Source organism: Bradyrhizobium sp. 33ap4, assembly GCF_032654765.1.
Taxonomy (GTDB): Bacteria; Pseudomonadota; Alphaproteobacteria; order Rhizobiales; family Xanthobacteraceae; genus Bradyrhizobium; species Bradyrhizobium australafricanum.
The window spans coordinates 57,106-109,374 of the sequence record NZ_JAUMTJ010000029.1; the positions used below are offsets into that span (position 1 = coordinate 57,106).

The 52,269-nt window shown below is 65.1% G+C and carries 47 protein-coding genes (1 of these 47 only partly in view); 19 read left to right on the plus strand and 28 right to left on the minus strand.

Going from position 1 to position 52,269, the window contains the following annotated elements; translation table 11 throughout:
- Positions 1-70: the end of a GntR family transcriptional regulator gene (locus tag Q2M23_RS22630; RefSeq protein ID WP_057020274.1), read on the plus strand. The gene continues 689 nt to the left of window position 1, outside the view; 70 of the gene's 759 nt are visible here — the last part of the coding sequence; its start codon lies beyond the left edge, outside the window; the stop codon is at positions 68-70.
- A gap of 6 nt (positions 71-76) precedes the next feature.
- Here the strand turns inward: Q2M23_RS22630 and Q2M23_RS22635 are convergent, their stop codons facing one another.
- From Q2M23_RS22635 to Q2M23_RS22660, 6 genes are all read right to left on the minus strand, one after another.
- On the minus strand, positions 77-1,186 hold the full coding sequence (locus tag Q2M23_RS22635; RefSeq protein WP_316397099.1) for a Zn-dependent alcohol dehydrogenase: 1,110 nt from the start codon (positions 1,184-1,186) through the stop codon (positions 77-79).
- A 35-nt stretch (positions 1,187-1,221) separates the two neighbouring features.
- On the minus strand, positions 1,222-1,530 hold the full coding sequence (locus tag Q2M23_RS22640) for a DUF6166 domain-containing protein (protein WP_229189927.1): 309 nt from the start codon (positions 1,528-1,530) through the stop codon (positions 1,222-1,224).
- A 40-nt stretch (positions 1,531-1,570) separates the two neighbouring features.
- Positions 1,571-1,768 carry a hypothetical protein gene (locus tag Q2M23_RS22645; protein ID WP_024579640.1) on the minus strand — a complete coding sequence of 66 codons (198 nt, stop codon included), beginning with the start codon at positions 1,766-1,768 and terminating at the stop codon, positions 1,571-1,573.
- 12 nt (positions 1,769-1,780) lie between these two features.
- Positions 1,781-2,158 carry a hypothetical protein gene (locus Q2M23_RS22650; RefSeq protein ID WP_057020272.1) on the minus strand — a complete coding sequence of 126 codons (378 nt, stop codon included), beginning with the start codon at positions 2,156-2,158 and terminating at the stop codon, positions 1,781-1,783.
- Entirely contained in the window at positions 2,145-2,942 is a 798-nt protein-coding gene (locus Q2M23_RS22655) for a sterol desaturase family protein (RefSeq protein ID WP_316397100.1), read from the minus strand. Before Q2M23_RS22655 ends, Q2M23_RS22650 begins: the two co-directional genes overlap by 14 nt.
- A 229-nt stretch (positions 2,943-3,171) precedes the next feature.
- Positions 3,172-5,301: an acetate--CoA ligase family protein gene (locus Q2M23_RS22660; protein WP_057020270.1), complete on the minus strand. Its 2,130-nt coding sequence runs from the start codon at positions 5,299-5,301 to the stop codon at positions 3,172-3,174.
- 217 nt (positions 5,302-5,518) lie between these two features.
- On the opposite strand from Q2M23_RS22660, the gene Q2M23_RS22665 reads away from it, so the two are divergent.
- The 3 genes from Q2M23_RS22665 to frc all read left to right on the plus strand — a co-directional run bounded on the left by Q2M23_RS22665 (position 5,519) and on the right by frc (position 9,374).
- Positions 5,519-6,214, plus strand: coding sequence for a GntR family transcriptional regulator (locus tag Q2M23_RS22665; RefSeq protein ID WP_050387017.1), 696 nt, complete (start codon positions 5,519-5,521; stop codon positions 6,212-6,214).
- An 89-nt stretch (positions 6,215-6,303) separates the two neighbouring features.
- Complete coding sequence (oxc, locus tag Q2M23_RS22670) at positions 6,304-8,037, plus strand: oxalyl-CoA decarboxylase (RefSeq protein WP_316397101.1); 1,734 nt, start codon at positions 6,304-6,306, stop codon at positions 8,035-8,037.
- Positions 8,038-8,096: 59 nt separating this feature from the next.
- Entirely contained in the window at positions 8,097-9,374 is a 1,278-nt protein-coding gene (gene frc / locus Q2M23_RS22675; protein WP_057020269.1) for a formyl-CoA transferase, read from the plus strand.
- Between the two features lie 101 nt (positions 9,375-9,475).
- Here frc and Q2M23_RS22680 read toward each other — a convergent pair whose 3' ends face one another.
- The 3 genes from Q2M23_RS22680 to Q2M23_RS22690 are packed head-to-tail and all read right to left on the minus strand — an operon-like array spanning position 9,476 to position 10,286.
- Positions 9,476-9,724 carry a helix-turn-helix domain-containing protein gene (locus tag Q2M23_RS22680; RefSeq protein WP_082654019.1) on the minus strand — a complete coding sequence of 83 codons (249 nt, stop codon included), beginning with the start codon at positions 9,722-9,724 and terminating at the stop codon, positions 9,476-9,478.
- 5 nt (positions 9,725-9,729) lie between these two features.
- Entirely contained in the window at positions 9,730-9,912 is a 183-nt protein-coding gene (locus tag Q2M23_RS22685) for a hypothetical protein (RefSeq protein WP_316397102.1), read from the minus strand.
- Positions 9,885-10,286, minus strand: a complete 402-nt coding sequence (locus Q2M23_RS22690; protein WP_316397103.1) for a hypothetical protein — start codon at positions 10,284-10,286, stop codon at positions 9,885-9,887. Before Q2M23_RS22690 ends, Q2M23_RS22685 begins: the two co-directional genes overlap by 28 nt.
- A 133-nt stretch (positions 10,287-10,419) precedes the next feature.
- Here Q2M23_RS22690 and Q2M23_RS22695 point away from each other — a divergent pair, with 133 nt between their 5' ends.
- Complete coding sequence (locus Q2M23_RS22695; protein WP_076833353.1) at positions 10,420-10,926, plus strand: DUF2147 domain-containing protein; 507 nt, start codon at positions 10,420-10,422, stop codon at positions 10,924-10,926.
- A 117-nt stretch (positions 10,927-11,043) separates the two neighbouring features.
- Here the strand turns inward: Q2M23_RS22695 and Q2M23_RS22700 are convergent, their stop codons facing one another.
- Positions 11,044-11,247, minus strand: coding sequence for a helix-turn-helix domain-containing protein (locus tag Q2M23_RS22700; RefSeq protein ID WP_168858127.1), 204 nt, complete (start codon positions 11,245-11,247; stop codon positions 11,044-11,046).
- Positions 11,248-11,303: 56 nt separating this feature from the next.
- Positions 11,304-11,633: a hypothetical protein gene (locus Q2M23_RS22705; protein ID WP_316397104.1), complete on the minus strand. Its 330-nt coding sequence runs from the start codon at positions 11,631-11,633 to the stop codon at positions 11,304-11,306.
- Between the two features lie 20 nt (positions 11,634-11,653).
- On the opposite strand from Q2M23_RS22705, the gene Q2M23_RS22710 reads away from it, so the two are divergent.
- From Q2M23_RS22710 to Q2M23_RS22740, 7 genes are all read left to right on the plus strand, one after another.
- Complete coding sequence (locus Q2M23_RS22710; RefSeq protein ID WP_143271215.1) at positions 11,654-11,953, plus strand: autotransporter domain-containing protein; 300 nt, start codon at positions 11,654-11,656, stop codon at positions 11,951-11,953.
- A gap of 188 nt (positions 11,954-12,141) precedes the next feature.
- A complete protein-coding gene (locus Q2M23_RS22715) occupies positions 12,142-12,279 on the plus strand; it encodes a hypothetical protein (protein ID WP_167350443.1) in 138 nt (45 codons plus the stop codon).
- A gap of 257 nt (positions 12,280-12,536) precedes the next feature.
- Positions 12,537-13,829, plus strand: coding sequence for an oxalate/formate MFS antiporter (gene oxlT / locus Q2M23_RS22720; RefSeq protein ID WP_076833351.1), 1,293 nt, complete (start codon positions 12,537-12,539; stop codon positions 13,827-13,829).
- 237 nt (positions 13,830-14,066) lie between these two features.
- Positions 14,067-15,383, plus strand: a complete 1,317-nt coding sequence (gene oxlT, locus Q2M23_RS22725) for an oxalate/formate MFS antiporter (protein ID WP_028331533.1) — start codon at positions 14,067-14,069, stop codon at positions 15,381-15,383.
- A 300-nt stretch (positions 15,384-15,683) separates the two neighbouring features.
- Positions 15,684-16,118 (plus strand): CBS domain-containing protein, encoded by a 435-nt coding sequence (locus tag Q2M23_RS22730; RefSeq protein ID WP_028331534.1) that lies wholly within the window; start codon positions 15,684-15,686, stop codon positions 16,116-16,118.
- 248 nt (positions 16,119-16,366) lie between these two features.
- A complete protein-coding gene (locus tag Q2M23_RS22735; protein WP_168858126.1) occupies positions 16,367-17,362 on the plus strand; it encodes an NAD(P)H-dependent flavin oxidoreductase in 996 nt (331 codons plus the stop codon).
- 171 nt (positions 17,363-17,533) lie between these two features.
- Entirely contained in the window at positions 17,534-18,502 is a 969-nt protein-coding gene (locus Q2M23_RS22740) for a zinc-binding dehydrogenase (RefSeq protein WP_316397105.1), read from the plus strand.
- Positions 18,503-18,595: 93 nt separating this feature from the next.
- On the opposite strand, the gene Q2M23_RS22745 is transcribed toward Q2M23_RS22740, so the two are convergent.
- The 5 genes from Q2M23_RS22745 to Q2M23_RS22765 all read right to left on the minus strand — a co-directional run bounded on the left by Q2M23_RS22745 (position 18,596) and on the right by Q2M23_RS22765 (position 23,458).
- Entirely contained in the window at positions 18,596-19,090 is a 495-nt protein-coding gene (locus Q2M23_RS22745; RefSeq protein ID WP_316397106.1) for a septal ring lytic transglycosylase RlpA family protein, read from the minus strand.
- Positions 19,091-19,144: 54 nt separating this feature from the next.
- A complete protein-coding gene (locus Q2M23_RS22750) occupies positions 19,145-19,396 on the minus strand; it encodes a hypothetical protein (RefSeq protein ID WP_316397107.1) in 252 nt (83 codons plus the stop codon).
- 58 nt (positions 19,397-19,454) lie between these two features.
- Positions 19,455-21,476: an alkyl/aryl-sulfatase gene (locus Q2M23_RS22755; protein WP_316397108.1), complete on the minus strand. Its 2,022-nt coding sequence runs from the start codon at positions 21,474-21,476 to the stop codon at positions 19,455-19,457.
- A 441-nt stretch (positions 21,477-21,917) separates the two neighbouring features.
- Entirely contained in the window at positions 21,918-22,769 is an 852-nt protein-coding gene (locus tag Q2M23_RS22760) for a DMT family transporter (RefSeq protein ID WP_141340894.1), read from the minus strand.
- Positions 22,770-22,861: 92 nt separating this feature from the next.
- Positions 22,862-23,458, minus strand: a complete 597-nt coding sequence (locus Q2M23_RS22765) for a TetR/AcrR family transcriptional regulator (protein ID WP_076833590.1) — start codon at positions 23,456-23,458, stop codon at positions 22,862-22,864.
- A gap of 555 nt (positions 23,459-24,013) precedes the next feature.
- On the opposite strand from Q2M23_RS22765, the gene Q2M23_RS22770 reads away from it, so the two are divergent.
- Both Q2M23_RS22770 and Q2M23_RS22775 read left to right on the plus strand, forming a co-directional pair.
- The gene (locus Q2M23_RS22770; protein ID WP_316397109.1) at positions 24,014-25,402 is read left to right on the plus strand and encodes a cation-efflux pump; all 1,389 of its coding nucleotides are present in this window, start codon (positions 24,014-24,016) and stop codon (positions 25,400-25,402) included.
- A gap of 193 nt (positions 25,403-25,595) precedes the next feature.
- Entirely contained in the window at positions 25,596-27,917 is a 2,322-nt protein-coding gene (locus Q2M23_RS22775) for a PAS domain-containing sensor histidine kinase (protein WP_225161184.1), read from the plus strand.
- Between the two features lie 8 nt (positions 27,918-27,925).
- Here the strand turns inward: Q2M23_RS22775 and mdoH are convergent, their stop codons facing one another.
- The 3 genes from mdoH to Q2M23_RS22790 form a co-directional block, all read right to left on the minus strand.
- Positions 27,926-30,046, minus strand: coding sequence for a glucans biosynthesis glucosyltransferase MdoH (mdoH, locus tag Q2M23_RS22780; protein WP_316397110.1), 2,121 nt, complete (start codon positions 30,044-30,046; stop codon positions 27,926-27,928).
- Positions 30,034-31,500 carry a glucan biosynthesis protein G gene (locus Q2M23_RS22785; protein WP_316397111.1) on the minus strand — a complete coding sequence of 489 codons (1,467 nt, stop codon included), beginning with the start codon at positions 31,498-31,500 and terminating at the stop codon, positions 30,034-30,036. Before Q2M23_RS22785 ends, mdoH begins: the two co-directional genes overlap by 13 nt.
- Before the next feature lie 242 nt (positions 31,501-31,742).
- On the minus strand, positions 31,743-32,639 hold the full coding sequence (locus Q2M23_RS22790; RefSeq protein ID WP_316397112.1) for a LysR family transcriptional regulator: 897 nt from the start codon (positions 32,637-32,639) through the stop codon (positions 31,743-31,745).
- Between the two features lie 256 nt (positions 32,640-32,895).
- On the opposite strand from Q2M23_RS22790, the gene Q2M23_RS22795 reads away from it, so the two are divergent.
- The 5 genes from Q2M23_RS22795 to Q2M23_RS22815 are packed head-to-tail and all read left to right on the plus strand — an operon-like array spanning position 32,896 to position 38,874.
- Complete coding sequence (locus Q2M23_RS22795; RefSeq protein WP_076833323.1) at positions 32,896-33,372, plus strand: formate dehydrogenase subunit gamma; 477 nt, start codon at positions 32,896-32,898, stop codon at positions 33,370-33,372.
- Positions 33,369-34,937 (plus strand): NADH-quinone oxidoreductase subunit NuoF, encoded by a 1,569-nt coding sequence (locus Q2M23_RS22800; RefSeq protein ID WP_316397113.1) that lies wholly within the window; start codon positions 33,369-33,371, stop codon positions 34,935-34,937. Before Q2M23_RS22795 ends, Q2M23_RS22800 begins: the two co-directional genes overlap by 4 nt.
- 13 nt (positions 34,938-34,950) lie before the next feature.
- Entirely contained in the window at positions 34,951-37,830 is a 2,880-nt protein-coding gene (gene fdhF, locus Q2M23_RS22805; RefSeq protein WP_316397114.1) for a formate dehydrogenase subunit alpha, read from the plus strand.
- A gap of 2 nt (positions 37,831-37,832) precedes the next feature.
- On the plus strand, positions 37,833-38,669 hold the full coding sequence (gene fdhD / locus Q2M23_RS22810) for a formate dehydrogenase accessory sulfurtransferase FdhD (protein ID WP_316397115.1): 837 nt from the start codon (positions 37,833-37,835) through the stop codon (positions 38,667-38,669).
- The gene (locus tag Q2M23_RS22815) at positions 38,653-38,874 is read left to right on the plus strand and encodes a formate dehydrogenase subunit delta (RefSeq protein WP_076833312.1); all 222 of its coding nucleotides are present in this window, start codon (positions 38,653-38,655) and stop codon (positions 38,872-38,874) included. Before fdhD ends, Q2M23_RS22815 begins: the two co-directional genes overlap by 17 nt.
- Before the next feature lie 149 nt (positions 38,875-39,023).
- On the opposite strand, the gene Q2M23_RS22820 is transcribed toward Q2M23_RS22815, so the two are convergent.
- From Q2M23_RS22820 to Q2M23_RS22860, 9 genes are all read right to left on the minus strand, one after another.
- On the minus strand, positions 39,024-41,981 hold the full coding sequence (locus Q2M23_RS22820; RefSeq protein WP_316397116.1) for a bifunctional [glutamine synthetase] adenylyltransferase/[glutamine synthetase]-adenylyl-L-tyrosine phosphorylase: 2,958 nt from the start codon (positions 41,979-41,981) through the stop codon (positions 39,024-39,026).
- The gene (locus tag Q2M23_RS22825; protein WP_057020254.1) at positions 41,978-43,432 is read right to left on the minus strand and encodes an ATP-binding protein; all 1,455 of its coding nucleotides are present in this window, start codon (positions 43,430-43,432) and stop codon (positions 41,978-41,980) included. The genes Q2M23_RS22820 and Q2M23_RS22825 overlap by 4 nt, the downstream gene beginning before the upstream one ends.
- Positions 43,416-44,096 (minus strand): response regulator transcription factor, encoded by a 681-nt coding sequence (locus Q2M23_RS22830; protein ID WP_028331552.1) that lies wholly within the window; start codon positions 44,094-44,096, stop codon positions 43,416-43,418. Before Q2M23_RS22830 ends, Q2M23_RS22825 begins: the two co-directional genes overlap by 17 nt.
- Positions 44,097-44,362: 266 nt before the next feature.
- Positions 44,363-45,949: a Do family serine endopeptidase gene (locus tag Q2M23_RS22835; RefSeq protein ID WP_057020253.1), complete on the minus strand. Its 1,587-nt coding sequence runs from the start codon at positions 45,947-45,949 to the stop codon at positions 44,363-44,365.
- Between the two features lie 171 nt (positions 45,950-46,120).
- A complete protein-coding gene (locus tag Q2M23_RS22840) occupies positions 46,121-46,627 on the minus strand; it encodes a cytochrome c-type biogenesis protein (protein ID WP_316397117.1) in 507 nt (168 codons plus the stop codon).
- Positions 46,627-48,609 (minus strand): heme lyase CcmF/NrfE family subunit, encoded by a 1,983-nt coding sequence (locus Q2M23_RS22845; protein WP_168858114.1) that lies wholly within the window; start codon positions 48,607-48,609, stop codon positions 46,627-46,629. The genes Q2M23_RS22840 and Q2M23_RS22845 overlap by 1 nt, the downstream gene beginning before the upstream one ends.
- Positions 48,606-49,103 (minus strand): cytochrome c maturation protein CcmE, encoded by a 498-nt coding sequence (gene ccmE / locus Q2M23_RS22850; protein WP_316397118.1) that lies wholly within the window; start codon positions 49,101-49,103, stop codon positions 48,606-48,608. Before ccmE ends, Q2M23_RS22845 begins: the two co-directional genes overlap by 4 nt.
- A 59-nt stretch (positions 49,104-49,162) precedes the next feature.
- Complete coding sequence (ccmI, locus tag Q2M23_RS22855) at positions 49,163-50,302, minus strand: c-type cytochrome biogenesis protein CcmI (protein WP_168858112.1); 1,140 nt, start codon at positions 50,300-50,302, stop codon at positions 49,163-49,165.
- A gap of 375 nt (positions 50,303-50,677) precedes the next feature.
- The gene (locus tag Q2M23_RS22860; protein WP_316397119.1) at positions 50,678-52,072 is read right to left on the minus strand and encodes a hypothetical protein; all 1,395 of its coding nucleotides are present in this window, start codon (positions 52,070-52,072) and stop codon (positions 50,678-50,680) included.
- Positions 52,073-52,269: the final 197 nt, after the last annotated feature.

Below are 52,269 nucleotides of genomic sequence, written 5' to 3' on the forward strand. Positions count from 1 at the left end.
CGACGCCGCGGGCGCGGCGTCCGACAGCCTGATCGACTACATCGAGAGTTTTGCACGTTCGACGCTGTAACGGCTCTCAGAGCTCGACGACCGTACGGATCGAACGTCCGCGCCGCAGCGCCTCGAAGCCGTCATTGATGCTGTCGAGGCTGCAGCGGCCTGTGATCAGTTCGTCGAGCTTGAGCCGGCCGTCCAGATAGGCCTGCGCCAGAAAGGGAAAGTCGCGCCGTGGCCGCGCGCCGCCATAGCTCGAGCGGCGAAATCGCTTCTCGCCCATCAACGCGCCCCAGCGAAAACTCACGTCCCGCGTGACGTCGATCTTGCCGAGCCAGATCACCTCGCCGCCCGGCCGCACCGCCTCCGCGGTCTGCCGAAACGCCTTGGGATGGCCCGCCGCCTCGAGGATGACGTCGGCGCCGCGGCCGCCCGTCGCCTGCTTTGCGAACTGGACCGGGTCCTCGCGGGCCGCGTTGACGACGTGCGTGGCGCCGAGCTGCCGCGCCAGCGCCAGCTTTGCATCATCGAGGTCGACCGCGATGACAGCACCTGCGCCGGCAAGCCGGGCGCCCTGCACCGCTGCCAGCCCGACCGCGCCGCAGCCGGTGACCATCACGGTATCGCCGCGACCGATGGCGGCGACGTTCAGCGCGGCGCCCACGCCGGTCATGACGCCGCAGCCGATCAGGCACGCGCGGTCGAACGGGATGTCGTTCGGCACGACGATCGCCTGCTGGGCCGGCAGCACGACATATTCCGAGAACGCGCCGAGGAACATCAGGTGCGTCAGCTTGCGTCCGTCCGCGAGCTGCGCCTTCGATGCGCCGTCGAAATGCACGCCTTCCGCGCCCCGCGCGAGATAGGTCTCGCACAGGATCGGCTGCGCGCGGTCGCAGTGAAAGCAGTGCCCGCAATGCGGATTCCAGGACAGGATGACGCGATCGCCGACGCTGATGTCGCGCACCGCGCTGCCGATTTCCTCGACGATGCCTGCCGCCTCGTGCCCGAGGATCATCGGCAAGGGATAGCGCAACGATCCGTCGATGACTTCGAGATCGGTGTGGCAGAGCCCCGCGGCACGCACCTTCACCACGACGTCGGTCGGCATGGGCGGCGCAAGCGATACGCGCTCGACGGAAAGCGGCGTTCCGCTTTGATGCAGCACCGCCGCGCGACAGGTCAGGGTCATCTCAAGAATTCTCTGCCGGGGGCATCAGCACGGGCTCAGGCCGTCTGTCCGGAGCGCAGCGCCGCAACCGCCTCGTCGAGATCGGCCGAGGAGAGCTCCCATTCATTGTCGAAATTGGCGACGACGCGCCGCATGAAGCACTCGTGCAGCGCTTTCGCAGCAGCGGCATCGTGCAGATGGTCATAGAGCAGCGCGAAGGCCAGTTGTGCCGGCTCGGGCCCTTCGTAGCTCCATTCAAACCCATGCTCGGTGAGACGAAGCTGGTCGTAATGCGGTGACAGCGGCTTGCCGTCGACCAGCACCGAAATGCCGTCGATGGTGCGGTCCCCGGTATAGCTCGCCATCGGATCCTCCCTGTGCTGCAGCATCATATCAGGAGCTCGGTCAGGATCCCGGCGGACGCATCTTGAGGTCCTTCTTGACGACCTCGGGGAAGATCCACATCGCGACCGTGGCGAACACGCCGAGGAAGGCGACCGCATAGCTCGGTCCCTGCTGGCCCAGATAGACCATGAAAAAGTATCCGCAGGCTGCCGTGGCGAGGCAGGCCAGCGACAGCATGAGCTTGATGTGGCTTGGCATCGAGACCTCCCTTCAGGTTATCCACGTGGAAAAGGACGGCGCGGCGACGCGGACCAGCAGCGCGAGCGCGGCGATCATGGCGCAACAGGACAGCCGCAATCCCGCGCGTCCGTCGCGCCACCATTCCGGCAGCGCCTGAAACAGCCCGGGTAGAAACAAGAACAGCACGCCGCCGACGACAACGATTGTGGTCCAGCGCAATTCGGCCAGCGCGAATGCCAGCGTGCCGGCGAGCAGCATCACCCACAATGCGGTGGTCATCGTCACCGGCAGGACGGCGCGCCCGCGCAGCGGGTACATCCCGGCCAGTTGCAGGAAGCCGATGCAGCACACGCTCCACAGCAGGCCGAACCAGGCGAGACCGGCGAGATTGGGCTCAAGCTGCGGCATGCGGCACCGATTGCTCCTTCGCCATGACCCGCGGCGTCCGCGCCGTCCGGCGCATGTCGGTCTTCACATGGCGCGTGCTGTAGCCGTTGAAGATGTGGCCAAGCAGGCCGCGATTGAGATCGGAGGTGCCGAACACATAGTCCATCACCGGGAAGGTCAGGTTCATGTTCCGCTCCATCATGATCGACTGGTTGTGATGGGCGGTATGATGCCGGCGGATGGTGTTGACGAACGGCATGTTGCGCACGAAGGCATTTTCCTCGACGTGGCAGCAGAAATGCATGAACTCGTAGATCAGGTACATCGAGGTCGTCGTGGTGATCAGCAGCCAGCCGGTGTTGGCCGAGATCACAAGGCCCGCGACGATCGCCGGCGGGATCGACATCAGGGTAAACACCACGAGCGCATAGGGCGGGAAGAAGGTGACGCGCCAGTCGTGATGATCGGCGAAGCGCATCTCCTCCTCGGTGAAGAACTGATGGTGCATCAGCGTGTGGCGGCTGTAGATCGCGCGCAGCAAGGGCACATTCGAGGGCCGGTGCATGACGAAGCGATGCACCGCCCATTCGAAGAAGTTTGCGATCAGGAAGACCACGGGAATGGTGAGGTATTCCCACCATTTCACGTCGCGCACATTGGCCAGATAGACGTACAGCGCCGTGAAGCCGATCGTGTAGATCAGCACGACATGCAGCCAGCCATTGTACCAGCCCACCACGCGCTCGCGGTAGGTCGCGCGATATTTGCGCTGGCGGTCGGTCATCCCTGTTGCAGCCAACTCCATCGCGGGTCCCTCCGTCATTGATCTGATATATCAGTAGCACATCAGATGCGGAAGGCAAGCTTCGTCAGCCGCGCGCGGGTCCGGAAAAGAAGATGGTGCGGAACCCGCGCTGGAAGATCAGGAAGGCCTGGCTTGGTTTCGCGCGATCGGGCTGGTCGCGCCCTTCCCGTTCATCTCGGCGGCCCATTGCAGATGGGGGCGGCCTGTGGTATTCGACAGATTCAGAAGATCAGAGCAGGCCCGCGCCGCGCGCCCACTTGTACTTGGCGCCGAGCACCTCGACCGGGAGTTCGGTCGAATAGGCGTAGGCCGGGATGCCGTTCTGGTAGAGATACTCGGCGGCTTCCTCGACCTCGACGTCGCCGGCGAGCGAGGCGACGATCGGCTTGACGAAGCCCTTGGCCTCCATCTCCTTCTTCACCTCGACCATGTTGCGCGCGAACACCATCGGCGGCGTCACGATGGTGTGCCAGTAGCCGAGGATCAGCGCGTGGATGCGCTCATCCGACAGGCCGAGCTTGACCGTGTTGACGTAGGTGATCGGCGGCTCGCCGCCGGTGATATCCACAGGATTTCCGGCCGCGCCGAACGGCGGGATGAACTTGCGGAACGCCGCATCGAGGTCCGGCGGCATCTGCATCAGCGACAGGCCATTGTCGACCACGGAGTCGGAGAGCAGCACGCCGGAGCCGCCGGCGCCGGTGATGATCAGCACGTTCTCGCCCTTCGGCGTCGGCAGCACCGGCACGCCGCGGGCGAATTCGAGCAGCTGCCGCAGGCTGCGGGCGCGGATCACGCCCGACTGCTTGAACACGTCCTCGTAGATCTTGTCGTTGCCGGCGAGCGCGCCGGTATGCGACGAGGCCGCCTTCGCGCCCGCAGACGTGCGCCCGGCCTTGAGCACGACCACCGGCTTCTTCTTGGAAACGCGCTTGGCGGCTTCGGCAAATGCGCGGCCGTCCTTCAGGTCCTCGCAGTGCTGCGCGATCAGGTTGGTGTTGGGATCCTGCTCGAAGAAGGCGAGCAGATCGTCCTCGTCGATGTCGGACTTGTTGCCGAGGCCGACGATCGCCGACACGCCCATCTTGGCCGAGCGCGAGAAGCCGATGATCGCCATGCCGATGCCGCCCGACTGCGACGACAGCGCGGCGTGGCCCTTGACGTCATAGGCGGTGCAGAACGTGGCGCAGAGATTGGCCGGGGTATAATAGAAGCCGTAGATGTTCGGCCCCATCAGGCGGATATTGTACTTCTTGCCGACCTCGACGATCTCGGCCTGCAATTCCGGCGCGCCGGCCTCGGCAAAGCCCGAGGGAATCAGCACCGCGCCGGGGATTTTCTTCTCGCCGCATTCGGCGAGCGCGCCGGCGACGAATTTCGCCGGGATCGCGAACACCGCCGTGTCGATCACGCCGGGCACGTCCTTGACGCTCTTGTAGGCCTTGTAGCCGAGGATCTCGTCGGCCTTGGGGTGGATCGGATAGATCTCGCCCTTGTAGCCGCCGTTGATGAGGTTCTTCATCACGGAGTTGCCGATCTTGCCGTCCTCGGCGGAGGCGCCGATCACAGCAACGCCCTTCGGCTGCATGATTCGGTTCATCGCGGCGACGATCTCTTCGGTCGGACGCGGCGCCGGGCGCGGCTTGTAGTTGAAGTCGACGACGATGCGGACGTCGGCCGCGATCGCGTTCTTGCTGGTGGCGAACACCGGGTTGAGGTCGAGCTCGACGATCTCGGGGAAATCGCTGACCAGCTGCGACACCTTGACGATGACGTCGGCGAGCGCCTCGCGATTGACCGCCTCGCCGCCGCGCACACCCTTCAGCATCTCATGCGCCTGGATGCCGTCGAGCATCGACAGCGCATCGTCCTTGGTCGCGGGCGCGAGGCGGAAGGTGATGTCCTTGAGGATTTCGACCAGCACGCCGCCGAGACCGAAGGCGACCAGCTTGCCGAACGAGCCGTCGGTGATCGAGCCGACAATCACCTCGGTGCCGCCGCCCAGCATCTGCTGGACCTGGATGCCCTCGATCTTGGCGTCGGCCTTGTACTTCCTGGCGTTGGCGAGAATCGTCTCGTAGCTCTTCTCGGCCTCGGCGGCGCTCTTGACGCCGACCACCACGCCGCCGGCCTCGGTCTTGTGGAGGATGTCTGGCGAGACGATCTTCATCACGACCGGGAAGCCCATGTCGGAGGCGATGCGGGCGGCCTCGGCCGCCGACTTGGCGACACCCTCTTTCGGCACCGGAATGCCGTAGGCGTCGCAAACCACCTTGCCTTCGGGCGCGGTGAGGCTCGTGCGCTTGTCGGCCCTGACCGCATCGAGAATTTTGCGGACCGCATCCTTCGAATTTGACATTGGCTTCCTCCTGGGACAGATTTCGTGGCATTTGGTATGCCAAAAACGCAATTGTCAAGGTCGGTCGAGGTCCAAAAAGATCGAAAAATATAGGCAGCTTGACATTCTGGTATTTGGCATGCCAAAAATCTAAGGTAATTTCTTCTGCTAAGAAGACGTCTCCAAGAGGAGGAGACGAGTCGTGCCAGAACCGAAACAGACCAAGGCGTCGCCCACCATGGCTGACACAGATATCGCCATCGTCCGGATCGCGCCGGAGACGAGCTTCAAGAACAAGGCCTATGAGGCCTTGAAGGAAGCGATCCTGAAGATGGACATCTACGCGACGCCGGAGCCGGTGATGCTCGACGAGCGCGCACTGTCCGAGCGCCTCGGCGTCAGCCGCACGCCGATCCGCGAAGCGATCGCGATGCTCGAGCAGGACGGATTCGTGAAAACCGTGCCGCGCCGCGGCATCGTCGTGGTCCGCCGCACCAAGGCGGAGATCGTCGACATGATCCGCGCCTGGGCGGCGCTGGAGAGCATGGCGGCGCGCCTGATCACGACCACCGCGCGCAAGAAGGACATCTCGGCGCTGCGCGACTTCTTCAAGGACTTCAGCGACGATCGCCTGCCGCAGGATCACGTCGAGGAATATTCCAAGGCCAACATCGCCTTCCACCAGGCGCTGATCTCGCTGTCGGAATCGCCTGTTCTGGTCGACCTCACCAATGACCTGCTGCTGCATGTGCGCGGCTATCGCCAGCTCACGATCGGCCGCAAGGACCGCACCGCGACCTCGCTGCCCGAGCATCTCGGGATCATCGAGGCGCTGGAAGCGCGCGACACCGAGCTTGCCGAGAAGCGCGCGCGCGACCACACGCTTGGGCTTGCCGCCTACGTCGAGGCGCACGGCCAAGAATTATTCACGTAGAGAACCGTTCACTTAAATTTGAGAGTCCACACCCGCTTCAGACGACAATCAGATCGTCCGAACAAAGAACGATCAGGGAGACGATGCCGATGCTGAATACCGCAACGAAGTCCGAGGCACCGGGCACCGAGCAAGAACTGACCGATGGCTTCCATCTCGTCATCGATGCGCTCAAGCTCAACGGCATCGACACCATCTATGGTGTGCCGGGTATCCCGATCACGGACCTGGGCCGCATGGCCCAGGCGGCGGGCATTCGCGTGCTCTCGTTCCGCCACGAGCAGAATGCCGGCTACGCGGCTTCGATCGCCGGCTTCCTGACCAAGCGGCCCGGCGTCTGCCTCACGGTGTCCGCGCCCGGCTTCCTCAACGGCCTCACCGCGCTCGCCCACGCCACCACCAACTGCTTCCCGATGATCCTGGTCTCGGGCTCGTCCGAGCGCGAGATCGTCGACCTGCAGCAGGGCGACTATGAAGAGATGGATCAGCTCGCGATCGCCAAGCCGCTGTGCAAGGCCGCGTTCCGCGTGCTGCACGCCCAGGACATCGGCATCGGCCTCGCGCGCGCGATCCGCGCCGCGGTGTCGGGCCGTCCCGGCGGCGTCTATCTCGACCTGCCCGCAAAGCTGTTCTCGCAGGTGATGAACGCCGACGCCGGTCAGAAGTCGCGAGTCAAGGTGATCGACGCCGCGCCCGAGCAGATCCCCTCCCCGTCTTCGGTCAAGCGCGCGCTGGACGTCCTGAAGAGCGCGAAGCGTCCGCTCATCATCCTCGGCAAGGGCGCGGCCTACGCGCAGGCCGACGAGGCGATCAAGAATTTCGTCGAGAAGAGCGGCGTGCCGTTCCTGCCGATGAGCATGGCCAAGGGCCTGCTGCCCGATCTGCATCCGCAATGCGCGGGTGCGGCGCGCTCGACGGTGCTGAAGGAAGCTGACGTCGTGATGCTGATCGGCGCCCGCCTCAACTGGCTGCTCTCGCATGGCAAGGGCAAGACCTGGGGTGAAGCCCCGAAGAAGTTCATCCAGGTCGACATCGAGCCGAAGGAAATGGATTCCAACGTCGAGATCGTCGCCCCCGTGGTCGGCGATATCGGCTCCTGCGTGTCGGCGTTCCTCGACGCCATGGGCGCGAACTGGACCGCGGCGCCCACGGACTGGCTCTCGACCATCGCCAAGAAGCGCGACGACAACGTCGCCAAGATGGCGCCGAAGCTGATGAGCAACGCTTCGCCGATGGATTACCACGGCGCGCTCGGCGCGCTGCGCGCCATCATCGCGGAGCGTCCGGACACCATCTTCGTCAACGAGGGCGCCAACACGCTCGACCTCGCCCGCGGCGTTGTCGACATGCACAAGCCGCGCAAGCGGCTCGACGTCGGCACCTGGGGCGTGATGGGCATCGGCATGGGCTATTCGATCGCCGCTGCGGTCGAGACCGGCCTGCCCGTGCTCGCGGTCGAAGGCGACAGCGCGTTCGGGTTCTCGGGCATGGAGATCGAGACCATCTGCCGCTACAGGCTGCCGATCTGCGTCGTGATCTTCAACAATGACGGCATCTATCGCGGCACCGACGTCAACAGCGCCGGCGACGATCCGGCGACCACCGTGTTCGTCAAGGGCTCGCGCTACGACAAGATGATGGAAGCCTTCGGCGGCGTCGGCGTCAACGCCACCTCGCCGGACGAGTTGAAGCGCGCGGTCAATGCAGCGCTGGATTCCGGCAAGCCGACGCTGATCAACGCGGTGATCGATCCGGCGGCGGGCTCGGAGAGCGGCCGCATCGGCAACCTCAATCCGCAGAGCGTTCTGCAGAAGAAGAAGTAACCCCTAACCCCCATCACTCCCTGCGGGTGCAGGGGCATATAGAGTACGGAGCAAACATTATGACCAAGGCGCTGAAGGGCGTTCGCATTCTCGATTTCACCCACGTCCAGTCGGGTCCGACCTGCACGCAATTGCTGGCCTGGTTCGGCGCCGACGTGATCAAGGTCGAGCGTCCCGGCGTCGGCGACATCACGCGCGGCCAGCTGCAGGACATCCCGAACGTGGACAGCCTGTATTTCACCATGCTGAATCACAACAAGCGCTCGATCACGCTCGACACCAAGAACCCGAAGGGCAAGGAAGTGTTGACCGCGCTGATCAAGCAGTGCGACGTGCTGGTCGAAAACTTCGGCCCCGGCGTGCTCGATCGCATGGGCTTCCCCTGGGAGAAGATCCAGGCCATCAACCCGAAGATGATCGTCGCCTCGATCAAGGGTTTTGGCCCCGGCCCGTATGAGGACTGCAAGGTCTACGAGAACGTCGCGCAGTGCACCGGCGGCGCTGCCTCGACCACCGGCTTCCGCGACGGCCTGCCGCTGGTCACCGGCGCGCAGATCGGCGACAGCGGCACCGGGTTGCATCTCGCGCTCGGCATCGTCACTGCGCTGTACCATCGCACCCACTCCGGCAAGGGCCAGCGCGTCACCGCCGCGATGCAGGACGGCGTGCTCAACCTCGCCCGGGTCAAGCTGCGCGACCAGCAGCGGCTCGCCCACGGTCCGCTGAAGGAATACAGCCAGTTCGGCGAAGGCATTCCGTTCGGCGATGCCGTGCCGCGCGCCGGCAACGATTCCGGCGGCGGCCAGCCCGGCCGCATCTTGAAGTGCAAGGGCTGGGAGACCGATCCGAACGCCTACATTTACTTCATCACCCAGGCCCCGGTCTGGGAGAAGATCTGCGACGTGATCGGCGAGCCGACCTGGAAGACCGATCCGAACTACGCCAAGCCGCCGGCCCGCCTGCCGCGCCTCAACGAGATCTTCGCCCGCATCGAGCAGTGGACGATGACCAAGACCAAGTTCGAGGCGATGGAGATCCTCAACAAGGACGACATCCCCTGCGGTCCGATCCTGTCGATGAAGGAGATCGCCGAAGACCAGTCGCTGCGCGCGACCGGCACCGTGGTCGAGGTCGATCATCCGACCCGCGGCAAGTACGTCTCGGTCGGCAACCCGATCAAGCTCTCGGATTCGCCGAGCGACGTTCAGCGCTCGCCGCTGCTCGGCGAGCACACCGACGAGATCCTGCGCGAGGTGCTCGGCTTCAGCGATCACCAGGTCGCCGAGATCCACGACTCCGGCGCGCTCGACCCGCCGCGCAAGCAGGCGGCCGAGTAAAGGCAGCGCTCAAGCAGAAACACGAATGGCCGCGGGCAACCGCGGCCATTTTGTTTTGGGAGGAACTTGCGGTCCCGCGCCGCTGTCGACCGCACGCCGGATCAACCACCCTCGCCGCTCTCGCCTTCGCCGCCCTCATCGCCCGGCACATATTCCAGGATATCGCCCGGCCGGCAGTCCAGCTCGCGGCAGATTGCCGACAGCGTCGAGAAGCGCATCGCCTTCGCCTTGCCGGTCTTCAGGATCGACAGGTTCTGGATCGAAATGCCGATCGCGTCCGCGAGGTCTCCGAGGCGGCGCTTGCGCTTTGCGAGCATGACATCGAGGTTCACCACGATGGGCACAAGCATCACCCTCAGATCGTCAGATCGTTTTCGGACTGCAACAGGATGGCCTGCTCGATCACGAATTTCAGCGCCATCAGGAACACGCCGCCTGCGACCGTGCCGACGTCGACGCCGTAGCTCGGCAGGAAGAACTTGATGTCGCCAAGCTGATACAGCGCATAGGTCACCGCGATGGTCGTGATCGTATCCACAAACGGCCAGACCACCAGGAAGATCCCCATCCACCAGACACCCTGCAGGTTTCGGACACGAAGATCCGTCCGTTGGCGAATCGGTTCACCATGCGATGTAGGATGCCGATCAGCACGGCGTAAAACGATACCCCAAGCGCGAACAGCGACCAGAACAGCACCTGGCCCTTGGCCGACATGGTGAGCGGGTTGGCGACGATGCTGGCGCACTTCGCCTGCTCGCCGATCAGGCTCTCGGCGATCGTCGCCGACGCCGTGGTGGTGCGGTAATAGGCCAGCCACAACACCACCGGCAACGCCGCCCAGATCAACCAGAACGCCCGATCGAGCCTGCGAAACCAGAGCTGGCGCTGCTCACGAACCGATTTCCCCATCGCACCCATCCGAAAAATTCTTTGCCAAAAAGCCGGTACGGCCGGATTGCATCATGCCCAGGCAATGTCATTGACTCAACCTTAAACGTGATTTAGTTCATGTTTATCATGAAGTTTTTCATGAAGAAGGTGGATGATGACGGTAATCCCAGACCAAAACGGCCTGCGCAAGGCCCTGAAGCAATTGATCCACGCTCACCTCACGCGCCGCTTGATCGTGGCCGCGTTCCACATCCCGCTGCTCGGCAGCCCCGCCGATGCCGCCAAGGCGAGCGACAAGGCCAACGATCCGGCCGGCGTCTGGCTGACCCAATCCGGCGACGCCAGGATCAAGGTCCACCGCTGCGGCAGCGCGCTGTGCGGCCGCGTCGTCTGGTTGAAGGAGCCGACAGACAGGGCCACCGGCAAGCCGCAGCTCGACGACAAGAATGCCGATCGCGCGCAGCGCACCCGACCGGTCATAGGCATGTCGCTGTTCATCAACATGCAGCCCGCCGGCCCGAACAAATGGGCCGGCCGGATCTACAACGCCGACGACGGCAAGACCTATGAGAGCTCGGTGACGCTGGTGTCGCCGGGCACGCTGAACGTTCGCGGCTGCATGGGAACGCTGTGCGCCGGCGAAGACTGGACGCGGTGAAGCGAATGCGGTGAAGGGACTTGGCCCCGACCCTTCATCGGCCAAGAAGAAAAGCAAACCCGCTCACTCGAGGCCGCCGCATTTGGGCGGCCTTCTTTTATGAACGCGCCGCCCGCCTCAATCTTCGAGGCCGAGCTTCCACAGCGGCGGCAGATCGGCGAAGGGCGGCGTGGTGTGGGCGATGACGATCGCGGCGCGCCGGCTGTCGGAATCGATCTTGCTGTTGATCGCCTTGACGTGCGCCTTCACGGAATCGAGCCCGACGCCGAGGATAGCAGCGATCTCTTCGTTCGACTTGCCCTGCGCGATCCACGACGCCACCTCGATCTGGCGCGGCGTCAGCGCGGGAAATGCCAGACGCAGGCGGTCGCTCGGTGTCAGCGCCGCAGCGTTCGCTCCTGCGCCTGGCGGTAGCCGCGTAGGATGTGCGGACGAAAACCCTGCATCCGGTCGCGCTCCTCGTCGCTGAACGCCGGCCGTCCCACCACGCGATGCCCGACAACCGTGACCACATAACCGGCGTGCTCGAACGCGATCCCCATGATCCGCCGCGCCCCCGACGGCAGGAACACCTCCTTGGCAATCGGCAGCTCGACGAATTCCTCGTCGCTGAAGAAATCCGACTCGCGCAGCGCGCGTTCGCCATAGAACGCCGGATCGTGCTGCCAGAACGGATGCGAGTGCATGTGCTTCGCAAACGCCTGCATGCCGCGGGCACGTTCGGACGATGGAACTCGGTGAAGCTCACCACCTCCGCATCGACCAGGCGGCCGACGCCGGCGAACAGGCGGTGGCCTGGCAGTACGCCTTCGGCGACGTGACCCCGACATCGGCGCTCGCGTTCCAGGGCCTGGGAACCGGATTCACCGTGGCCGGCGTGCCGCTGGCGCGGAACGCGGCACTGGTCGAAGGCGGCCTCGACCTGCGGGTCACACCGCAGGCCAGCATCGGCATCGCCTATGTCGGCCAGCTTGCCGACCGGGTCCAGGACCACTCGGTAAAGGCCAGTTTTAGCTGGAAATTCTGACCCGGCGTCGCCGCCTGGCTCCCGCCCCATCCACGCCGATCCGGAATCCGATCCGCCGATTTTGCTGCATTGCACAGTCGTGCATGCTGCCATGCAAACAAGTCCGTTGTATCTGGCATCTGGTATACATAGTTTGGCTGCAGATGATGCGCCGGCCCATTGCTGGCCTCCAATGAAAGGGGACACCAATGTCCAAGACCACTGTACTGACGCTTGCGCCCTCCTCCACCCTGTTCGGCCGCCTGCTGGCCTCGATCGACCGCCTGCTGATGAAGAGCGCGGAGATTTCGAATCGCAACGGCGACCTGCCGCGCTTCGGCCTCTAAGCCAAGGGATTTCCGGCGCTCTCCGCCGATGCAGCTTTCGTCGCAAGATGCGACCTGACATTGAACCTTCGACCAATGGCCCCGATTTTCGGGGCCATTTCCTTGCGCGCTGAACTACTCTCCCGGGGTGCCCGGGCTGAGTCCTGTGCGGCATAAGCGCGCGCTGCCCCTGCGACAGCTTGAACCTTGGCATATCGGATACCAAGATGGCCATCGCGCGCTCATAAGCAACGACAAGGGGCGCACTGGGAGGATCTATGTCGGACATGGTTCAGGCAACTGCGGCCCCCGCGGCCGCGCGTGTCAGCGACACCTATCGCTGGATGCAACTCGCGATCGGCGTCGCCGCGATGGTGATGATCGCAAATTATCAATACGGGTGGACATTCTTCGTCCCCGACATCCAGAAGAAATTCGGATGGGATCGCGCATCGATCCAATGGGCCTTCACGCTGTTCGTGCTGTTCGAGACCTGGCTGGTGCCGGTCGAAGGCTGGTTCGTCGACAAATACGGTCCGCGCATCGTCGTGCTGGTCGGCGGCATCCTCTGCGCACTCGGCTGGGCGATCAACGCCCAGGCGACGTCGCTGAACGGCTACTATCTCGGCATGATCATCGCCGGCATCGGCGCCGGCGGCGTCTACGGCACCTGCGTCGGCAACGCGCTGAAATGGTTTCCGGATAAGCGCGGACTTGCCGCGGGCATCACCGCTGCCGGCTTCGGCGCAGGCTCGGCGCTCACGGTCGCGCCGATCCAGGCGATGATCAAGGACTCCGGCTTCCAGACCACCTTCCTGTATTTCGGTCTCGGCCAGGGCATCATCATCGTGCTGCTCTCCTTCTTCCTGCTGGCGCCGAAGGCCGGACAGGTGCCGGCCGTCGTGGCGAACGCCAACATCATCCAGACCCGGCGTAACTATCAGCCGACCGAAGTGCTGCGGCAGCCGATCTTCTGGCTGATGTACTTCATGTTCGTGATCGTCGGCGCCGGCGGCCTGATGGTGACGGCGAACCTGAAGCCGATCGCGGTCGACTGGAAGGTCGACAGCGTGCCGGTCACGCTGATGGCGGTGACGATGACGGCAGTCACCTTCGCGGCAACCATCGACCGCGTCCTCAACGGCCTGACGCGTCCGTTCTTCGGCTGGATCTCCGACATGATCGGCCGCGAGAACACGATGTTCATCGCCTTCGGCATGGAAGGCATCGGCATCTGGATGCTCTACCTCTGGGGACACGACCCGGTTTGGTTCGTGCTGCTCTCGGGCTTCGTGTTCTTTGCCTGGGGCGAGATCTACTCGCTGTTCCCCTCGACCTGCACCGATACGTTCGGCGCCAAGTTCGCCACCACGAATGCGGGCCTGCTCTACACCGCGAAGGGCACCGCGGCGCTCTTGGTGCCGATCGCCAACTACATGCAGCAATCGTCGGGCAACTGGGACAAGGTGTTCATCATCGCGGCAGGCGCCAACATCCTCGCCTCGCTGCTCGCGATCATGCTGCTCAAGCCCTGGCGAAAAATCGTGGTCGCGAAATCGGCTACGGCTTGAGCAACCGCCTCACCACAGCCTGCGAAGCGCCTGGCCAAAAGCCGGGCGCTTTTCATTTTGGCTGGCCACGAGATGCCGTCTGGACCGGCGCGTCGAATGTCAGATTTGCTGCGTTGCAGCGGAATGAAGGGCTTGCTTTCTGGAATATAGTATACCAACTTCCGCCGGGCGCTTGCGACGATACGCCACAATAATTGCGACACTCGGTCACAAGACCAGCGCGCTCGGGAGGACTTGATGGTTTCCAGCAATACTGCCGTCACACAAGCTCAACCTTCGTCCAGCGGCTTCCGCTGGCTGCAGCTCGTCATGGGCATCGTCTGCATGGCGATGATCGCGAACCTGCAATATGGCTGGACGCTGTTCGTCGATCCGATCGACGGCGCGCATCACTGGGGCCGCGCGGCGATCCAGTTCGCCTTCACGATCTTCGTGGTGACCGAGACCTGGCTGGTGCCGGTCGAGGCCTGGTTCGTCGACAAATACGGCCCGCGGCTCGTCATCATGTTCGGCGGCATCATGATCGCGCTCGCCTGGGTGTTGAACTCCTATGCCGACTCGCTCGCCCTGCTCTACACCGCCGCCGTGTTCGGCGGCATCGGCGCCGGTGCGGTGTACGGCACCTGCGTCGGCAACGCGCTGAAGTGGTTTCCCGATCGCCGCGGCCTCGCCGCCGGCGCAACCGCGGCCGGCTTCGGCGCCGGCGCCGCGCTCACGGTGGTGCCGATTGCAAAGATGATCGCCGCGAGCGGCTATCAGACCGCGTTCTTCGATTTCGGCATCGGACAGGGATTGATCGTCTTCCTGCTCGCCTTCTTCATCCAGCCGCCCGCGGTCTCGATCCCGCCGAAGAAGAAGCAGCTCAATCTGCCGCAGACCAAGGTCGACTTCACGCCGCCGCAGGTGCTGCGCAGCCCGATCTTCTGGGTGATGTATCTGGTGTTCGTGATGGTCGCCGCCGGCGGCCTGATGGCGGCGGCGCAGATCGCGCCGATCGCGCACGACTACAAGATCGCGAACACGCCGGTCACGCTCGCCGGCTTCCAGATGGCCGCGCTGACCTTTGCGATCTCGCTCGACCGCATCTTCGACGGTTTCGGACGGCCGTTCTTCGGTTGGGTGTCCGACAATATCGGCCGCGAGCACACCATGTTCATTGCGTTCGGTACCGGCGCGCTGATGCTGCTCACGCTATCCACCTGGGGTCACAACCCGGTGGTGTTCGTGCTGGCGACCGCGGTCTATTTCGGCGTGTTCGGGGAGATCTACTCGCTGTTCCCGGCGACCTGCGGCGACACCTTCGGCTCGAAGTTCGCGACCACCAACAACGGCATGCTCTACACCGCGAAGGGCACCGCAGCGCTCTTGGTGCCTGCCGCCAGCATCGTTGCCGCCAGCTATGGCTGGCAGGCGGTGTTCGTGATCGCGGTCGCCCTCAACGCCACCGCGGCGCTGATGGCGCTGTTCGTGATCAAGCCGATGCGCCGCGCCTTCATCAACGGCAACGAGGCTGCCGCCGCGGAAGAGACCGCGACGAGCGCCAAGACGGCTTAACAAGACGGCTTGGCTAAAGACCACCCGATCAGGACCGCTTGGTCCCGACATTTCCCCGGAGACTGATGGAGGCGCATTTCGGTGCGCCTCGTCTCTTTTTTGCCAGCTCAGGGATGCCAGATGCCACCACGCTTAGTGCGGCAGATCGCCCGCGCCGCCCACGGCCACTCACAATCGTCGGAAATGTCAGCAAACCTGCCTATTTAAGCATTTTGCTGATGGTAGATTTCTGTGACAGCCACGTTGACAATTGGCATTTTGTATACCAGACTCCAGTCAACGATAACCCAGGAGGTTGCCATGCAAGTCGGAGATATCCTGCGCAAGAAGACCCCCCGCGTCGCCACGGTGCGCATGAACGAGACGGTGGCGATCGCCGCGCAACTGATGCGCGCCAGCAATATCAGCGCGCTCGTGGTCAAGGATGTCGTTCGCACCGAGGGTAACACCGCCGTCGGCATGTTCACCGAGCGCGACGTGGTGCGCGCGATCGCCGAGCACGGTGCGGCGGGCGCAAGCATGAAGGTGTCGCAGTTCGTGTCGGTGCAGCAGCTGGTGTCGTGCACATCGAGCGACACGCTCGAGCACATCCGTCATCTCATGACCAAGCACCACATTCGCCACGTGCCCGTCATCGACAATTACAGCCTGATCGGCGTCGTCAGCATGCGCGACATCGCCGCCGCATTCGACGAGGAGACCGCCGCGTCGAAGAAGGACGCCGTGCCGGCGTAACAAGCGCCTGCTTTGCCTTGCTCTCAGCCAGGCGCTGCGTGTTCGATCACGAGCGCCTGAACAGATGACGAAAGATTTCCGTCCCGCCCTCGCCTGACCGCCGCGGCCCGTCATTTCCGCATGGGCGCGCGCCGCAGGTCGCCGGTAGACAATTGACGGACAGGACTGCATCCTTCCCCTCGACATCCATAACAACACCGTGCGCCGCCGTCCGCGCCGCGGAAAATCCTGATGGAAACGAGGGCAGAATGATCAAGACACGTTTCACCGAAATGTTCGGCGTCGACCACCCGATCGTGCAGGGCGGCATGCAATGGGTCGGACGCGCCGAGCTGGTTGCCGCCGTCGCCAATGCCGGCGCGCTCGGCATGATCACCGCGCTGACACAGCCGACGCCGGACGATCTGCGCAAGGAAATCGCGCGCTGCCGCGAGCTGACCGACAAGCCGTTCGGCGTCAACCTGACCATCCTGCCCGCGATCAAGCCGCCGCCCTACGCCGAATACCGCCAGGCCATCATCGAGAGCGGCATCAAGATCGTCGAGACCGCCGGCAACAAGCCGCAGGAGCATGTCGACGAGTTCAAGAAGCACGGCATCAAGGTGCTGCACAAATGCACCAGCGTTCGCCACGCGCTGTCCGCCGAGCGGATGGGCGCCGACGCGATCTCGATCGACGGCTTTGAATGCGCCGGCCATCCCGGCGAGGACGACACCCCCGGCCTGATCCTGATCCCCGCCGCCGCCGACAAGGTGAAGATCCCGATGATCGCCTCCGGCGGCTTCGGCGATGCCCGCGGCCTGGTCGCAGCGCTCGCGCTCGGCGCCGAAGGCATCAACATGGGCACGCGCTTCATGTGCACCAGGGAGAGCCCGATCCATCAGCTGGTAAAGGAACGCATCGTCGCCAATGACGAGCGCGAGACCGAGCTGATCTTCCGCACCATGCGCAACACCTCGCGCGTCGCCAAGAACGCGATCTCGACCAAGGTCGTGCAGATGGAGAAGGAAGGCGCCAAGTTCGAGGATGTGCGCGAGCTGGTCGCCGGCGCGCGCGGCAAGATGGTCTACGCGTCGGGTGATGCCGACGAAGGCATCTGGTCGGCCGGCCAGGTGCAGGGCCTGATCCATGACATTCCGTCCTGCGCCGAGCTGGTGTCGCGCATCGTCCACGAAGCGGAAGCGATCATTCGCGAGCGGCTGGAAGCGATGATGTCCGGCGCCAAGCGCCAGGCCGCGGAATAGGCCGGAGCGGAGCACGAGTGTTATCCGTCACCCTGAGGAGCGCGAAGCGCGTCTCGAAGGGTCGACGGCCACCAGCCGGGCCGTCCATCCTCCGAGGGCCGCTGAAAAAGCGGCCACCTCAGGATGACGGAATTCAAGTCATCTCGCGTTAGACACAACGAGAAGAAGCCCATGAAAGCCTATGTCTACGGCCCTAACGGCCCTGAAATCACCGACGTTGCGAAGCCCGTGCCGAAGGGCACCCAGGTGCTGGTCAAGGTTCATGCCTGCGGGCTGAACCGCGCCGATCTCGGCATGACCAAGGGCCATGTCCACGGCGCGGCCGGCGGCGTCGGCACCGTGCTCGGCATGGAATGGGCCGGCGAGGTCGCCGAGCTCGGCCCCGATGCCAAGGGCGTCAAGGTCGGCGACAAGATCATGGGCTCCGGCGGCGCGGCATTCGCCGAATACACGCTGGCCGATCACGGCCGGCTGTTCCGCGCGCCCTCCAACATGAACTTCGACGAGGCCGCAACCCTGCCCGTTGCGCTCGCCACCATGCACAACGCCGTCGTCACCAATGGCGCACTGCTGCCGGGCCAGAGCGTGCTGATCCAGGGCGCAAGCTCCGGCGTCGGGCTGATGGCGATGCAGATCGCCAAGCTGAAGGGCGCCAAGCTCGTGGTGGGCTCATCGACCGACGCGATGCGTCGCGGCCGACTGAAGGAGTTCGGCGCCGATCTCGCGGTGGACTCGAAGGATTCCGGCTGGGTCGATCAGGTGCTGAAGGCGACATCAGGCGAAGGCGTCGACCTGATCGTCGACCAGGTTTCCGGACCGGTCGCGAACCAAAACCTCAAGGCGACCAAGGTCAAGGGCCGCATCGTCAATGTCGGCCGGCTTGGCGGCACCCACGGCGACTTCAACTTCGACCTGCACGCGGCGCGCCGCATCCAGTATATCGGCGTCACCTTCCGCACCCGCTCGATCGAGGAGATCCGCGCGATCTTCGAGGAGGTGCGCAAGGACATCTGGCCCGCGGTCGAGGCACGCAAGCTGCAGCTGCCGATCGACCAGGTCTACAAATTCGCCGACATCGGCAAGGCGTTCGAACACATGGAAGCCAACAAGCACCTCGGCAAGATCGTGGTGACGCTGTAGCAGCAGGCTCCGGCGATTTGCGAGTGAAGGGCGGATCAGCCAACGGGTCCGCGCTTGCCGCGTGCTATGCCCTGGCTCTTTCGCGTGCGATGTTCAGCCGACAGGTCCTGGAATCCAATAGTCCCCCGCAAGCGGGCTGACCTTGACGCCACTGATAACTCCGAGCTCCAGGCTTGGATCGAAATAGCGCATCGTCCGCTCATTGAGGTCAATGATGCGGCCAGGCCTGAGTGGCCCCACGTCATTTATCTTCACGATGACCTTCTTGCCGACGGCCTCGACGAGGGCATATTTCGGCCTCGCGCCAAATTGGACCCCACCAAACTTCCGGCGCAGACTCGTCTTGATGGCAGCCGCCCAGACCGAGTGATCATAGCGCTCGCCGGAGGCTGTGCTCGGACCGCCCTCCTCCTTGCCGGGCTTGAATGGATTGTACATGGATGCCGCGCCAACGATTGCATCCCCACACGCGGCATTGACGACGGCGCTTGAATGAACCGCAGCGATTTCACTTCGAGCAGCGGTGCCAGAAAAGGCGAGCGCAACCAGGGCGCCGCAAATCGCGGCGCTCAAGCCGAACAGCATCATAACTCCTTGATTGATTTTCTTCGATCGTCCGGTTCCCGATGCCGCAAAACATGGTCAAGCGAACGCGGAGGCGTTTACGCGTGCCAATTCCTTGCGGATTCGTGCCAGTTCCGGCAGTGGAACCATCGTGAGAACCTGGGCGGCCCTCACACCGTGTTTTTCAGTTTCTGGCTCGACTAAAACAGAGATTGCGTCAGCAAAATGACTGAATGGAGCTGTCTTCGACAGCGCGTGAAGAGTGTCGGCGTCACCTTCCGCACCCGCTCGATCGCGGAAATCCGCGCGATCTTCGGCGAAGGTGCGCATAGCAAAGCGGCGCGAAGCAAGTGCCCCGCGCCGCTTGACCGTGTGATTATCGTTATGATTATCGCGACGTTCCCCCTCGCCCCGTCGTGGCGGATTGAGCCGTCTGGTTCGGCGTCACGATATTGAACCAGAAGTCGAACGTGTCGAGATACGACACGAGGTCGCGCAGCTTGGTCTGGTCTCCGCTGACCTTCACCGCGCCGGCCGAGATGGCATCATCAAACCTGGTTTGCTGCAGGATGATGCCGTTCAGCGTATCCCGCGACAACGCGACGGTCGCATCGGCATTGTTGGACTTCATGTTCGCCGTGTGGTTCAGCACTCCGTTCTTCAGTTCGACGAAGTAGTTGCCGTCCTTGCCGAACTCGAAGTTGAGCTTCGCATGCGCGTTGCCGGCCTTCTCCGCGTTGAGGCGAACCCCGAGATAGTCGAAGAACAAATCGGCGGACATCGCGCGCACCGTATCGGGGCTCGCGGTGTTCGGCGTCGGCAGCTTGGCGACACCGTTGCGCAGCTCCTGGGCGCCGGTCAGGTAGAAGTTGCGCCACGGTCCGGACTCGGCCTGATAGCCGAGCTGCTCGAGCGCGTCGGCTTCGAGATTCTTGGCGGCCTGATTGTCGGGATCGGCGAACACGACGTGGTGGACGGCTTGAGCCACCCAGCGATATTCGCCCTTGTCGTAGGAAGCCTTGGCCTTCTTCAGAACCTCGTCGCTGCCGCCCATGAACTCGACGTACTTCTTGCTCGCCTCGACCGGCGGCAGTTCGTGCAGGGTGGCCGGGTTGCCGTCGAACCAGCCAAGATAAAGAACATAGGTGGCGGCCACGTCATGATAGATCGAGCCGTAGTAACCACGGTTTGCCCAGACGTTGGCGAGGCTGTCAGGCATTTTGAATCCATCGGCGATCTCGCGCATCGTCATGCCGTGGTTGACCATGCGCAAGGTCTGGTCGTTGATGAAGCGGTAAAGGTCGCGCTGGCTCTCCAGAAGTGAGACCACCTTGTCATTGCCCCATGTCGGCCAGTGATGCTGCGCAAACACCACGTCGACCTTGTCGCCCCACATCACCAGCGCCTGGTTGAGGTACTTCGACCAGGGGAGCGGCTCGCGAATTTTGGCGCCGCGAAGCGAATATGTATTGTGCAGCGTGTGGGTCGCGTCCTCGGCGGATTCCATCGCCTTCTTTTCCTCGATGAACCACATCATCTCCGACGGCGCTTCCGAACCGGGCGCCATCAGAAATTCGTAGGTCAAGCCGTCGATCTTCTCTTTCTGTCCGGTTTCCTTGATGATGTTGGTCGGCGCGATGAGCGTGACCGTGCCCGCCGAGGTCGTGGTGCCGAGACCCGCGCCGACCTGACCTTTCGGATCCGCCTTGAGCAGGTTGCCGTACATGTAGCTGGCGCGCCGGCTCATCGCGGTGCCGGCCATGACGTTCTCGGCGACCGCAGCCTCCAGGAATCCATCCGGCGCGTAGATCTTGACCTTGCCGGACTGGACGTCGTCCTCGCTGGTGACGCCCCGCACACCACCATAGTGATCGACGTGGCTGTGGGTGTAGATCACGGCCTTGACGGGTTTGTTTCCGCGCTTCGAGCGGTACAGGTCGAGCGCCACCTTTGCCGTCTCTGCCGACACGAGCGGATCGACGATTGTAATGCCCTCGCTGCCCTCGATGATCGTCATGTTCGACAGGTCCTGATTGCGGACCTGATAGATGCCGTCGGTCACCTCGAACAAGCCGGAGATGTTGATCAGCCGGGATTGTCGCCACAGGCTTGGGTTGACCGTATCGGGGGCTGTCGCGTCGCTGATGAATCCGTACTGCTGCGGGTTCCAGATCGCGTTGCCCGTGCTTCCCTTGATTGCCTCGGAAGGCAGCGCGGCCATGAAGCCTTTGTTCGCGGCGTCGAAATCGGAGGTGTCGTTAAACGGCAGCTGTTTCAGCAAGACCGAATTTGCCTGCTTGGTCGCATCGGCCGCGCCATTGCGCAAATCTTGAGTCTGTGCCGCAGCCGTACCGATCAGCCCCGCGCTGACAACCCCGAGGATTGACGCCTTCGCGAAAACGCTCCTCATGTGGCCTCTCCCTTCTGCATTGGATATTGGTCCACTCCCTGAGCACCGAGAGCATCGCCGCCAAATACTTCCAGAGGGCAATCGTTCCACCCGAAGTTGCGACGTCGAAACATGTCCGGCAGCATCCGTCCGCATGGCTGCGCGCTCTGGCACAAGCTGCACACCAACGCTGCGGGCTGAGCGGTCAAAAAAGATGTCTGGCGCGGGAAATCACGCGCCGGGCAGCCGTGCATGCCGCGATTGCCGGATTTGAAGGTGAGGCACAGCGCAACAGCCCTGCCGGGAGGGCGCTGATTTGCCGCACGTGCTCACGTCCTGGCGATGGCGAACCGTTCGCATTTTACGCAAACGGAAGACCGCCCGAAGGCGGTTCCCTGTTGTGGGAGCGGAACCATCGACCACGGCCGAATTCGGTCCCTGCGAGCGCTACGACTGGTCCGCCTACGCACCCGGTCTGACTTGTGTGATGGCGACTCCGGAGATCGCGAGCAGTCCGCCGACAATCAGCTTCGGCGTCACGCTGTCGCCAAGGAACAGCACGCTCGAGATCAGCGCGAACACCGGAAGCAGCAGTCCGAACGGCGCGACGCGGGCCATGGAGCAGCGGGCGATCAGCCAGAACCACAGGCCGAACCCGACAATGCCGCCGATGAAGACGGTGTAGGCGAGCGCCAGCCAGCCACGTTGATCCGCCGTGCCAAGGCTCGCCAGCTGTCCATATTCCAGCAGCAACGACATCAACATGACCTGCGGCACGGTGAGCAGCGACGACCACCCCATCAGCATCAGGGGATCGAAAGGGCCGTAGCGTTTCGTCAGGACGGTGGACACCGCGAATGCGAACGCCGCGGCAACCACGAGCAGCAGCGGCAGCACGTTTGCCGACAGCCCCGGCCCCGCCGCCAGCACCACCACGCCGACGAACGCCAGCACCACGCCAGCGGATGTGACGAGCGACGGCCGCTCCGCGAGCAGCGGCCAGGCGAGCAGCACGGTGAACGGCGGGGCGAGTTGATAGGCGACCGCCGACATGCTCCCCGAGCCGAGCCCAAGGCCGACATAGAACAGCCCGAAGTTCAGTCCGCCGAGGAAAACCGAAATAGCTGAGACAGGGCCGAGTTGTTGGCGTGTCGGCCTTCTGACGAACGGAACAAGCAGCAGCGCGATGGCCAGGAAACGCAGTCCGAGGAAGAACAGCGGCGGAAACTCGGTGACGCCGACCTTGATGACCACGAACTGATAACCCCAGAGCAAGGGAACGGCCACCGCGCAAATGATCTGGATGGCAGACATCGCATCCTTCCTTTCAAGACCGATCGGTCCATATATGGGCGTACCGATCGCGCAGACGTCCAGAGGACATCAAGGGTCATTCCAACAGTTGCTTATTTGATGAAGCGATCGAGCAGCGCGTCAGCGGTGGCCTGCGACGTGGTACGTGCCGGAGCCGTCTTTGCGACCACGCGCAGCCCCCAAAGGAAACAGATCAGGATTCGGGCGGCACTCGAAGGCTCGACGCCATCGGCCAATCTGCCCGCGGTCTCCGCACGGGAAAATGCGTCCGCCACCCTGGTCTCCATGGTTTTGAAGAAGCTCGCGAAGCGACGACCAACCTCGGCATCCTGGCCGGCCAGCTCCATCGCCGTCGCCACCAACAGGCAGCCACGGCGGCCATTGGCACCGCACGTGCGCTCAACGTAACCGGCAAGGTAGGCCCGCAGGCCATCGACCGGATCTCTGCGGGGATCGAGTTCGTCATCCATCCGGGTCAGGGCATCGGCAATGTAGCGATCGAGTGCGCGCAGGAACAGCGAGTGCTTGTCGCCGAACGCGGCGTAAAGGCTGCCGCGCGAGAGTTTTGTCGCACGCAGCAGGTCCGGGAGTGCCGTGGCGTGATAGCCGCGCGACCAGAACACATTCATCGCGCGTTCGATGGCGGCGTCCACGTCGAAACTTCGCGGGCGGCCACGGGGCGCCTGCATGGTGGTTTGGCGGCTCATTGCCGATATATAGACCAATCGGTCCTTAAATGGCAAGGGCCGCTTTGGATCATTAGCTCGTAGGATGGGTAGAGCGAAGCGAAACCCATCGATTGCATCCGCACGCCGAGATGATGGGTTTCGCTGCGCTCTACCCATCCTACGTTACGCGTCGAGATGGCGGCATGAGTTACCCATTCGACACGACGGGCGGTGCAGCGCGCACCCGGCATTCCCTGCTCCCTCTTGTGTCGTGGCGAAACGATTTTGCAAAGCTCGGGCGAAACGCGCCGGGAGAACGCAGACGTTCGGTTGACACGTCGCGCAACACATCCAGCGTCGTCCTGGCGGAAGCCAGGACCCATTACCCCGAATGCGAGTCATGACGCGATGCGGTTGCCACAGCTCACTTCAACCACACAACCCTGTGGTTGTGGATTCTGGCTTCCGCCGGGACGACCGCGTGATTTTGGCAAAATCCTGCAATTGCAACTGAGTGGCGATTGCGTTTCATCAACGACACTTGATGTTCACCAACTCCCTGCTAAACCGCCGCCCATGAGTTCTTCCAGCACCAGCGCACCCTCCACCAAGACATCGGTCGCCGCGATCTCGATCCTCGCCAGCGGCAGCATGGCGGTGGCGAAGTTCGTGGTCGGCATCGCGATCGGATCGCTGGCGCTGATCTCGGAGGCGCTGCACTCGTCGATCGACCTGGTCGCCACCATCATCACCTGGGCGGTGGTGCGGGTGTCGGACCAGCCGGCCGACGCCGAGCATCATTACGGACACGGCAAGTTCGAGAGCGTCTCGGCGCTCGGCATCATCGCCCTGCTCTATGTGCTGGCCGGCGGCATCCTGGTCCAGGCCTACAGCCATCTGCGCGAGGGCGCGCCGCCGCCGTCGATCTCGGCCATTCCCTTTGTCGTTCTGGTCATCGATATCGGCGTCAATCTGTGGCGGGCCCGCGCGCTGCACCGCGCCGCGCGCGACACCAAGAGCCAGGCGCTGGCCGCCGATGCGCTGCATTTCGCCTCCGACGTGATGGGCTCGACCGCCGTCATCGTCGGCCTGGTGCTGGCCGGCTTCGGCTTCTGGTGGGGCGATGCCGCAGCGGCGATCGCGGTCGCGGTGATGATCGCCCTGCTCGGCCTGCGCATGGCGCGGGAGACGGTCGAGACCCTGCTCGACCGCGCGCCCGAAGGCGCGCTGGAGAAGGCCACCGCCGCCATCAAGGCCGTGCCGGGGGTGGTCGATGTCGACCGGTTGCGCGTCCGCATGGTCGGCGCGACGCATTTCATCGATGCCATCGCCAAGGTGCCGCGCACCTACCCGATCGACCGCGTCGAGGACATCAAGCGCCGGGCGCAGGCGGCGCTGACCAAGACGTTCGGCGACGCCGACCTTACCTTCACCGCGGTGCCGGTGGCGCGCGACAATGAGAGCGTGCGCGAGCGCATCATGGTGATCGCGCGCAATTCCGGCCTCGCCATCCACCACGTCACGGTGCACGACATCGGCGGCAAGCTGATCGTCGGCATCGACCTCGAGGTCGACAGCGACATGGCGCTGGACGCAGCGCACGACGTCGCCCACAGGCTCGAGCGCGCGATCCGCGAGGATTTCGGCGAGGACGTCGAGGTCGACACCCATATCGAGCCGCTCGAGCCGGAACTGCCGTGGGGAACCGACGCCGCGCCGGACCGCGTCGAAGCCATCAAGGCGGCGCTGACCGGCTTTGCCGATGGCGGCGCGATCCATGACATCCACAATGTGCGGGTCCGCAACACCGACGCCGGCGAGGTCGTCAACTTCCATTGCCGCGCGCAGCCTTCGATGAGTGTGATCAAGGTGCACGAAAGCGTCGACGAGATCGAACGCAAACTGCGTCGTGCGTTCCCCACCGTGAAGCGTGTGATCAGTCACGCAGAGCCGACGCGCGGGTAATTCTACGGAGCCGTTCCTGTTTCGGACTCACTTTGCGCCGCATGATTCTTCCCGGGACAAGAATTTTTTCGCATTAACGAATCGTTGACTCTCGACAGTCCCGGAAATCTGGATTCAAATGATCATGATTCGGATGCATCGTGGGGAGCATCCGAACCGGGTAAAAAATCAGCTTAGAGCGGGGGTCTCAGGCATGGCGCGCGCGCATGCAGCGAACGCGTGCGTCCAATCCGATTCGATCAAGGGATTGGCGCAGTCGATCGCGAAACCGGCCTATCACAGGCTCCTGACGGCCGAGCCTGCACTGCGCCGCGCTGTCCCTACCCTCATCATCGCCTTCCTCATCACGATCTGCCTCGGCGCCTTCGTCCAGGTGATCGACCAGAACCGGCAGAAGCGCGGCGCGATGAAGCGCGACCTCGCCGCGCTCTCCGACATCCTCGCCGAACGTCTCGATCGCCTGACCTCGGTGCGGCGCGACCGGCTCGCCAACATCGAGCGGATGCAGGAACTGCTGCCGGACCTGATCCCGTCCTGGGGCATCGCCTATGGCCGCCACGTCATCATCACCAGCGCCGATCACCGCGTGCTGGCGCGCGTGCCGGTCGATGGCGCCGGCGAGAACGACCGCATCCTCGACATCGTCTCCACCGCGCAGCTGCTCGTCGCGCCTGGCCAGCAGGGCACGGTCAGCGACATGACGCTGCCCGGCGGCACCGGCGCGCTGGCGATCTCGCAGCTCGTCAAGTCGCTGCCCGGCCAGGTCGTCGTCATCCAGGAGATGAACGAGCCGATCTGGGGATCGGATGCGGCACTCTCGGTGACGCTGTCGGCGACCACGAGCTTCGTGGTGCTGATCCTCGGCTTCGCGTTCCACTGGCAATCGACCCGCGCCCGCGAGGGCGACCTGATCAACGACGCCGTGCGCGGCCGGATCGACACCGCGCTCAACCGCGGCCGCTGCGGATTGTGGGACTGGGACCTGTCGCGCGGCCGGATCTTCTGGTCGCAGTCGATGTTCACCCTGCTCGGCCTCGACACCCGCAACGACCTCCTCACCTTCGGCGAGGTCAACGCGCTGGTGAATTCGGACGACATCAACCTATTCGACATCGCCGACCAGCTGATCTCGGGCAAGATCGATCACATCGACCAGAGCTTCCGCATGCGCCATGTCGGCGGCCACTGGATCTGGCTGCGGGTGCGCTGCGAGCTCAGCCATGCTGCCGCCGACGGCGGCCTGCATCTGATCGGCATCGCGGTCGACATCACCGAGCAGAAAAGCCTCGCCGAGAAGTCGGTGGAAGCCGATCTCAGACTGCGCGACGCGATCGAGACCATTCCCGAGGCTTTCGTGCTCTGGGATGCCGACGACCGCCTCGTGCTCTGCAACTCGCACTTCCAGCGGCTGCACAAGCTGCCCGATTCCGCCGTCAGCCCCGGCACCTCCTACGAGACCGTGATCGAGGTCGGCAGCATGCCGGAAGTGCGCACCCGCCTGCACGAGAGCGGCGTCCCGGCGCCCGGCGCCCGCACCTTCGAGGCCCAGCTTGACGACGGCAGCTGGCTGCACATCAGCGAGCGCCGCACCAAGGACGGCGGCTACGTCTCCGTCGGCACCGACATCACCCGCATCAAGGCGCACGAGCAGAAGCTGGTCGACAACGACCTGCGCCTGCGCGCCACCGTGATCGACCTGCAGCGCTCGCAATCCGAGCTGGAGCGGCAGGCCGTCGAGCTCGCCGACCTCGCCGAAAAATATTCGCAGGAAAAGACCCGCGCCGAGGACGCCAACGCCGCGAAGTCGAAATTCCTCGCCAATATGAGCCATGAGCTGCGCACCCCGCTCAACGCCATCATCGGCTTCTCCGAGATCATGGGCAGCGGCCTGTTCGGCACGCTCGGCTCGGACAAATACGCGGAGTACTGCCACGACATCCTGACGTCGGGGAAATACCTGCTCGAGGTCATCAACGACATCCTCGACATGTCGAAGATCGAGGCCGGCCGCATGAAGTTCGACATGGAGCCGCTCGATCTCTCCGGCATCCTCGCGGAGTCGCTGCGCGTGGTTTCCGGCCGCGCCGAGCACAAGGGACTGTCGCTGGAGTCGGATATCGAAAGCACGATCTCGGTCGTCGCCGACCGCCGCGCGGTCAAGCAGATCATCGTCAACCTGCTCTCCAATGCAGTGAAGTTCACGCCCGACCACGGCCGCGTGCTGGTGCGCGGCCAGATGCTGGATGACTCGATCGTGCTCCTGATCGCCGACAGCGGCATCGGCATCGCGCCGGAATCGCTGCGCCGGCTCGGCAAGCCGTTCGAGCAGGTCGAGAGCCAGCTCACCAAGAGCTACCAGGGCTCCGGTCTCGGACTTGCGATCGCGCGCTCGCTCACCAATCTGCACGGCGGCTCGATGCGGCTGCGCTCCAAGCTCGGCGTCGGCACCGTCGTCCGCGTCACGCTGCCGCGCGATCCGCGGTCCCTGCAGACGAAGCTGCCGGAAGCGGCCTGACGCCCCCACTACTTCGCAAGCACCCCTTCCAGCAGCGCGGAATCACCGAGCACGGCCAACGTCTCGCGAGGCGTGAGATGGCGGACCGCCTGGTCGAAGCTGTCGCTTGCCTCGATCCGCGCACGCGCCACCGCGAGATGAAGATCGATCTCGCCCGGACCGCCGCGCCGCGCCGGCGGCAGCGACGAGAGATGACGATGCAGCAGCCCGGAATCCTGCCGCAACGTCGCGAGCGCGGGGGCCGATGCGTGTGCCGGCGACGATGCGAGCTCATTGGCGCGGACCAGCACGCGCGGCGGCTTAGCTTCCTCCGGTGTTACGAACAGCGCGCGCATCGCGGGCCTTGCGGTCCAGGCGCCGATCGGGATCGCAAACAGCAGGCCGACGATCACCGGCGACATCCACAGCAGCAGCGGCAACGACACCGCCCAGGCGCTCATCGCCATCGCGACACCGCAGGCGGTCGGAACGCCGTACTTGCGATACAGCTCCCGCCGCTCGACCGCGCCGTCGTCGCGCCGCTGCGTCTGCCAGCCGGCGTCCCGGCCGAGCAGGATCTCGACGACGGCGATCGACTGGAACACCATCATGACCGGCGCGATCATCGCCGAGATCAGCACCTCGGCGAGCACGCCCGTCAGCGCCCGGAACCCGCCGCCGAATTGCCGGCGCGTATCCGAGCGCGTCAGCAACAGGATGAAGCCGAGCAGCTTCGGCACGATCAGCAGCGCCATGGTGAGGCCAAATACCCAGGCGGCGAGCACCGGGTCCTGCGCCGGCCAGTTCGGGAACAGCGAAAAACCCTTCGGAAAATATTCGGGCCGAATGAAGCGCGCCTGCAACGAGATCAGGATTCCGAGCAGCAAGAACGACAGCCAGAGTGGCGCGGTGATGTAGGAGCCGATCCCGGTCATGAAATGCAGCCGCGAGATCCAATGCAACCGGCGCGTCCTCAGCACGGCGAGATGCTGCAGATTGCCCTGGCACCAGCGGCGGTCGCGCGCGGCAAAATCCAATAGCGACGGCGGCACCTCCTCAAAACTGCCGCCGAGCATCGGGGCCATGTAGATGCCCCAGCCGGCGCGCCGCATCAGCGCCGCCTCGACGAAGTCGTGGCTCAGGATATGTCCGCCGAACGGCTTGCGTCCGGAGAGCTCGGGCAGCCCCGCCTGCTCCGCAAATGCCTCGATCCTGATGATGGCATTGTGCCCCCAGTAATTGCCCTCGGAGCCGTGCCACCACGCGACACCGGCGGCGACCATCGGCCCGTAGAGCCGGCCGGCAAACTGCTGCAGGCGGCTGAACAGGCTGCGCGCGTTGACGATGACCGGCAGCGTCTGCAGCAGCGCCGCCTGCGGATTGGTCTCCATGGCGTGCGCCATCCGCACCATGGTGTCGCCCGACATCAGGCTGTCGGCGTCGAGCACGATCATAAACCGATAGGCGCCGCCGAACCGCGTGATCCACTCGCCGACATTGCCGGACTTCCGCGCCGTATTGTCGGCGCGATGCCGGTAGAACAGCCGTTGCGCGCCGCAGGCCTCGCACAGTTCGAGAAACGCCCTCTCTTCGGCGATCCAGATATCGGGATCGCGGGTGTCGCTGAGCACGAACCAGTCGAAGCTGTCGCCCTGCCCGGTCGCCTCGACGGACTCGTAGATGGCGCGCAGGCGCGCCATCAATTGATGCGGATTCTCGTTGTAGGTCGGGAGCAGGACCGCGGTCCGGCTCGCGAGCTGCGGCAAGGGACCGTCGTCGCGGATCGGCAAGGCGTTGCCGTTGCGGCGAAGCAGAGCGAAGAAGCCGGCGAGCGCCGAAGCGAACGAAAACGCGATCCAGGCGAGCAGCGCGACGAACAGCACCAGCACCATGCCTTCCATGATCGTCACGCCGCCGACCTGGACCACCATGTACATCTCGTAGGCGCCGGCACCGGTCAGCGCCGCCGTCAGCATCAGGACGAACGCGCGGCGCATCAACATGCCCGCGCCGACCGACACCGGCGTGCTCACCGCATGCGGCGGCCGGCCGAGATCGGCCGCCGACATCGCAAGCGGGCTCTCTTGTGGCAGGAAGCCGTCGGCCGCCGCGGCGACGTCGGACTGAGGCGACGTGACTATGGCGCCCATCGATAGACCCAGATCTCGGAGAGCGGCTTGTCATCCAGCGCCAGATGCGCACGCAGCTCGACCGGGTCCTTCTTGACGGCGCATTGGAAGCTGAGCCGCCATCCGCCGGTATTCGGATTTGGCTGCGTGACTACATTCGTGATCTCGGACTTCTCGGCCGCCACGACGCCCTTGACGCTGCCGGGATCGATCCCCTTCAGATTGTCACCGAACAGGTCGAGCACGAACAGCTTGCTGTTCTCGCCATGCGCGCCGATGCCGCTGCGCGTGAAGCGCGCGAGCGAATGCGGCTTCGGCGCATCCGGCCCCCAATGCAGGCGATAGGTGAAATTGGTCTCGCTCTTGGCCTTGAGCGGCGCCTTCGGCCGCCAGAACGCGGCGATGTTGTCGTGGATCTCTTCCTTGGTCGGGATCTCGAACAGGATGACCGCGCCCTCGCCCCAGTCGCCGATCGGCTCGACCCACAAGCTCGGACGCTTCTCGAAGCGCGATTCGATGTCCTGATAGGCGAAGAAATTCTTCTCGCGCTGCATCAGACCGAAGCCATGCGGATTGACGTCCTGGAACGTGCTGATCTGGAGGTCGCGCGGATTGCTCAGCGGGCGCCACAGGCTCTCGCCCTTGCCGTTGTAGATCGCAAGCCCGTCCGAATCGTGCACCGACGGCCTGAAGTCGTCGACCTCGTTGCGATCGTTGGGCCCGAAGAAGAACATGCTCGTCATCGGCGCAAGGCCCACGTGCTCGAGATCGGCACGCGGATAGAGCGATGCCTCGACATCGAACACCGTGGTCGCTCCAGGCCTGATCGTGAAGCGGTAGCTTGCCGCGCAGCTCTTGCTGTCGAGCAAGGCGTGAATGACCAGCGAGGTCGCGTTGGGCACGGGACGCTCGAGCCAGAACGCCTTGAAGAACGGAAACTCCTCGCCCTTGGCTTCGCCGGTATCGATCGACAGGCCGCGCGCCGACAGGCCGTAGGTCTCGTCCTTGGCGACCGCGCGGAAATAGCTCGCGCCGAGGAAGACGCAGACCTCGTCATAGTAGTTCGGCTTGTTGATCGGCGCGTGGATGCGAAATCCGGCAAAGCCGAGGTCGGTCTCGGTGAAGTCAGGCACGGTCTCGCCGAACGAGAACATGTCCTTGCTGTACTTGACTTCGCTGACCTTGCCGTCAGCGACCTCGAAGATCTTGACCTTGTTCTTGTAGAAGAAGCCGCGGTGGAAGAACTGCGCCTCGAACGGCAGCCTCGCGCCGCGCCACAGCGCGCGCTCGGGCGTGAAGCGGATCGAGCGGTACTGGTCGTAGTTGAGGTCCGTCAGGCCGTTCGGCAACTTCTCGTCCGGCGCCTCGAACGACTTGCCGGCGAGATTGCGCGCAAGCTCCCTGACCATGCCTGGGTTGAAGGGTGCGTCCGTCGCGCTCGCTGCGGCGGCGGCCTGGCGCTGTGGCAAGAACATGAGTGTCGGCAATACGGCCGATCCGTGGAGTAACTGGCGACGATTCAAAGCAGCTCCTGCTCGCTGACCGGGACGCCGCAATGCAACCGCCGAACCGGCGCTGAGTTCCATCTTTGCTGCGAGCAAGCGAAGATTGTCCGCCGGCTGAACACCAGGACTTGCTTCAACGCAACCACACAACGCGTGGTCGGTTGCTGCCGTGCCGGAACCGTGGCGGAAAGGCTACGAAGGAATGCCGAGAGCTACGCGCTCTCGAGCGTCGGCGCGACCTCGCGTGCGACCTGCACCAAGGCTGCGATCAGCGGCGTCATCGGATCGCGCTGCGGGATCACGAGGCCGATGCTGTAGTCCACGACCGGATCGACGATCGGAATGCTGCGCACCGCATCCGCAAGGCCGAGCGTCTCGGCGAGCTTGGCCGGCATCACGCTGGCCCAGCGGCCGGTCTTCACGTGGGTGTAGAGCACGAGCAGTGAGTTCGACGTCAGCGTCGGCGTCGCCTCCGCGCCGACCGAGGTCAGCGCGCGATCGATGATGCGGCGGTTCTGCATGTCGGGCGTGAGCAGACAGAGCGGCACGGTGCCGACTTCCTTCCACGTCACCTGCTTGCGGTCGCCGAACATCGCATCCGGCGCCGTCAGCAAGCGATAGCTCTCGTTATAGAGCGGGATGGTGCGGACCCTGCCGATCGGCTCGTTCTCGATATAGGTCAGCCCGGCATCGACCTCGAGATTCTCGAGCAGACCGAGCACATCGGCCGACGTGCACGACTGGATGCGGAACCGCACGTCGGGATGGCGCGCCCGGAACGGCGTGGTCAGCGAGGCCACCATGCCGAGCGCGGTCGGGATCGCCGCGATCCGGATCTCGCCCGACAGCTTGTCCTTGAGGCTGTTGATCTCCTGCTTCATCGCGCGCGCATCGCCGACGATGCGCCGCGCCCAGTCCAGCGTCCGCTCCCCTTCGGGCGTGAAGCCCTGGAAGCGGGATCCGCGCTGCACCAGCATGACGCCGAGGATTTCCTCGAGCTGCTTGAGACTGGTCGACATCGTCGGCTGGGTGACGCCGCACGCCTCCGCAGCCCGGCCAAAGTGCCGTTCCTTGGCCAGCGCCAGCAGAAGTTCCAGCTTGTCGATCAAGGTTCAAATCCCTTCGGAAAACGGCGCCCCAAGCGGCAGCCCAACACGTCCATAGGTAGCACGATCGGGGTGCGATCCCGAAATCCAAAGCGCCCCGGAAGTGCGTGATTTCAGAACATTATTACGATCCCGCATAGATCCATTCGACAGCGCTATTAATCGCGTTTCGCAATCGCCGCATGAGACAGCTTTATTGATGTTTCGAAGGATTCCAACTCTCATGTGCGAAGCAAAAAACTGATCGTGAGAAGCGCTGATGACGGTGGGATACGAAGCTTGGGACAAGGCGCGCGGCGCTGAAATCATCGCCGAGCATGCCGGGCTCGAAGGCGCCACGCTGGTGATCCTGCACGCGCTGCAGGAGGCCTTCGGCTACGTGCCGGAGCCTGCGATCCCGATGGTGGCGGAGGCGCTCAACCTGTCGCGCGCCGAGGTGCACGGCGTCTTCACCTTCTACCATGATTTCCGGAAGCAACCTGCGGGCCGCCACGTCCTCAAGCTGTGCCGCGCCGAGGCCTGCCAGGCCGCCGGCGGCGATGCGCTGGCGGCGCACGCGGAAGCCAAGCTCGGCGTTGCCCTCGGCAATACCACGGCGGATGACCGCGTGACGCTGGAGCCGATCTACTGCCTCGGGCTGTGCGCCACCGCGCCCTCGGCGATGCTAGATGGCCGCGTGGTCGGCCGGCTCGACGAAGCGCGGATCGACGCGCTGGTCGCGGAGGCACAGCGATGACAATGCGGATCTTCATTCCCCGCGACGCCGGTGCGGTTGCCGTCGGCGCTGACGACGTCGCCCTCGCCTTCGAGCAGGCCGCAGCAGCGCGCGGCATGCCGATCGAGATCGTCAGGACCGGTTCGCGCGGGCTGTACTGGCTGGAGCCGCTGGTCGAACTGGCGACCGCCCAGGGCCGCGTCGCGTTCGGCCCGACGACGCCGGCGGACGTTCCATCCTTGCTCGACGCGATGGCCGGCAACGGTCAGCATGCGCTGCGGCTTGGGGTCACGGATGAGATTCCCTGGCTGAAGCGCCAGACCCGGCTGACCTTCGCCCGCTGCGGCGTGATCGATCCGCGCTCGGTCGACGATTACCGCGCCCATGGCGGCTACAAGGGCCTGGAGCGGGCGCTGACGCTGACCTCCGACCAGATCCTCGCCGACGTCACGACGTCCGGTCTGCGCGGCCGCGGCGGCGCCGGCTTCCCCACCGGCATCAAGTGGAAGACCGTGGCGCAGGCCAGCGCTGACCGCAAATACATCGTCTGCAACGCAGACGAAGGCGACAGCGGCACCTTCGCCGACCGCATGATCATGGAAGGCGACCCCTTCGTCGTGATCGAGGGCATGACGATCGCAGGTATCACGGTAGGCGCCACCAAGGGCTACATCTACATCCGCTCGGAATATCCGCACGCGGTCGACGCGATGAACGCGGCGATCGTGGCCGCCCGCCGCGCCGGCTTGCTCGGCAAGCGCATCGGCGGCTCCACCCATGCGTTCGATCTCGAGGTGCGGGTCGGCGCCGGCGCCTATGTCTGCGGCGAAGAGACCTCGCTGCTGGAAAGCCTCGAGGGCCGCCGCGGCATCGTACGGGCCAAGCCGCCGCTGCCGGCGCATAAGGGCCTGTTCGGCCGCCCGAGCGTGATCAACAACGTGCTGTCGTTCGCGGCGATTCCCTTCATCCTCGACAACGGCGCCAAGGCCTACGCCGATTTCGGCATGGGCCGCTCGCGCGGCACGATGCCGATCCAGCTCGCCGGCAACATCAGATATGGCGGACTGTTCGAGACCGCCTTCGGCGTCACCCTCGGCGAACTCGTCGACGAGATCGGCGGCGGCACCTTCACCGGGCGCGAGGTGCGCGCGGTTCAAGTCGGCGGCCCGCTCGGGGCCTACTTCCCGCGCGCGCTGTTCGACACGCCGTTCGACTATGAAGCGTTCGCTGCGCGCGACGGCCTGATCGGCCATGGCGGGATCGTGGTGTTCGACGACAGCGTCGACATGGCGAAACAGGCGCGCTTTGCGATGGAATTCTGCGCCGTCGAATCCTGCGGCAAGTGCACGCCGTGCCGGATCGGCTCGACCCGCGGCGTCGAGACCATCAACAAGATCATCAATGGCGAGCGCGTCGCGGAAAACCTCGCGGTTGTCGAAGACCTCTGCAACACCATGAAATTCGGCTCGCTGTGCGCACTCGGCGGCTTCACGCCCTACCCCGTGATGAGCGCACTGAAACACTTCCGGGAAGATTTCGGCGGAGATCTAGGTCCCGCACCGGCCCGGTTGCAGGCCGCGGAATAGCAAGGAAATCACGATGTCGCTGATCCAAGAAACCGATTTAGGCACGCCCAAATCTAAATCCGAGACGTTGGTCACGTTGACCATCGACGGCAATCAGATCACGGTGCCCGAGGGCACCTCGATCATGCGCGCGGCGATGGAAGCCGGCACCCAGATTCCAAAGCTCTGCGCGACCGACATGGTCGACGCCTTCGGCTCCTGCCGGCTCTGCCTCGTCGAGATCGAGGGCCGCGCCGGCACGCCGGCCTCCTGCACGACGCCGGTTATGCCCGGCCTCGTCGTGCACACCCAGAGCGAGCGGCTGAAGAAGCTGCGCAAGGGCGTGATGGAGCTCTACATCTCCGACCACCCGCTGGACTGCCTGACCTGCGCCGCGAACGGCGACTGCGAATTGCAGGACATGGCGGGCGCGGTCGGCCTGCGCGACGTGCGTTACGGCTATGAAGGTGAGAACCACGTCTTCGCCAAATCGCACGGCTGCGAAAACGACAACTGGATGCCGAAGGACGAGTCCAATCCGTACTTCACCTACGACCCCTCGAAGTGCATCGTCTGCTCGCGCTGCGTCCGCGCCTGCGAGGAAGTGCAAGGCACCTTCGCGCTGACGATCTCCGGCCGCGGCTTCGACAGCCGCGTCTCGCCCGGCATGAACGAAAGCTTCCTCGGCTCGGAATGCGTGTCCTGCGGCGCCTGCGTGCAGGCCTGCCCGACCGCGACGCTGACCGAGAAATCCGTGATCGAGATCGGCCAGCCCGAACACTCGGTCGTCACCACCTGTGCCTATTGCGGCGTGGGCTGCGCCTTCAAGGCCGAGATGCGCGGCGAGGAAGTGGTACGCATGGTGCCGTGGAAGGACGGCAAGGCCAATCGCGGCCATTCCTGCGTCAAGGGCCGCTTCGCCTGGGGTTACACCACCCACAAGGAGCGCATCCTGAAGCCGATGATCCGCGAGCGGATCGAGGATCCCTGGCAGGAAGTGTCGTGGGACGATGCGCTGAATTTCGCCGCCGCGAAGTTCAAGGGCATCCAGCAGAAATACGGCCGCGACGCGGTCGGCGGCATCACCTCGTCACGCTGCACCAATGAAGAAACCTATCTAGTGCAGAAGCTGATCCGCGCTGGCTTCGGCAACAACAATGTCGACACCTGCGCCCGCGTCTGCCATTCGCCGACCGGCTACGGCCTGTCGCAAACCTTCGGGACTTCGGCCGGCACGCAGGATTTCGACTCGGTGGAGGACACCGACGTCGTGCTGATCATCGGCGCCAATCCGGCTTCCGCCCATCCGGTGTTCGCCTCGCGGCTAAAGAAGCGGCTGCGCCAGGGCGCCAGGCTGATCGTGATCGATCCGCGCCGCACCGAGATGGTGGAATCGCCGCACGTGAAGGCGCTGCATCTGCCGCTGATGCCCGGCACCAACGTCGCCGTGCTCACCGCGCTCGCCCATGTCATCGTCACCGAAGGGCTCGTCGATGAGACCTTCGTGCGCGAGCGCTGCGACTGGAGCGAGTTCCAGGATTGGGCGGCTTTCGTCGCCGATTCCAAGCACAGCCCGGAAGCCACCGCGATCATGACCGGCGTCGATCCGAAGGCGCTGCGCGAGGCGGCGCGAATCTATGCCACCGGCGGCAACGGCGCGATCTATTACGGGCTCGGCGTCACCGAGCACAGCCAGGGCTCGACCACGGTGATCGCGATCGCCAACCTCGCGATGGCGACCGGCAATATCGGCCGGCCCGGCGTCGGCGTGAATCCGCTGCGCGGCCAGAACAACGTGCAGGGCTCCTGCGACATGGGCTCGTTCCCGCACGAGCTGCCGGGCTACCGCCACATCGCCGGCGATGCGGTGCGCGAGCAGTTCGAGGCGATGTGGAACGTCAAGCTCAACAACGAGCCGGGCCTGCGCATCCCGAACATGTTCGACGCCGCGATCGAAGGCAGCTTCATGGGCCTCTACGTGCAGGGCGAGGACATCCTGCAGTCCGACCCCAACACCAAGCATGTGGTGGCGGCGCTGTCGGCGATGGAATGCGTCATCGTCCACGATCTCTTCCTGAACGAGACCGCGAACTACGCCCATGTCTTCCTGCCCGGCTCGACCTTCCTCGAGAAGGACGGCACCTTCACCAATGCCGAACGCCGCATCCAGCGCGTCCGCAAGGTGATGACGCCGCTCAGCGGCTACGCCGACTGGGAAGTGACGATCATGCTCGGCAAGGCGATGGGCTTCGAGATGAACTACACCCATCCATCCGAGATCATGGACGAGATCGCCGCGCTGACGCCAACCTTCGCGGGCGTCTCCTATGCCAGGCTCGACGAGCTCGGCTCGGTGCAGTGGCCCTGCAACGAAAAGGCGCCGGAAGGCACCCCGGTGATGCATATCGGCGGCTTCGTGCGCGGCAAGGGCAAGTTCATCCTCACCGAATATATCGCGACCGACGAACGCACCGGCCCGCGCTACCCGCTGCTGCTCACCACCGGCCGCATCCTCAGCCAGTACAATGTCGGCGCACAGACCCGCCGCACCGAGAACGTGGTGTGGCACGCCGAGGACCGGCTGGAGATCCATCCGCATGACGCCGAGCAGCGCGGCGTGCGCGACGGCGACTGGGTGCGGCTGGCGAGCCGCGCCGGCGAGACCACGCTGCGCGCCGAGATCACCGACCGCGTGGCGCCGGGCGTTGTCTACACCACGTTCCACCACCCTGACACCCAGGCCAACGTCATCACGACTGATTTCTCGGACTGGGCCACCAACTGTCCCGAGTACAAGGTCACCGCAGTGCAGATCTCGCCGTCGAACGGTCCGTCCGACTGGCAGAAGGCCTATGACGAGCAGGCTCGCCACTCCCGCCGCATCGCCGCGCCGGTGGTGGAAGCCGCGGAATAGCGATGCGCGAGCCCGTCTATCAGGCGAACCGGAAGGTCTGGCGCAACGGCGTCTTCAGCGACGGCGCGCGCCTGATCCCGAAGGAGACGCCGCTCGCGCTGACCTATAATGGCGGCACCTACGCCGTGATGATGGGCTCGCCCGAGGACCTCGGCGATTTCGCCGTTGGATTCAGCCTGAGCGAAGGCATCGTGCGAGCGGCCGACGAGATCGAGACCCTCGACATCGTCGAGCTGGATGACGGCATCGAGCTTCGGATGTGGCTCAGGCCTGACAGGGCCGAGCGGATCGCCGAGCGGCGGCGCAACATCGCCGGCCCGACCGGCTGCGGCCTGTGCGGGCTCGATTCCATCAGCGAGGCGGTCCGGTCGGCCGCGGTGGTGCGCGCGGGCCGCGCCTTCTCGCCGCGCGAGATCATGGCGGCGGTGGCGGCGGTGGCGCCTTTGCAGGAGATCAACCACCAGACCCGCGCCGTGCACGCCGCGGCGTTCTGGACGGGCGCGCGCGGCATCGTGGCGCTGCGCGAGGATGTCGGCCGCCACAATGCGCTCGACAAGCTCGCCGGCGCGCTGGCCCGCGACAAGGTCATAGCCGGCGAAGGCATGGTGCTGCTCACCAGCCGCGTTTCGGTCGAAATGGTTCAGAAGACCGCCGCGATCGGCGCGCCGCTGATCGCTGCGGTGTCGGCGCCGACCGCGCTTGCGGTGCGGATGGCGGATGCCGCCGGCATCACGCTCGCCGCGATCGCTCGCGCCGATGGATTTGAAATCTTTACGCATCCGGAACGCGTCACAGGCGCGATGGCCGGCAAGGAGCCCGCTTATGTCGTCGTCGCCTGACAAACTGGTCTATATGGCGAACCAGATCGGAAAATTCTTCCAGAGCCAGGGGCGCGAGCGTGCCGTGCAGGGCATTTCCGAGCACATCTGGAAGTTCTGGGATCCGCGGATGCGCAAGCAGATCTTCGCCCATCTCGACGCCGGCGGCACCGGCCTCGATCCCGACGTCCGCGATGCCCTGCAGAAGCTGAAGCAGCAGGCGTAGCGAACTGCAAACCCCACACTGTTTCTCACCGTCACCCTGAGGTGCGAGCGGAGCGAGCCTCGAAGGGTCGACGGCCCGACTGTGGCCGTGCATCCTTCGAGACGCGCTACGCGCTCCTCAGGATGACGGGATTGAGATCGTAGCTTCCCCTACCCCACGATCGTGTTGAAGACGCGGCGCACCTCGCTCTGGGTCTCGCGTAGGCGCGCTTCCAGCGCGGAGAAGTCCGGCGTGTCCCCGGCCCGCGCCATCACGCGCAGTAGGTCTTCGCCCGCGGTCTCCGGATTGAACTTGCCGGTGACGCAGAGCCGCAGGATCTGCGTCAGGTCATGATAGAGCCGCGCCGCCGAGCGCAGGATCTCGGCCTCGGACTGGCCAAGCAGGCCGAGCTTGGCGGCATTGTCGAGCACCTGCAGCGTCGAGACACTGAGGATTTCCGGCTTCGCCGCGGCATGCGCGAGCTGGAAATATTGCGCGATGAAATCGATGTCGACGAGCCCGCCGGCGGCGAGCTTGAGATCCCAGACGTCGTCCTCGCCCTTCTCCAGCGCGATCGCGCGCCGCATGTCGGCAACGTCGGCCGCGGTCGACGCCGCATCGCGCGGCCGGGTCAGCACGCTGCGGATGATCGCTTCGATCTTCTCGCGGAATTCCGGCGACGACGAGATCACGCGGGCGCGCGTCAGCGCCATGTGCTCCCAGGTCCACGCCTCGCGCTCCTGGTAGTCGGAGAACGAATCGATCCGCGAGGCGACCGGGCCGGCGCGCCCCGACGGGCGCAGCCGCATGTCGACCTCATAGAGCACGCCGTAATTGGTCCGGGTCGTGAAGGCGCTGATCAGGCGCTGGGTGAAGCGGGCAAAATACTGCGCGCCATGCAGCGAACGCTCGCCGTCGGAGTCCGGCGCCTCGCTGTCGAAATCGTACAGCAGGATCAAATCGAGGTCGGAGGACGCCGTCATCTCGCGGCTGCCGAGCCGCCCCATCGCGACGATCGCGGTCTCCTGCCCCTTGATCCGGCCATATTGCGCGGCGAACTGGTCGGTGACGAGGCCGTGCACGGTGTGGACGATCCCCTCGGCCACATCGGCAAAGGCGGTGCTGGCGTGCTGCGCCGATACCGTGCCGGACAGGATCCGCGTGCCGATCAGGAACAGGCTCTCCTGGCCGAACAATCTCAGACGATCGAGAAAATCCTCGTAGGACGAGGCATCCTGCAGCGTGGCGGCGAGCCGCTCCGACAGTTCCTTCTTGTCCGGCATTGCGCCGAAGAAGCGTGGATCGACCAGGCCGTCCATGATCTGCGGCTGCCGCGCCAGCATGTCGCCGAGCCGCGGTGCAGCGCCGAGGATCAGCGCCACCAGCGCAACGAAATCGCGGTTCTGGCTAAGCAGCGAGATCAGCCGCCCGCCCCGCTGCAGCGCGCCGAGGAAACGGTCAAACGCCGCCACCGCATCGTCAGGCTCCTCGGCATGCGCGAGGCCGTCGATCAGGCCGGGAATGAATTCCAGGAACGCGGCGCGCGTCGCCTCGACGCGCAGCGCGCGATAGTCGCCCTCGATCCATTGCTGCACGGTGCCGGCAACCGCAATGGGCTTCTTGAAGCCGAGATTGGCGAGATGTTCGATCAGGCGGGCATCCTCAGGCCCGGCGCCGTAGTCGATATCCGGCAGCTTTGCGGTGCCGGTCGGATCGTCGCCCTCGAACAGCTTGCCATAGTGGTTCTGCACGATCTTGAGCTGGCCGAGCAGGTCTCTGGCGAAGGCCTCGCGATTTTCGTAGCCGAAGAAATGCGCAAAGCGCTCGACATCCTCAGGCGCTTCGGGCAGCGAATGGGTCTGCTCGTCGGCGATCATCTGCAGCCGGTGCTCGACCCGGCGCAGGAATTCATAGGCCGTCGTCAATTCGTCGCGCGCTTCAAAGGTGATCCAGTTGCTGTTGGCGAGCACGTTGAGCGCCTCCAGCGTCGGCCGCACCCGCAACTCCGGATGGCGGCCGCCAGCGATCAGCTGCTGGGTCTGGGCGAAAAACTCGATCTCGCGGATGCCGCCGCGGCCGACCTTGACGTTATGGCCCTCGACCGAGATCTCGCTCTGGCCGCGATAGGTCTGCATCTGCCGCTTCATGTCGTGGACATCGGCAAGCGCGGCAAAATCCAGATGCTTGCGCCAGACAAAGGGCGCGAGCTCGGCGATCAGCGCCTCGCCGGCCTTGGGATCGCCGGCACAGGGCCGCGCCTTGATCATCGCAGCACGCTCCCAGGTGCGTCCCTCGCGTTCGTAATAATGCAACGCCGCGTCGGTCGAGATCGCGACCTGGGTCGAGGCCGGGTCCGGACGCAGCCTGAGATCGACCCGGAACACATAGCCGTCGCCCGAGCGCTGCTGCAGCATCCGCGCCATCGCCTGGGTGACGCGCACGAAGAACGGCTGCGGCTCAATGTCCTCGGCGAGCGAGGTGGCCGCGCGATCGAAGAACACGATCAGGTCGATGTCGCTGGAATAGTTCAGCTCGCCGGCCCCCATCTTGCCCATCGCGAGCACGATCAGGCCCGAACCTGCTTCGGGGTGATCGGGATCGGCCGCGGTCATCCGGCCGCGGGCCACTTCCTGCCGGAACAGATATCGCAGCGCCGATTGCACCGAATTCACCGCGATGTCGGTCAGCGCCGCCGTCACCCGCATCACCGGCCAGACGCCGCCGATGTCGCACAGCGCGATCATCAGCGCGGCCTCCGCCTTCATGCGGCGAAGCAGAACCATCACGTCGGCCTCGCTGCCGGCGGCGAGCACCTCGCGCGACGTCGTCTCGATCAGGTTGGCCAGATGCGACTCCGGGTCGCATGACAGGATCCGGATCAGCCGCGCGGCGTCGGCACGCGCGAGCTCGAACAAATAGGGCGAGAACTCGGCGATGCCGCGCAGGATGTCGCGTGCGAACGGATGTTCAAGCAGCGCATTGAGCGCGGCCAATTGCGCCGGCTCGAGCTCGGCGAACCAGTCGGTCAGGCGCTGATCGGCGGATGTGGGCGCGGCGACACGCGGTCCGTCCGCGAACCGCGCGGCCAGACCATGTCGATCCGCGTTTCCCGGCGCGGCGGCATTCATGCCGCCTTCTGTGGCACATCCTGCGTTTGAGCCGCAAGCCTGTCACTGCCGCCCGCCCGCGCGGGCAGCACCAGGGTGGCGACCAGCCCCGGATGGGCATCGCCGAGCCTGAGCTCGCCGCCATGAAGCGTGGCGACCGCCGAGGCCAGACTGAGGCCGAGACCGGAACCGGGTAAGGTCCGGCTCGCCTCGAGCCGGACGAAGCGCTCGACCGCGTGCTTGCGGTCGGCCTCGGGAATGCCCGGACCGTGGTCGGTGACGCTGAGCAGGACCTGGTCGCCCTCGCGCCGCGCCTCGATCAGTATCTCCCGCGCATCCGCATTGAGCGGCTGCACGCTGACGTCGGGCTTGCCGTATTTGATGGCATTCTCGACCAGGTTGGCGACCGCCTGGCTGATCAATTCGCGGTTGCCGTGAATCGGCGCCGGCACGGTCTTCACCTGCAGCGTCATGCCATCGTCCTCGGCCAGCGGCTCGTACAGCTCGTGGATGCCGTTGGCGACATCGGCACCGTCGAAATCGTCCATGTTGCCGCGCGCCTGGCCGGACTCGGCACGCGCAATCATCAACAGGGCGTTGAAGGTGCGGATCAGCCCGTCGGATTCCTCGATGGTCCGCTCCAGCGCCGCGCGATAGTCGGCCTCGCAGCCCGACCGCGCCAGCGCCTCCTCGGCGCGGTTGCGCAGCCGTGTCAGCGGCGTCTTGAGGTCATGGGCGATGTTGTCGGAGACCTCCTTCAGCCCCGTCATCAGCGCCTCGATGCGCTCGAGCATGGCATTGAGATTTTCCGCCAGGCGATCGAGCTCGTCGCCGCTGCGGCCGACCGGCAGCCGGCCGGACAGATCGCCCGCCATGATGCGCTTGGTGGTGCCGGTCATGGCGTCGATCCGGTGCAGCACGCGGCGGGCGACGAAGATGCCGCCGCCGATGCCGAGCACGACGACGACGAGGATCGACCATTGCGCGGCCTTGGCGACGATGCCGAACAGCCGCCGCCGCTCCTCGAGGTCGCGCCCGACCAGCAGGCGGAAGCCGTTCTCCATCTCGGTGACCTTCACGAGCGCGCGGTGATCGGTCTTGTCCTGGTCGTCGAGCCGGCGATAGGCGGTCTCGGTCCAGCCCTGCACGCTCATCACGCCCGGTGCCAGCGCGCCGACATTGCCGGCGAGCATCTGCCCGTTCGGCGCCGTCACCAGATAGAGGTTGGCACCCGGCCGCAGCGCACGATTGCCCATGGTGCCCAGCAGGCCGCGCAGGCCGCGGCGGTTGTAGATGTCGGTGATCTCGCTGATCTCGACATTGACCGTCGTCGTGATCTGCTCGGTGATCAGCCGCCGCGTGTTCCAGGCGAAGTAAGCCAGCAGCGAGGCGGCGAACAGCGCGAACAGGAACAGGTAGACCAGCGTCAGCCGAAACGCCGTGGTCCGGATCAGTTTACCGAATGCCGTCACGGATCATATACCCCGCGCCGCGGATGGTATGCAGCAGCGGCCGCTCAAAACCCTTGTCGATCTTGGAGCGCAGCCGCGAGATGTGGACGTCGATGACGTTGGTCTGCGGATCGAAATGATAATCCCAGACATTCTCGAGCAGCATGGTGCGTGTCACCACCTGCCCGGCATGCTTCATGAGATATTCGAGCAGGCGGAACTCGCGCGGCTGCAAGGTCAGCTCGTCCTTGCCGCGGGCGACGCGATGGGAAAGCCGATCGAGCTCGAGGTCGCCGACCCGGTAGGTCGTCTCCTCGGCCGGGCCGACATTGCGCCGCGACAGCACCTCGACGCGCGCGAGCAGCTCGGCGAAGGAATAGGGTTTCGGCAGGTAGTCGTCGCCGCCGGCGCGCAGGCCCTTGATGCGGTCATCGACCTGGCCGAGCGCCGAGAGGATCAGGACCGGCGTCCGGTTGCCCTTGTCGCGCAGACTGCCGATCAGCGACAGGCCGTCACGCTTCGGCAGCATGCGATCCACAACCAGCACGTCGTAGTCGCCGGACTCGGCCATCGACAGCCCTTCCTCGCCATCGGAGGCGAGATCGGCGATATAGCCGACTTCGCGGAATGCCTTGACCAGATAGTCGGCTGACTCACGGTCGTCTTCGATGATCAGGATGCGCATTTGCGGAGCGATTGCGGTCACGGGAATTGGCCCTCTGTCAGCATGACGCGGCCGGCCTGCACATGCAAGACGACCGCGCATATTCTCGATTGCTTGAAAAAAGTGGGCGGTGAAGCTGGGGGGACCTCACCGCCCTGAGACCTTCCGACAGAGGGGGGCATATTCCATCGAAAGGCAACGTAGGGAGCGAGCAAGGGGCCCGCCCCCCGGAAAGCGCCGTCGGCGGGGGCGACTGATGCCGGCGACGCCTTCCAACTCATAGATAGTTATCCCTTCGCCAGCGGCACTGCCACAAAGCGCGACGAACCGCCGCTCTTCACGCGCATGAGAACGCTGTTCTTGCTGTCATTGCGCGCCGCGGTGATCGCATCCCGCACTTCACCGGCGGTGCCGACGGACTTGCCGGCGACCTCGAGGATCACGTCGCCTTCCTTGAAGCCCCGCTCAGCGGCAGCACTCTTGGGATCGACTTCGGTCACGACCACGCCATCCTTGCCGGCGCCGGCCACGCTGTTGGCGGGCGCGACGGTGAGGCCGAGCTTCGGCACGTCGGTGCCGCGGGACGAATTGCCCTTGTCGCTCTTGTCGGTGTCAGCCTTGGCCTCCAGGTTGTTCGGCAGCTGGCCGAGCGTGAGGTTGACGGTCTTGTCCTGACCCTTGTGCAGCACGTTCAGCTTCACGGCGTTGCCGGGCGCGAGGCCACCGATGGTGCGGGCGAGTTCGCGCGCATCCTTCACCGGCTCGCCATTGACGGCGGTGATGACGTCACCGGATTCGATGCCGGCCTTGGCCGCCGGGCCGTTGGCCTGCGGTTCGGCAACCAGCGCGCCTTCGGCCTTCTTCATGCCGAGGCTGTCGGCGATGTCGGAGGTCACCGGCTGGATCTGGACGCCGATCCAGCCACGGCTGACCGCGCCCTTGTCCTTCAACTGGGCGACGACGCTCTTGACGGTCTGGGCCGGGATCGAGAACGCGATGCCGACGCTGCCGCCGGACGGCGAGTAGATCGCCGTGTTGACGCCCATCACCTCACCGGACACGTCGAACGCCGGGCCACCCGAATTGCCCTTATTCACGGGCGCATCGATCTGGATGAAATCGTCATACGGGCCGTTGCCGATGTCGCGGCCGGAGGCCGAGACGATGCCCGCGGTCACGGTGCCGCCGAGGCCGAACGGATTGCCGACCGCCAGCACCCAGTCGCCGATGCGTGGCTTGGTTTCGGAAAGCTTGGCAAACTGGAAGTTGGAGCCGCCCTCGACCTTGATCAGCGCGAGGTCGGTGCGCGGATCGGTGCCGATCACCTTGGCGGAATAGGTCTTGCCGTCGTCGGTGGTGACTTCGACCTTGTCGGCGCCGTCGACGACGTGATTGTTGGTCACGGCAAAGCCGTCAGCCGAGATGAAGAAGCCGGAACCCTGGCCCGTCACCACGCCACCGCCGCGCGGTCCACCGCGCAGGCCCGGGGGCAAGCCATCCGGACCGCCGAAGCGGCGGAAGAAGCGCTCCATCGGCGAACCCGGCTGGAACGGCGAATCGTCATTGTTGTTGCTGTCATCCTTCGCGACCTTCTCGCGAATGTTGACCTTGACCGAGATCACCGACGGTTTCACGCGCTCGACGATGTCGGCAAATCCGACCGGCTGCTGAACCTTCTTGACCTCGTTATTGACCTGCGCATGCGCGGGCGTCGTGAACAGGTCGGCGGGGTTGTGCGAGGGGCTGAAGCCGTAGGTGGCGGCACCGAGGCCGGCCACGACCGACGCCATCAGCGCGAGTTTGCGGGCAGAGAACAGCGAGCGCTTCGGCGCCTTGTAGGATGGAAGGGTCGAGAGGTCGGGACGGTCGGTCATGTCTTGAAATCTCCAGGGGCCAGAATCATTGGTGCCGGGGCAAGCACCTGATGGGTCTGAACATGGGGTCATCAGCCTTACGGCGCGCTGGCTGCGGAATTAAACTTTTGTAATCGAGGCGGCCGCCGCTGCGGCAGAATAGCGCAGGTAAATAAAGGACTTAAAAGGGAACTAAAGCGGCTTGTCCGGCGCGGATTCCGCCGCCAGCAGGCGTTCCAGCCGCGCCTGCTCGTCGGACGTCAGTCCAGGGGCGGAATCGCCCCCGCCGGCGGCCGGATTTGCCTTGCGCCGGCCGAGCCGCCAGAGCGCCAAGCCGCCCAGCAGAAGCGCCAGCGGCGGGGTCAGCCACAGCAGCAGCGTGTGCTCGTTGAGGCGCGGCTTCAGCAGCACGAATTCGCCGTAGCGGGCGACCAGGAAATCGATCACCTGGGCGTCGCTGTCGCCGGCCGAGATGCGTTCACGCACCAAGAGACGGAGATCGCGCGCCAGCGGCGCCTCCGAATCGTCGATCGACTGGTTCTGGCAGACCATGCAGCGCAGCTCCTTGGAGAGCTCGCGCGCCCTCGCCTCCTTGGCCGGATCCGCCATGACCTCGTCGGGCAGCACCGCTCGGGCCGGCGTCGCACCGAGCATCAGGACCGCGGCAAGCACGGCGGCTGCAAGCGCGCGCGACCGCATCACTCGGCCGCCTGCAATGCACGCGCCGCTTTCGCCGGCTTCGGCGCGCCGACCCGCAAGCGGCGGTCGGACAGCGACAGCAGACCACCGAACGCCATCAGCACCGGGCCCCACCAGATCATCAGCACCAGCGGCTTGTGATAGATGCGCACCGCGATCGCGCCGTCGGCCGAGGTATCGCCGAGCGAGATGTAGAGCTGGCTGGCGCCGCGCGTCATCAGCGCGGCCTCGGTCGTCGAGGCGCCGCGCGTCGTGAAGTTGCGCTTCGACGGCGTCATCACGCTGACCTTCTCGCCGTCACGCGTCACGGTGAATTGCGCGACCATCTCGCGGAAATTCGGACCCTGCCGCGGGTTCAGGCCGTCGAGCCGCAACTGGTAGCCGGCGACGCGAGCGACGTCGTCCGGCTTCATCGCGCCGATATATTCGCTGTTCCAGGTGGTCTCGCAGACGATCCCGATCAGCGCGACGCCGAGACCGGCATGCGCAAACGCAGTTCCCCAAGTCGCACGCGGCAAGCCGCGCGCGCGGCGCAACGAGAGCGACAGCGGAATCCGGAACAGCGCGATGCGCTCGGCGAGATCGCACAGCGCGCCCATGATCACGAACACCGCCAGTCCGATCGCGAGCGGCGCCAAGGTCGCGCCGCCATAGGTCCACGCCAACACCAGCGCCATCGCAACCAGCGCGACGATGCCGGCCACCATCAGCCGCTGCGCCGCGCCGAGCAGATCGCCGCGCTTCCAGGCCAGCAGCGGCCCGAACGGCACCGCGAGCAACAGCGGCACGAACAGCGGCGCGAAGGTGAAATTGAAGAACGGCGCGCCGACCGAGATCTTCTCGCCGGTCAGCACCTCTAGCGCCAGCGGATACAGCGTGCCGATGAACACGGTCGCGCAGGCGGTGGTGAGCAGCAGATTGTTGAGCACCAGCGCGCCTTCGCGCGAGATCGGCGCGAACAGCCCGCCCTGCTTCAGCGCCGGCGCACGCCAGGCATACAGCGACAGGCTGCCGCCGATGAAGACGAACAGGATCAGCAGGATGAACACGCCGCGTGTCGGATCGGTGGCGAACGCGTGGACCGAGGTCAGCACGCCGGAGCGCACCAGGAAGGTGCCGAGCAACGACAGCGAGAAAGTCAGGATCGACAGCAGGACGGTCCAGACCTTCAGCGCGTTGCGCTTCTCCATCACCAGCGCCGAATGCAGCAGCGCGGTGCCGGCAAGCCACGGCATCAGCGAGGCGTTCTCGACCGGATCCCAGAACCACCAGCCGCCCCAGCCGAGTTCGTAATAGGCCCAATAGGAGCCCATCGCGATGCCGAGCGTCAGGAAAATCCACGCCATCAGCGTCCACGGCCGCACCCAGCGCGCCCAGGCGGCGTCGATCCGTCCCTCGAGCAGCGCCGCCACCGCGAACGAGAACGAGATCGAGAAGCCGACATAACCGAGATAGAGCATCGGCGGATGCACCGCGAGGCCGATATCCTGCAGCACCGGATTGAGGTCGCGTCCCTCCAGCGGCGGATTGGCGATGCGCAGGAACGGGTTCGAGGTGATCAGGATGAACAGATAGAACGCGCTGGCGACCCAGGCCTGCACCGCCAGCACATGCGCGCGCAGCGACAGCGGCAGATTGTTGCCGAAGGCCGCGACGAGGCCGCCGAACAGCGCCAGGATCGACACCCACAGCAGCATCGATCCTTCATGGTTTCCCCACACGCCGGTGATCTTGTAGAGCAGCGGCTTCAGCGAGTGCGAATTCTCGTAGACATTGGCGACCGAGAAATCCGAGGTGACGTGCAGCGTCACCAGCGCCGCGAACGACGCCGCGACGAACAGCAACTGGGCGAGCGCGGTCGAACGCGCGACGTTCATCAGCGCCGCATCGCGCCAGCGCGCGCCGACGATCGGCACGATGGACTGGATCAGCGCCAGCCCGAGCGCGAGCACCAGGGCGTAATGTCCACTTTCGGCAATCACCGCACGGCTCCCTGTGTCGGCGCCGCGGAGGCGCTCGGCGTATTGCTTGATTTGGCGCCGTAATCGTCCTTCCAGTGGCCCTGCTTCTTCAGGGCGTCGGCGACGTCCTTCGGCATGTAGGTCTCGTCATGCTTGGCGAGCACGGTGTCAGCACGGAACACGCCGCCCGCGTCGAGCGCGCCTTCGGCGACGACGCCCTGCCCCTCTCGGAACAGATCCGGCAGGATGCCCTTGTAGGCGACCGGCAGCGTCGCGCCGCCGTCGCCGACGGTGAAGGTCACGGCGAGATTGTCGCCGCGCTTGAGCGAGCCCTGCTCCACCAGGCCGCCGAGCCGGAAACGCTTGCCCGGACCGAGATGCTTTTCGGCGACCATCGACGGCGTCGAGAAGAACACGATGGAATCGCGCAGCGCGTTCAGCACCAGGCCCGCGGCGATCGCGAGCACGACGAGCGCGCAGCCGATCAGTGTCAAACGCCGTTGCTTCCTGGTCATGTTCCATCCTTGCGCATGACATCCTCCGAAAACCGCCGCGCACTTTTCGGCGTCATGCTCTATCCATCCAGCCCGAGATTCTTCAGCCCCTCATTGAGCTGACGCAACCGGTCCGCATCGTTGGCGACCGCCTGACGGGCATCCGCGAGCGCGCTCATCGCCTTGTCGCGCTCGCCCATCACGAGATAGGCGCGGACCAGCCGCAGCCAGCCCTCGACGTCGTCGCCATTGGTCTTCAGCCGCGTCGCCAGCCGATCGACCATGCCTTTGATCATGGTGCCGCGATCGGCCTCGCTCATGTCCCTGGCCGCAGCCACCGCACTGTCCGGCAGCGCCGGTGCGCTCACGCCACCGGGTGCGCTGACGCCGCCGGGCACGCTTCCGCCGACCCGCACGAGCGCGGCCTGCACCAGCGGCCGCCATGGCGCGTCCGATGGCCCCTTCGCCAGCATCTTCTGCCAGAGCGCAGCGGCATCAGCCTTGCGGCCGTCCTGCTCGGCGGCGAGACCGAGGAAATAGTTCGCCTTTGCATCGTCGCCGTTCAGCGCGACCGCGCGCTCGAATTCCGCCTTGGCGTCCGCGGTGACGACGCCGCCGGCAGTCCCCATCAGCGCCTCGCCGAGGTCGGCGCGGCGATCGGCGCTGTCGCCGGCATAGGTGATGGCGTTGCGATAGGCGCGGACGGCGTCATCGTAGCGGCCGAGGCGCGACAGCACCGGCGCCAGCACCGTCCAGCCGCGGCCGTCGGTCGGGTTCTTTTCAAGGTGCGCCTCGACCTGCGCGACCAGATTGGCGAGCGGCTGGTTGGCGTCGGCCACCCGGCCGCGCTCGGCGAGCGGAAAGTCGCCAAGCCGCGGCGAGCCGAGCGCGAGATAGAAGCTCGAGGCAATCACCGGCAATCCGACCAGGCCGACGATCGCGGCAGTGCGCCGCAGATTGAGGTTGCCTTGCACCGGGGTCTCACGTCCGCCCTGATCGGCGGCGGCCAGCAGCCGGCGGCTGATCTCGACCCGTGCGGCATCGGCCTCGGCGGCGCCGATGATGCCGGCGGCCATGTCGCGGTCGATTTCAGCGAGCTGGTCGCGGTAGACCACGACCTCGCTGCCGCCGGTATCCGCGCGCCCGCGGCGGCTGAGCGGCCACAGCACGGCAAAGATCGCCGCGACCGTCATCAGCGCGAACACAAACCACAGCGTCATCAAGCGGTTCCCGGATGGAACGGCGGCTTCCGGCAAGCCGCCTTAGAATCGCTTTACACTACCGGCGGCGAGCCCGGCAATTGACAATTGCTGGATCGGCGGAAGGTCGAAATCAGGCGGTTTCCGGTGCCGTTCCGGCGGTATTGCGCCGGCGTCTCCGGGCGAAGGCGCGCACGACCAAAATATCGAAAACAACCCCATGCAAAGTAGCAGGCGGTCGCCGGTGCTCGATTGACGGTGTCGATTGACGGTTGACACGTCGGGCAACTCAGTGCCACACTTCCATTATTCCGAAATAGCGCAAATGCCTATCATCCCGCCGTGGCGGGGCTCGTCGGCTTACCGTCGAACATGCTCGCGAATTGCGCGGTCTCGCTACCCCGCGCGCGACGACTTGCGCTCGCCGGTCACGGCGTTTTCGGCGGCCCGGTTCATCAGGGAGGCGTAGTCGTGGCCGAACAGCACCTCGCAGAAGCGGATCGCGGCCTTGACCTGCTGCTGGCGGAACGCCCGGACCCGGGCGTCGCCGCCGCGCAGCGACTGCACCAGCCCTTCGGTCGACTGCTCGACATAATGTTGCAGGTCGGAGAAAGTCCGCAGCGTCACCTCGTTGATGGCGAGCTCGCTGGCATAGGTGCGGCACACCGCGACGAAATCGATCAGCGCGGCGGCATCCTCGACCTCGGTCGCATCGATCTTGGCCCCTGCCGTAATGTCCTTGTCGGCGCGCTGGCGCAGGATGCGGCGGACCCGGCCCGGCACGCTGTCGATCTCCGATTGCAGCGCGTTGGAAGTATCGGCGCGGACCGAGGTGAGCTGGCGGCCCCAGGTGGAATCGTTGCGCAGATCGAGCTCGGTGCGCAGGCCGCGGACGCCGTCATGCAGGGTCTTGAGCTGCTCGCCGACATAATCGAAATGCCCGCGCCTGATGTCGGTGCGCAGGCGGGCCGCGACGAACGACAAATCATGCAGCGCGATGGTGACCGCGATGCCGTAAGGCGTCGCCGCAACCCGCAGTTCGTCGTCGGAGGCCGCCATCTTGATGGCGAGACGGATGATCTGCCATGGCGCGGCGAGCCGCTGCGCAATCAATGACAGCGCAAACGGCAGCAGTTGCGGCGTCTGCAACGACGGCAGCTTGAGCGCCTCCATCGCGGAGGCGATCTGGGAATCGGCAAACACCCGGATCTGGCTCGGCAGCCGGCTGCCCAGGGTTTCCAGCGCTTCGCGGGCCTGCAGAACGAGGCCGATCGGCAGCAGGTCCTCGACCACGTTTGGCGGGCCGACCCGCGACAGCGCGCGCTGGCGGTCGTCCTGGCTCGGCGCCGCGATCTTGAGGATGGCGTCCGCGGCGGCAAGCTGGAACTTGCGCGCGGCGGCCTCCATCGGACCGCTCTCCGTGGCCGCGGCCAACGCCGCCTCGAACGCGCGAGCCGCTTCGGGCGCGCCCTCGCGGGCCAGCCATTGCCAGATCGGCAGCAGCGAGGCGCGCCGGATCTGGCCCGCTCGCGTCGGGAAATTGGTCTCGGCGAGGAACAGCTCGAGCGGCCGGAACAGCAGCCGCGCCGGGTCGTCGCTGCGCGGCTGGATCTGCTCGTCCTCCTCGGCCCCGCGCACGATCTTGCGCAGCTGCTCGAGGACCAGATTGGCGACGGCGACGTCATCGCCGCGTTCGACGGCGCGCTCCAGCTCACGCATCAGCAGCGCCTGCGATTGCGGCGGAAGCTGCGCGAGATAATCCCTCAGCCGCTCGGTCGATTTCTGGCTCATGCCCGGTCGTGAAAGCTTGGTGCCCGGCAAGCGCCGCAGCCCGTCCGCCCGCAATGATAGCGGCGGGCGCGTTAAGAAGCCGTTTAGGAAGAATGGCGGCGCCGAGCCTCCCAAGGCCGACTAGTCTTACTGAGTCAGAAAGCCGCGATCTGGAGGGTTGAGAATCGCATATTAAGGGAGATTCAACGTGGTCGAGG

Excerpts from the sequence above, each read along its gene's own strand:
- Q2M23_RS22760 (WP_141340894.1), bottom strand. The coding sequence starts at position 22,769 with ATGTCTGCCATCCAGATCATTTGCGCGGTGGCCGTTCCCTTGCTCTGG.
- Q2M23_RS22775 (WP_225161184.1), top strand. The coding sequence starts at position 25,596 with ATGGCGCGCGCGCATGCAGCGAACGCGTGCGTCCAATCCGATTCGATC.
- Q2M23_RS22860 (WP_316397119.1), bottom strand. The coding sequence starts at position 52,072 with ATGAGCCAGAAATCGACCGAGCGGCTGAGGGATTATCTCGCGCAGCTT.
- Q2M23_RS22770 (WP_316397109.1), top strand. The coding sequence starts at position 24,014 with ATGAGTTCTTCCAGCACCAGCGCACCCTCCACCAAGACATCGGTCGCC.
- Q2M23_RS22795 (WP_076833323.1), top strand. The coding sequence starts at position 32,896 with ATGACGGTGGGATACGAAGCTTGGGACAAGGCGCGCGGCGCTGAAATC.
- Q2M23_RS22840 (WP_316397117.1), bottom strand. The coding sequence starts at position 46,627 with ATGCGGTCGCGCGCGCTTGCAGCCGCCGTGCTTGCCGCGGTCCTGATG.
- Q2M23_RS22750 (WP_316397107.1), bottom strand. The coding sequence starts at position 19,396 with ATGCGCACCTTCGCCGAAGATCGCGCGGATTTCCGCGATCGAGCGGGT.
- Q2M23_RS22740 (WP_316397105.1), top strand. The coding sequence starts at position 17,534 with ATGAAAGCCTATGTCTACGGCCCTAACGGCCCTGAAATCACCGACGTT.
- Q2M23_RS22640 (WP_229189927.1), bottom strand. The coding sequence starts at position 1,530 with ATGGCGAGCTATACCGGGGACCGCACCATCGACGGCATTTCGGTGCTG.
- oxlT (WP_076833351.1), top strand. The coding sequence starts at position 12,537 with ATGTCGGACATGGTTCAGGCAACTGCGGCCCCCGCGGCCGCGCGTGTC.
- Q2M23_RS22660 (WP_057020270.1), bottom strand. The coding sequence starts at position 5,301 with ATGTCAAATTCGAAGGATGCGGTCCGCAAAATTCTCGATGCGGTCAGG.
- ccmI (WP_168858112.1), bottom strand. The coding sequence starts at position 50,302 with ATGACGCTGTGGTTTGTGTTCGCGCTGATGACGGTCGCGGCGATCTTT.
- ccmE (WP_316397118.1), bottom strand. The coding sequence starts at position 49,103 with ATGACCAGGAAGCAACGGCGTTTGACACTGATCGGCTGCGCGCTCGTC.
- Q2M23_RS22715 (WP_167350443.1), top strand. The coding sequence starts at position 12,142 with ATGTCCAAGACCACTGTACTGACGCTTGCGCCCTCCTCCACCCTGTTC.
- Q2M23_RS22830 (WP_028331552.1), bottom strand. The coding sequence starts at position 44,096 with ATGCGCATCCTGATCATCGAAGACGACCGTGAGTCAGCCGACTATCTG.
- Q2M23_RS22710 (WP_143271215.1), top strand. The coding sequence starts at position 11,654 with ATGGAACTCGGTGAAGCTCACCACCTCCGCATCGACCAGGCGGCCGAC.
- Q2M23_RS22730 (WP_028331534.1), top strand. The coding sequence starts at position 15,684 with ATGCAAGTCGGAGATATCCTGCGCAAGAAGACCCCCCGCGTCGCCACG.
- Q2M23_RS22820 (WP_316397116.1), bottom strand. The coding sequence starts at position 41,981 with ATGAATGCCGCCGCGCCGGGAAACGCGGATCGACATGGTCTGGCCGCG.
- Q2M23_RS22645 (WP_024579640.1), bottom strand. The coding sequence starts at position 1,768 with ATGCCAAGCCACATCAAGCTCATGCTGTCGCTGGCCTGCCTCGCCACG.
- Q2M23_RS22650 (WP_057020272.1), bottom strand. The coding sequence starts at position 2,158 with ATGCCGCAGCTTGAGCCCAATCTCGCCGGTCTCGCCTGGTTCGGCCTG.
- Q2M23_RS22835 (WP_057020253.1), bottom strand. The coding sequence starts at position 45,949 with ATGACCGACCGTCCCGACCTCTCGACCCTTCCATCCTACAAGGCGCCG.
- oxlT (WP_028331533.1), top strand. The coding sequence starts at position 14,067 with ATGGTTTCCAGCAATACTGCCGTCACACAAGCTCAACCTTCGTCCAGC.
- frc (WP_057020269.1), top strand. The coding sequence starts at position 8,097 with ATGACCAAGGCGCTGAAGGGCGTTCGCATTCTCGATTTCACCCACGTC.
- Q2M23_RS22655 (WP_316397100.1), bottom strand. The coding sequence starts at position 2,942 with ATGGAGTTGGCTGCAACAGGGATGACCGACCGCCAGCGCAAATATCGC.
- fdhD (WP_316397115.1), top strand. The coding sequence starts at position 37,833 with ATGCGCGAGCCCGTCTATCAGGCGAACCGGAAGGTCTGGCGCAACGGC.
- Q2M23_RS22680 (WP_082654019.1), bottom strand. The coding sequence starts at position 9,724 with ATGCTTGTGCCCATCGTGGTGAACCTCGATGTCATGCTCGCAAAGCGC.
- Q2M23_RS22765 (WP_076833590.1), bottom strand. The coding sequence starts at position 23,458 with ATGCAGGCGCCCCGTGGCCGCCCGCGAAGTTTCGACGTGGACGCCGCC.
- Q2M23_RS22665 (WP_050387017.1), top strand. The coding sequence starts at position 5,519 with ATGGCTGACACAGATATCGCCATCGTCCGGATCGCGCCGGAGACGAGC.
- Q2M23_RS22695 (WP_076833353.1), top strand. The coding sequence starts at position 10,420 with ATGATGACGGTAATCCCAGACCAAAACGGCCTGCGCAAGGCCCTGAAG.
- Q2M23_RS22745 (WP_316397106.1), bottom strand. The coding sequence starts at position 19,090 with ATGATGCTGTTCGGCTTGAGCGCCGCGATTTGCGGCGCCCTGGTTGCG.
- Q2M23_RS22735 (WP_168858126.1), top strand. The coding sequence starts at position 16,367 with ATGATCAAGACACGTTTCACCGAAATGTTCGGCGTCGACCACCCGATC.
- mdoH (WP_316397110.1), bottom strand. The coding sequence starts at position 30,046 with ATGGGCGCCATAGTCACGTCGCCTCAGTCCGACGTCGCCGCGGCGGCC.
- Q2M23_RS22800 (WP_316397113.1), top strand. The coding sequence starts at position 33,369 with ATGACAATGCGGATCTTCATTCCCCGCGACGCCGGTGCGGTTGCCGTC.
- Q2M23_RS22705 (WP_316397104.1), bottom strand. The coding sequence starts at position 11,633 with ATGCAGGCGTTTGCGAAGCACATGCACTCGCATCCGTTCTGGCAGCAC.
- Q2M23_RS22785 (WP_316397111.1), bottom strand. The coding sequence starts at position 31,500 with ATGTTCTTGCCACAGCGCCAGGCCGCCGCCGCAGCGAGCGCGACGGAC.
- Q2M23_RS22815 (WP_076833312.1), top strand. The coding sequence starts at position 38,653 with ATGTCGTCGTCGCCTGACAAACTGGTCTATATGGCGAACCAGATCGGA.
- Q2M23_RS22690 (WP_316397103.1), bottom strand. The coding sequence starts at position 10,286 with ATGGGGAAATCGGTTCGTGAGCAGCGCCAGCTCTGGTTTCGCAGGCTC.
- Q2M23_RS22755 (WP_316397108.1), bottom strand. The coding sequence starts at position 21,476 with ATGAGGAGCGTTTTCGCGAAGGCGTCAATCCTCGGGGTTGTCAGCGCG.
- fdhF (WP_316397114.1), top strand. The coding sequence starts at position 34,951 with ATGTCGCTGATCCAAGAAACCGATTTAGGCACGCCCAAATCTAAATCC.
- oxc (WP_316397101.1), top strand. The coding sequence starts at position 6,304 with ATGCTGAATACCGCAACGAAGTCCGAGGCACCGGGCACCGAGCAAGAA.
- Q2M23_RS22635 (WP_316397099.1), bottom strand. The coding sequence starts at position 1,186 with ATGACCCTGACCTGTCGCGCGGCGGTGCTGCATCAAAGCGGAACGCCG.